We start from the raw sequence: 57,671 nt of genomic DNA on the forward strand, positions 1-57,671 counted from the left end.
TTTCTATACTGTTTAGTTTTCAAAGACCTTTTTTCTCGCCGCTTATTGGCGACTTATCTAATATATCATTTCTTGCTTGCTTTGTCAACATCTTTTTTAAAATGTTTTTTCAAAGCTTTTTTCTTGCTGTCGCCTGTCGTAATTTGTCGTTATCGGCGACTTATCTAATATAACACTTTTAAATCATCTTGTCAATACTTTTTATAAATCTTTTTTAAAACTCTATATTGTCTTTCTCGCCAACGTGTGGCGTGAGATATTATAATAACACTTCATTTTATTTATGTCAATATTATTTAATGCCCTATTTATGGAATTTACCCATTTATTTAATTCCTATACATTATATATTAACTTTATATATTAACTTTTTTACAAATGTAATGTTTCTTATAGTAGCTGACTTTATTCCTTATATAGATATAATAAGAAGATCATCAATCTTATGTTTATCAATATAAGATTAATAACGGCAGCATATCTTACTACGCCACCGTTACTCATTAACTCATAGGTTATTTCTTTATAAATACTTTTATCTTTAGTTGCTGATTATCACATTTGGCTTGGCCATCTTCACTTACCATTCCAACTAAATTTAACTCATCCTGATCTCCAGCCCCTAACAGCTCCCAGTAATAGTCTTCTACTGCTTCTTGTCTTGGGACATTCAGAGATTCATTTAATGTTTCTATCTCTTTCTTAGATATTCCATGGCAGTCTCCCAATATGGTAATATCAATCCCATTATCTATAACTTCTACATTAATATTCATTTTTGATAAACCTAGTTTGTAACAATGATTCATTAATTCATCTACTACTTTTATTGATTTGATTTTTTCATCTATCATAGCGACTCTTCCTTTCTAACAAAGGCTTCTACTACAGGTATTAATAATGCAGCGACCATACCTCCTGAAAATCCGTTGTTGTAAAGATTCATACCTCCATGTAGATAACCTACGTTCATTACCATAGCCATATGCATAAATCCTGCTAGCATACCAAATTTCCATCCAAATTCCCCGGCTATAGGGGCTAAGGTTGTACCAAATAGTGCAGCTAGCAATGGCCCCATTGCATTGGTATCCCAAACAAAGAGCTTGCTTGCTAAAAACACACCGATTAATACAGGTAGAATGTTTTTTGTGTGTTTTCCAAAGGCACCAAATCCAATAATAGTGAAGATACCACCAATTATCGGCCCATTTAGTTCTCCACCAACAAGGAGTATATAAATCATCGTTATAAAACCTAATATACCCATATTAATAAAGCTTAAACCAAACCCATCTAGAATAACAAAATCAGTTACTGCTCTACCAGATCTCCCTAGTAACGCTTTATAACCTTTAAAGGATTTGTTGTTAAATATAAGACCGATAATAAGCATAGAAACAAATATAATTGAAAGATATATCGTTAACACTGTGTTATACCCTTCTGCTGCAATCCCTAATGTATCATGATTAAATCCGAAAGCTCGTAATATTGCCATTGATAATGTTCCAACCATCCCAGCTGTAAAACCAATATTGTATAAGTTAAAACCTTGGTGAAACTTTACAAAGTGAGCACCTAACGCAGGCAAAGCAAATCCTACCAATACCCCTGCACCATTGGCTACTAAAATTGCTGGCACCATTGGTATATCATACCCGAAAGTAATCTGACTGATCAATGGGCCTAAGGCTGTACCAAATAGAGCTACTACAATAAATTTACTAAAGGTCTCTTTTTTAAGTTTAGAATAAATTAACACCCCTAATAATACTGCCCAAATATTATAAATATTTTTTCCAAATAGGGCGAATCCTCCAATTGTAAAGATAGCGGCAATAATCGGACCATTGTACTCTACTTTATTTATTTTTACAATTAGCGTAGCGATCAACATTAAAAGTCCACAGTTAAATAGCGCGGCTCCTACGTTACCAATAGCCATATAGTCACTTACAAGAATACTTTGGGCTATGGTCAGATTTTTTAAACCTTCTATGATCTCTGATGGACTATTAAAAATAAATGCTGTTAGCATAAAGAAAATAGAATATGCTAGCATTATATTAAATTTAGTACTATCTTTTACCGGTGAAAGTTTTTCTTTCACTTCATTTTCATCACTTTCTTTCGTATCTTCTTTATTACTTTGTTCATTCAGTTGGTCATCCGGTTGATTATCTAATTCTTCCTTTTCTTCGTTGTCGGACTCCACTTCATTCACTTCTTGTTGCTCATTTGATTCTAGCACCAAATCATTTTCATGATTTTCACTTAGTGAATCTACTTCCACATCTTTCTCATCCTTCATACAACTGTCCTCCTTGTTTATTCAATACCCATTATCTAGTGTCTACACAATATGTAGTGTAGCATTTTATACACATTACAAATCGCAAGGTGTAACCCAATGATTATAATGTACAATTCAAATGCAAAATATAATAATTAAAACGTTTTACCAAACTATTATAAAGCTTTGTGATATTTATCACAAGTCAAATATTAAAATAGTATTACCTATTTATAACTTTTTTGTTAGTATGCTTCTGCAATAATAAAATAAGGGAATGCATATATACGCATTCCCTTATAACTTATTTTTTACATTTCTTTATATAGGTTTGCCATTTCTATAGCAGTTACAGCTGCTTCAAACCCTTTGTTTCCTGCTTTTGTTCCAGCTCTTTCTATGGCTTGCTCTATTGTATCTACTGTTAGCACTCCAAAAATAGTAGGTATTTCTGACTCTAGGCCAACCAATGCCACCCCTTTTGTTACTTCGCTAGACACATACTCAAAATGTGGTGTGGCTCCTCTAATCACGGCTCCTAAACAAATAACTGCATCGTATTTATTTGATTTAACCATTTTCTTAGCTGTCAATGGTATTTCAAAAGCCCCAGGTACCCATGCTAAATCTATGTTGTCTGTAGAGCCCCCATGTCTTTTGATGGCATCCACTGCCCCATCTAACAATTTTGAGCCTATAAACTCATTAAATCTACCAATTACAATGCCGAATTTCATACCTTCACTGACTAATTTCCCTTCAAATACGTTCATATTATTGTTCCTCCTTGAATTCTAGTAAATGTCCTAGTTTTTGTTTTTTTGTTTTTAAATAGTATTGATTTCTTTCATTATGATTCATTTGTATTTTCTCTCTATTTACAACCTCAAGGTCATATCCACCTAGTCCAACAATTTTTTTAGGGTTATTTGTCATTAATCTGATTTTCCTAACACCTAAATCTTTTAAAATTTGTGCACCAACACCGTAGTCTCTCATATCATCAGGAAATCCTAGTTCTAGATTTGCTTCAACTGTGTCATACCCTTTATCTTGGAGGGCATAGGCTTTAAGTTTGTTGATCAGACCAATACCTCTTCCTTCCTGTCTCATATAAAGTAGTATACCCGTACCTTCCGCTTCTATTTTTTTCATTGCTGCAGCAAATTGGTCGCCACAGTCACAACGCAAAGAACCAAATGCGTCTCCAGTTAAACATTCTGAATGCACCCTTACTAAAACCGGTTCCTCTTTATTAATTTCACCTTTTACTAAGGCTACATGATGTTCTCCGTTGGTTGTATTTTCATATCCTACTATTTTAAAGTCACCATGCTTTGTTGGCATAGCTGTTTCCGTTACCCTTTCAACTACCTGTTCATGCTTTCTTCTATAAGCAATCATATCTGCTATTGTAATTATTTTAAGATCATGCTCTTTAACAAATTCCATCAGTTGTGGCACTCTAGCCATGGTACCGTCCTCATTCATTATTTCACATATAACACCTGAAGGGTGTAATCCAGCCATTTTTGATAAATCCACTGAAGCTTCAGTGTGCCCAGCCCGGACCAAAACGCCTCCCTCTTTAGCTAACAATGGGAATATGTGTCCTGGCTTTTTAAAATCTTCAGGTTTAGCTTCTTTTGAAACGGCTTTTTTAATTGTTAGAGCCCTTTCATGGGCTGATATTCCGGTGGTTGTTTCTACTGCATCTATGGATACTGTAAAAGCAGTGGTGTAGTTATCCGTATTATTGGTTACCATTTGGGGTAAGTCTATTTGTTTAACTTGTTCTTCAACCATAGGTAAACAGATAAGCCCTCTACCATACTTCGCCATAAAGTTGACCATTTCTGGTGTGATTAGCTCTGCTGCTGCAACAAGATCTCCTTCGTTTTCTCTATCTTCATCGTCAACAACAACAATAATCTTACCTTGTCTAATATCTTCAATTGCTTCTTCAATTGTATTAAATTTAAAACCCATATTCGCCCTCCTTAAATTAGGATAAAAATCCACTTTGTTTTAGGAAATCCATACTAATATCTTTTTTCTCAGGTTTTGATTCCATCTTCGTTATGTTGACCATTTTTTCAATATATTTGGCTATCATATCGCACTCTAAATTAACAAGGTCCCCGATTTTTTTGTTAATTAATATTGTTTCATCTTTTGTATGAGGTATCATTGATATTTTAAAACACTCATGATCGACATACGCCACAGTTAAACTGACCCCGTCCACAGCGATTGATCCTCTTAAAACAATGTACTTTAATAACTCTGGTGCCGCACTAATTGTTATCCATGTGGCATTGTCTTCTTTTTCAAATTGACTAATCATTCCTACCCCATCTATATGACCACTTACAATATGGCCTCCTAATCGATCACCTACAGCCACAGCCCTTTCTAAGTTAACCAAACTGCCTTGCTTCAAATCTTTTAAATTACTATTCCTAATAGTTTCAGCCATAACATCGACTTGAAATGAATTTGTTTCAAATCTATTAACGGTTAAACATACACCATTTGTAGCAATACTATCCCCTAGTTTTACATCTTTTAAAACTTCTGTTGCTTCAATTATCATACTTGATCCATCCCCACTCCGATGAATCTGTTTAACTCGCCCAATCTCTTCAACTATTCCTGTAAACATTTGTTATCTTCCTTTCTTACATAACCTTCTATAAGAATATCCTTCTCTATTGTTTGTAAGGATACGTCCTCAATTAAAAAGGCCTCGTCTACTTTTGAGAGTCCATCCCCTTCTACAGGAGTAATAGCCTCTCTCCCCCCTACAATTTTAGGGGCAATAAAGGATATGACCTTATCTACAACATTAGACTCCAGAGCAGAGTAGTTTAATGTGCCTCCACCTTCTAGAAGAATACTATCAATCTTTTTTTCACCCAGTATAGTCATCAAATCATTTAAGTCAACTAGTCCATATTTCTCTTTTGTTAATACCACATCAACGCCGTAGTTAATCAATGCATCTACCTTTGTTTTAGAAGCTTGCTCTGTTGTTACAACAATTGTTTTTTGTTCTTTAGCAGTTTGAACAACATAGGAATCCAGTGAAATCCTTAATGCTTTATCATCAACAATTATTCTCGTTGGATGATTTACTTCAACTCCCGGAATCCGTGTATTCAGTTTTGGATTATCTTCATTGACTGTAGTTACTCCTACCATAATTCCAGACACTCTATTCCTAATGTGATGAACGTATGCTCTAGATGCTTCTCCAGTAATCCACTTCGAGTTTTTTTGCTTTGTTGCAATTTTACCATCTAAGGTCATTGCGGTTTTCAAAATACAAAAAGGTCGATTTGTTGTTATGTATTTTATAAAAATTTCATTTAATAACTTTGCTTCTTTTTCCATAACACCGGTTACAACCTGTATGCCATGTTCTCTTAGAATGCTGATTCCACGCCCTGCCACCAAAGGATTTGGGTCTTCTAAGGCAACAACTACTTTTTCTATCTTACTTTTAATAATCGCTTCCACACACGGTGGTGTCTTGCCATAATGAGAGCAGGGTTCAAGGGTGACATATATTGTTGCTCCTTTTGCATCATAATTTATTTGTTCCAAAGCATCTACTTCGGCATGATTGCCACCATAGTAGCGATGATATCCTTCAGCTAGAATTTTATCGTCTCTTACAACCACCGCACCTACTAATGGGTTTGGCCTTGTTTTACCCCAACCTTTTTCAGCTAGTTGTAATGCTCTCTCCATATACTTTTTATCCATTTTACACCTCCTGTAAACGGACTTTAATTTTTCTAAAAAAATAAATGCCCTGAATTTAATAAATTCAGGGCATGTTTTGTAAAATTACATAACACATTTGCGGAAATTTTACCTACAATATACCTATTGTAAATTCCTGCTACCTTCTTTCATCCAGACTATACTGTCGGCTCTGGAATCACACCAGATCAACCATAATGGCTCGCGGGCTTCGCTATACGTTACCGCCGGTGGGGAATCTCACCCCGCCCTGAAGGACATTGTTATTTATTTGTTAATCGTATATTAGCACACCATAAATTCAATTACAAGCTTTTTTATTTTAACTTTCCCTCGGCTTTGCAACCTTATTCACTAAAATTGATTTTTCTGCATTTACGATATACACACCGATTACTATTGTTATTCCTCCTAATAGCTGTAACGGATATAATTGTTCTCCTAACATAATATTAGCAGCAAACACCCCAACAAAAGGCATTAGATTTATGTATACATTGGTTGAGGATGCCCCTAAATTTTTTAATGCAAATAGATAGAGAAAATAACATAATGCCGAGCAAATAGCACCTAAATACAAGATATGTATCCATGTTGACGGTGAAATTGGCTGCCACCTACTATGTTCCACCAAGGAAAATGGGATCAAAAATATGGCGCCAAATAAATTTTGATAAAAAGTCAAGAATACTGTTGGATATTTACCATCTAATTTTTTACTTAAAATTGAATAACTAGCCCAACTTAAAGCTGCTCCAATTAATAAAAGTGAGCCTATTATCTCTTGCATATTTGTATTTATTGATAAAGAGTTCCTAATTACAAAAGACACCCCTAGTATAGAAAGACATATTCCTAATCCTTTTTGTAGGCCAATAGGCGTTTTGAAAACAATTCTTTCTAAGATAATGGTGAATAAAGGAACAGCAGCTAATAAAATCGTTGCGTTTGCAGCACTTATCAAACTAACCCCATAATTCTCAAAATTGAAATAAATTGTTACGCCTACCAATCCACATAGCATTGCGGGGAGTATATCTCCTCTTTTCAACTTTTCTTTTTTATATTTAGCTTTTTTTATAGTAAATAAAATAATTGATGCAATGGTAAACCTTAATAAAGCTAACGTTGATGGAGGCACTTCGGCAATGGCTATCTTACTACTTGATGTAGATATCCCCCAGAAAAAAACAGTTAGTAAAATTGCTAGTGTCGACAATACTTTTTCTTTCTTATTAATATTCATTTAGATTCCTTCTTTCTTACACATATTCATTCCATTATATTTTCTAAAAATATTTTTGTAAATAGCACGCCTTTATCATTCCTACATAATATGGAATTGAACAGTATCCTTAGGAGGGGATTTTATGATAGAAGGTATTTTAATTGCAATCGCAATCAGTATAGATAGTTTGAGTGTTGGTGTGGCTTATGGTGTGAAAAAAATTAAGGTTCCCATCCTCTCGTTAATTATCCTTGATTTCCTTTCAGTCAGTTTTCTAGCCTTAGGCTTTTTTGCTGGAAATATGCTGCTTAAATTTGTCCCGGAAATATGGACTCAGATTATCGGCGCTTGTATTCTATTTACCATGGGATCTTATCTACTAATTCAAGGCTGGTTAAATTATAAATATCCTCCACATAAAGTTTCCCAATCCACCCCAATAGCAATGATTAGCATTGATTCATTAGGTATTGGTATAAATGTATTAAGGGACCCTTCTCGGGCTGATCTTGATATATCAGGAATTATCGATACAAAGGAAGCAGTCTTTCTAGGTATTGCTCTTGCAATAGACTCTTTAGCTGTAGGTGTGGCTGTAGCGCTCACTTCTTTACCAATAATTATATTTACCCTCACACTAGTGGGTATTATTAATATCATATTTTTACTTTCAGGAATTCATCTTGGTAAAAAATTTATTGCTGATAAGTTTAAAGAAAAGACCGCATTTATTCCTGGGTGTATATTAATTTTATTGGCAATTATTCGACTTATGTAAAATAAATTTTTTTATTTTTAACGGCCTAGTTCTAACTAGTGCCGTTTCTATGTTTTTGTTTAAAACATATTTGCAACACAATGGGAAATTAGAGATGACTAACGGTTAGTTATAGACTTAAAGCAGCTGATCATTGCATTTTTAATTTGCTTGTCGAAATATTCGAAAAATGTCGTATATATGCTTGACAATGAGCAATAATCCTTGTATGATAAAGGTGTAGGCAGAGTAGGCACTATGCGTTAAGTGTTGGGAGATGGGAAGTTGCTCCCAAACGAAAAATGTAGGATTACATTTGCGATGTAGTGTTGCGTCCGCTGCTTCACGGAGAGATATCTAACTGATTTTCTTCTGCGTGTAGTGTTCTATGTCTACATGAGAAGAAAGGAGGTGTAAATATGGGTAACTCTCAACAATCTGTAACGCAACCGAATTATAGGTTGACTAAAGAACAAGTTTTGGCGCATAATCGCCTATCTACAAAAACTTTAGTAGTTGCTTCTTTTTTAGTGGCACTTAATATTGTTTTAACACGTATTGGTGCAATTATGCTAGCCGGAGGAACAATTCGCTTAAGCTTTGGTAACATGCCTCTAGCTTTATCGGGTATGCTTCTTGGACCTGGGGTTGGTGCTATGGTTGGTTTTGTTAGTGATATTTTGGGATTTATGATTAATTCCCACGGTAGTGCATTTCATCCTGGTTTTACTTTAAGTAACGTACTTACAGGCATGATACCAGGAATCGTAGTGATGTTCAGTCGAAAAAAACTGACATACTTTAATGTCATTTTATCAAATTTGTTGATTATGATTATTGTTTCATTAGGTTTAAATACCTACTGGCTAACCCACTTATTTGATCAAGCTTTTATTGTGCTCTTACCAACTAGAATATTGGCTAGTATTATTCTTACAGTAATTAATACAATCATGATCTGTGTATTAATTAAAAGTTTTAGTAATACTAATGTATTTACCTTTGAAGTAGATCACTCTACTTCAAAAAGAGATATGCTATATGTAACATCTTTTATTTTACCTTTTATCGGTCTGTATTTTGGACATGCTTCGAAAAGAAGTACTGAAAAAGAAAGGGCTATCTTTGGTTCAAAGTTATTTAACTTTAGCTTAAAAGTTTCAGTCTTACATTTATTTGTTATTTTCTTATACTTTTATGAAGAATTAATGACATTTATAAATGTTTTATAAATGTATTACAAAAGCTACTATATATGATGATATATAGTAGCTTTTCTTAATCAAATTACTCAAAAGGAGTTTTCTCATGGTCAAAGTAGTAGCTATTGTAGGCAGTCCAAGAAAAAACAAAAATAATGATTTGTTACTTTCACATATTTTAAAGGGATTAACAACCAATGAAGAAGAAATGCACATTGATAAATATCATGCTTATGATTTAAATATTAAACCTTGTATTGCTTGTGACGGTTGTACACGTAAATTAGGTTGTGTGTTTAAGGATGACATGACAGAGATTTATCAAAAATTCAATGAAGCTGATATTGTTATTATAGCTTCACCACTTTATTTCAATAGTGTTAGTGCACAACTCAAAGCCATTATTGACCGTTGTCAGGCAATATGGTCTAGTAAATATGTGTTAAAAAATTCTATGATTAATCAAAATAAAAAACGTATAGGCTACTTTATTTCTACCGCTGGTATGCCTTATAGTAGTGAGCTTTTCAGTGCTGCAATACCTGTTATGGACTTGTTCTTTAAGTCTATAAACTGTGAATACGTTGAAAATTTGTTTGTAGCTAATGTTGACAACCAATCGGTAAATGATCAAAATCTAGATGAAGCTTATGCAATAGGACAAAATATATTAAAACAATTAAAAAGCTGAGATACTATAGTATCTCAGCTTTTTAAAGGGGTCAGGGGATTCTGACAATGTGTCTATATTAACAATGTTTATACATTGAGGGGAGCATCTCCTGGTTGCCAATCTATTGGGCAAAGTCCACCGGACTGTAGTCCTTGTAAAACCCTTAATGTTTCATCTACACTTCTACCTACATTTAAATCATGTACTACTGAATATTTTAGTACACCGTTTGGATCAATTATAAACAATCCTCTAAGTGCAATTCCTTCTTCTTCTACAAGAACACCATAATCTCTTGCTACTTTTTGAGTCATATCAGAAGCTAATGGGAATTCTAGCTGACCTAATCCACCTTGATCTGGGGCAGTATTAATCCAAGCTTTGTGTGAATGCTCACTATCTGTACTTACTCCCAGCACTTCTGCACCCATTTTTTTGAACTCATCTATTTTTCTGTTAAATCCAGTAATCTCCGTTGGACAAACAAATGTGAAGTCTAATGGCCAAAAGAACATTACTAACCATTTTCCTTTATAATCGTTTAGTGATACTTTACCAAAATTTTCACCAGCACCATCAACTGTTTTCATTTCAAAATGTGGTGCTTCTACTCCTACCATTCTTTGCATTTTTCAAATTACCTCCTACATTTTTAATTTTTTATTTTTGTTAGTATATATATATCCATAAAAAATGACTTTAAACAATAATTTTTATTATTTGATAATTTTTTTCATTATTGTTTTGGTATTTTCTCTATAACATTTCTATTTTACCCACTGGATATTAAATTATTCATTTAATGCTTTATAAATTTCCTTTTAACTTTAAGAGGAATATGTACTTTTGAAAAGAATACTGTTAAATAGCAGCGTATGTTAATAGGAGGTTTGTAAAATGAAAAGAAATAAGTTACTGTTACTCGTATTTATTAGTTTCATCATTACTTTAGTTGGTTGTTCCTCTGATAGTAAAAATCCTGAGGAAAGCTTAAGTCAGTATATAGACAGCTGGTCTAATCATAACTACGATGACATGTTATCATTGTTAAATGAAGCATCATTAGACACACTCGATAACCAAGAGTGGTCTTTCACAGAAAGATATGGCAGAATTTATAATGATTTAGGAATTGAAGAAATTACTATTGATTATGAACCAATTGATTTTAAAGAAGAAAATATTGATTTAAGTGAAATTAATGAAATAGCTTATCCAGTACATATTGAAATGGATTCATTAGCTGGTCCAATTTCATATAGCTTAGAAATCGTTTTAATTAAAGAATTCGAGTCTGAAAATGAGTATAATTGGAAAGTTGTATGGCACCCGTCTATGTTACTAAAAGGACTGAAGTCCCCAACTGATACTGTTAACATTAAGATACTTCAACCAGATCGTGGAGAAATTTATGACCGTAATGGTGAAGGTTTAGCAATTAATGACCTTGTATACCAAGCTTCTATTGTTCCTGATGCAACGGAGGATTTAGAGCAGTCAGCTAAGGATTTTGCAAAAGTTCTAAACTTAGATGAAGATAGAGTCATAAGTTTAGCAAATCAATACCCTAATCGACCTGAATGGGCAGCACCAATTCAAAAAATTGCTTTAAATAATCCTAGAATAAATGAACTGCTTTCCATAGATGGTGTACTTTTAAATCAAGTATCTGGTCGTAAATACCCTTATGGTAGTATTACAGGCCATTTGATTGGTCACATAGGTTTGATCACAGCTGAAGAACTTAATGAACACCGAGAAAAAGGTTATAGCAGTTCATCCATGATAGGAAAAAACAACTTAGAGCTTGTTTATGAGGATCAACTTAGAGGGTCTTCTGGCGCTGTAATATCAGTAAATGGTGAAAATGACCAAGTTATTGCTGAAAAACCTGCAGTCCCTGGAGAAGATATTTACTTAAGTATAGATATTAATATTCAACAAACCTTATCAAACACCTTAAAAGATGAATTGGCTGCAGGTGTAGTTATGAATCCAACTTCTGGGGAAGTACTTGCTTTAGTAAGTGAACCAGCCTACGATCTTAACTTACGCTATTTAGGTTTACCTGACCCTAGAGCAGTTGAACTAGATGATACTTCTATATTTTTCGAAAGACGCTTTCAAAATACTTACTCGCCGGGCTCAATTTTCAAACCCTTTACTGCTGTTATGGCCATTGAGGAAAACACATTAGTCCCTGAAGAAATAATAAGCATTAATGACCGTAGATGGCAACCAGATGAAAGTTGGGGAGATTATCATATAACGAGAGTAAATAATTCGGTAAATGAAATAAATTTAAACAAAGCAATGCTATACTCTGATAACATCTATTTTGCTAAACAAGCCCTTGAGCTAGGTGCATCGAATGTAGAAAAGTGGGCAGAAATTTTTGGATTTGGAGAAACATTACCCTTTGAATTTCCTGTATACACTTCTAGCATGTCAAACACTGGGCTAAATTCAGAGGTTTTATTAGCTGATACAGGATACGGTCAAGGACAAGTTCAGGTATCTCCTGTTCACATAACTACAATGTATTCTATCTTTTTAAATGAAGGAAGTATAATCCAACCTACACTTCTTTTAAATGAGGATGTAAAATACTTAAAAGAAAGTATCGCTTCTACTGAAACAATTAACACTGTACTTGACGCTTTAATTGCTGTTGTCGAAGATAATAACGGTACTGCATACAGATCAGAAATCGGTCATAATCGTAACCTTGCTGGAAAAACAGGTACGGCGGAGCTAAAGGAAAATTTAAATGAAGAGAATGGAAAACAACTCGGATGGTATGTAAGCTTTGACTATGAAAAAAAGGATTTATTAACCACTATTATGACACAAGAGGCAGAAAAAAAAGGTGGTAGTAGCTATGTCGTTGATTTAGCGAATACTTTTTGGAAAAACCTCAACTAGCATTAATAACAAAGAGCTTAAAAATATGACATTTTAAAACTTATATGGTAAAATATTGTTAACCAGACTAAACTAATGTTTAGTAATATGAGATAAGGGGGTATTTCTTTTGGAAAATGAGCTGACAAAAGACATAAAGATCCTTTTCTGCGAAACTGATTTAAAGGAAAAACTAGCACCGGGAAATCACTATTTTAGTAACAACAATAATAAATTTTGGTCTGTCCTTAAAAGCGTAGGATTAACGGCAGAACGACTAGAATTTAGTCGTTTAAACGAACTAACCAATTTTGGAATAAAAATGGTCGGTTTAGAAAAAAATGATAGCAACACTTACAGCACGAAAGAACTTAAAGAATACATTAATGATTGTAAACCAAAAGTTTTTTGTTTTAATGGGAAGAAAACCGCAAAAGAATTTTTTAACACACAAAAAATTAAATATGGACTTCAAAATGAGACAATTGACCATACTAGTGTTTTTGTAGTTCCCTCTACTGCATCTGCTGCTGATCGATTTTGGAATAAAGATATTTGGGAAGAACTGGCTAATTTTGTTCAAAACAGTATACCTAAAAATGTACCTGAAAATGAAAATACTAAATCTACTAATGAAGCACAAAGTTCAAATAATTTTTACAGCGCTGGATTAAATCTATATAAAAGCTACATTCGTACTTTAGAGGGCTTTTACGATTACACACGTTGCTTTATTCCTGTAAAGCCTAGTCAAAAACAAATTAAATAAAAAGAGAAAGCTATTTTAGCTTTCTCTTTTTATATCTAATTAAATCCTATTTCTTTTAACTCGTCCACTGGAACAGTTCTTTTTGCTTGAGCACCTCTGTGATTTGTAATTTCTACCATAGCGTTTATTGGATTAACACTTTCTAACCAAACTGACTTTCCTTCATACTTTACTTCTATTTCTTCCGGTGATTGCAGGATTGCCTCAGCTCTTTTTATATCCATCACTATTCACTCCTATATTAAATATTTAAACTTTTCTTTTTAAGTATTTTTCCACAGGAGCTTAATATTATTACTTTATTTTTAGAAAGTTGTTGCATGCCAATTAATCACTACTTAGCTACTTGAGTGTCAACGCTTCTATTAGTTTTCTTTTTAATGATGGAATTATATTATAAAAGATAAGCATAATAAACTGATACGAACTACTTAATTACTTAAAACACTCCCTTTGTTTCAATTGGATATATGTGGGTATATTAATTTTAAATACTTACGAGGAGGAATGAAAATGCAACCCTTTGAAATTAAAAATAAAATATATTGGACTGGGGTTTTTGATAAAGAACTAGAAACTTTTGATATTATTATGAAAACTCCCCATGGTTCTACATATAACGCTTATTTTATAGACGACGAAAAAAAAGTGCTTATAGATACTGTGAAGTCCAGTTTTAGTAACATTTTTTTAAATAATTTAGAGCAGTTAACTAATATTAAGGAAATAGATTATGTTATTATTAATCACACGGAGCCTGATCATGCTGGGTCTTTAAAGTATTTATTAGAGATTAACCCTGATTTAGTAGTTTACTGTACAAAAGCAGCAAGTATTTTTCTACAAGAGCAGGTAAACCAACCATTTAATGTACATGTTATTAAAGACGGTGAAACGCTAAATATCGGTAGTAGGGAATTAACATTTATTACGGCACCATTCTTACACTGGTCAGATACTATGTTTGTTTATAGTCAATCAGATGAGACGCTTTTTAGCTGTGACTGTTTTGGTGCTCACTATGCTTCGGTAGATCCTAGTGTAATAGAGACTGCTGAGTACATTGAATCCCTAAAACATTATTATAATGCTATTATGAAACCCTTTGCCTCTCATTACTTAAGTGCCCATAAAAAAATTAAAGATCTTTCTATTAACACAATTCTAACTTCTCATGGTCCTCTTTTATTAAAAAAATCTAATGAAATTATGAAGCATTACTACAATTGGTCCAGTGAAGAGATGGCTACCAGAAATCAAAATCAAGTTGCTTTAATTTATTTGTCAGCCTATAGAAATACAGAAAAAATGGCACTTAAAATTAAAGAAGGTTTAGAGTCTGTCGGTGCCCATGTTATTTTTATGGATGCAGAACATGAAGACATTAGAGATATTCACGATAAAATTTTATCTTCTAAGGGTGTTCTATTTGGCTCCCCCACTATTAATAAGTCTATGGTCAAACCAATGTGGGATGTGTTCTCAGTAATAGACCCAATGGCTAATATGGGTAAAATAGCCGGTGTTTTTGGGTCTTATGGTTGGGGTGGTGAAGGCCTCAATATGGCAAATAGCCTTCTTAAACAAATGGGTTTTAAGCTACCCTGTGAACCTTTAGGAAAGAAATTCTCCCCTTCTGAGGAAACAATAGAAGCGTGTATTAACTTTGGAAGGGATTTTGGCAGTAAAATAGTAAAAAAATAGATTAGACCTTTAGTCTTATACGACTAAAGGTCTAATCTATTCCTACAATTTGACTTCTGCGTTCTAACAAAACAATATCTCTCCAGATACCATTCATTTGTCCCATTTTTTTTCGTATTCCTACTTTTTCAAATCCAAACTTTTTATGTAGGGACAAACTTTTTTCATTTTCAGGGAATATTTTTGCTTCTAACGTCCAAAACCCTTGTTCTTCTGATATTTCTATAATCTTCTTCAATAATGTTTTTCCAACTCCATGCCCTCTATAGTTTTCTGCTATATATATACTAACTTCTGCTACTCCTGAAAATACAGGTCTATTGGAAACAAGCTTTAGTGCAGCCCAACCTAGGACTTGTCCTTCTAACTTAGCAACGATCTGACTATCTTTAATATAGGTATCTTGCCATTGCTCTAGTGTAGGGGGTTCCTTCGTATAAGTTGCGTTTCCTGTTTTTATTCCTTGTATAAAAATTTCCCTAACTTGATGCCAATCTTTATGTTTAAAATGTTCTAATTGTAATTTCATACGATGCTCCTTTGAATTAGTTTCACTGTATTATAACATAAATTATAATATATTTGATAATTCTAAGGACCCTTTTTTAACAATGTGATCAATCGCCTGTTCTAAGTTTACAACTTCTCCTGTAGACAATGCTAATTCCTCTAATTCAACGTATCTTTCTAATTTTGCAATTGTTGTATCCACAATATCTATCTCATAGTGCTCCATAAATAGCAACCATCGTTTTTTTATGTCGCTCCATTTTACATTTAGGTCTTCTATGTACGCTGCTGCTTCTTCCCAACGTTCTTGTTGAATTGCCCGATCAATTTTTTGTGCACTGTTTAGAATTTCTTCAGAAGCATTTTGTACATATTGGCCTATATAAAATGTCCCAACAAAAAATAATGCAAGAATGACTATTGTAGCAATAACAACCTTCATAAATTAATCCTCCATTACTATGACAGTTCTTTTTTTTGCGCATAAAACTTTCCATCAGATGATAGAAAAGCAAAAAAAGCTTTTTTTACATCCTGGATACTTTGTTTTTTAAGCTCCCTTTCTAGCCACTGCGTGTCTCTCCCACTTTTTTCGAGATTTGAATAAAGTACATTCCCGTCAACAATTAAAGTAATTGGCAGTTCTTCGTCTTTTACTTTTATATTCATATCCTCTACGATAATATTCCGTTTATTTACTTTTGGAATAATACTAATTTCTCCATTCGTTTCTAGGATTGCATAATCAACATCACTTAAATTGGGATAATCTTTTCCACGTAACTGTTCTAATAAATCATTCATATTAATTCTTAACCTTCTTAACTCTGACTGAACCAGTTGTCCTTTGTTAATTAATATACTTGGTTTACCGCAAATTACTTCTCTTACGGCTTCACTTTTTATTGAAATAAAAGAAACAATAACTTGTACTGATAGTAACGTTAGTATTGGTATAACACCATTAATTAGTGGTACGCCTGTATTTTCCATGGGAGTTGCAGCTAGATCTGCAATCATAATAGCAATTACTAACTCAAAGGGTTGCATTTGTGCAATCTGTCTTTTTCCCATCATTCTCATAACAACAACTACTAAACCATATAAAATTAATGATCTTATAAAAACAGTCATCATTTTAAAAATCCCACCTATTTATTGTTAAATTTCCATGACTTTCAATTCTAGTATGTATTATGGCATTTATCTATAAGTATCATGCAATAAAAAAAGACTTGTCATTTAATACAAGTCTTTTTTGTTAAGGAACTGCAAATACATTCCACTTTTATTTTTATATAAATTCTAAATCCTCTGCAACTTCTTTAATATCTCTATAATTTATGTCTGTTGAATAAACTTTCGCTAATTGACTTTTTGCTCTTTTTTTGTCACCTAATTTATAATAGGTCATTCCTAGCCAATATTTAGCCTCCAGTACTTCATCAGTTATGGTTCTTTTGTTCACTGGGCCTAGTTTGAATTGTTCTACTGCAAGTTCATATATCTCTTTCTTAAAAAAACATCTACCTAGTAAAAGTGTCTTTTCTTTTTCATACAAAAACCCTTCTTTCGGCATATTCTGTAATGATTCAATTGACAAGTCGTACTCTTTTAATTCAAAATAACATTTTCCTACCAAAAATAACATCTCTATATTGTAAGGCTTTATTAATAACATTTTTTTAGCATGAAAAAGCGCTTTTTTGTAATTAGCTGTTTTATCAAAGTATAATTTAGCCAGTAGATCATGTGCTTCATAATTGTTTTCATTATAATTAACAGCCTGTTCAAGAAATTGAATTGCATCTGCGTAATTCCCATTGTTAAGAGACTTTACTCCTTTATTAAAAGCTAACGCTGACTTCGCTTCTGGCTTTTTACTTGTTTTTAGAAACATGAAGGCACTTGCCAATACTAAGGGTAGACCTGCTGGAGGATTAGCAAGAGATATAATACCTCCTAGTATCATTCCCCAGAACCATCCGTACCCTTTTATATCTTGATTTTTATAATATGTTCTTTTGTTTTGTACATTTGATTTAGCTGAAGAGGTGGGTGATTTGGTGCTTAGCTTATGTTCCGTAACGTGGGAAATTCCAGTGCCTGGTATTGAAGTTGTCTTTCTGATCCCTCTAGGTCCAACACCAACTCTAAATCCTTTTACACCTGCACTAACACCAACACCTCGTTTGCTTAAATTTAATCGCATTCCCTTTCCCATGTTTATACTCTTTCTTAATCTTAGTCCCACTTTTAGCCCTCCCGATATTATGTTGGAACCATTATAACATAAATAAGCTGTCGTAAATTGATATTGTTTGTCATGAGATGATTTAATGCTTTATGATGCTCTCTTTTTAAAATCTAATCTGTACTTAAACATTTTTCCGGGCTTAACATAACTTGTATCCACTTATCTTCATTATTTCTTTTGTATTGAGCAATTTCTATATCCGTACCATTTGTCAGTTCAAAAAACATAATCATATAGTCATTGCCATCTACCCCTTTAAAAGGAACCTTTTTAACAAAGTCATCTTCAATTGTTGCATATCTTTTTTCAATTAAATTACACCATCCACCATACTTTATATCAACATAGGCTTCAGCATGATGCTCCCAACCATGATATGCAGCACATAAGAAGTCTTGACTATACAATTCTTTTTCACTTATTTTATATGTTTTTCCTTGGTTATCTAAATATACAAACCCAAAGTAATAACCAAAGTAAGTTCCTCCCTTTGATGAACCCTCTATGGTTTCAAACTCAATAAAATACTTATTTTGTTTCTTCGACGGCACTTCTTTTACTTTTAATAAATTAATATGTCCTATACCCTTAAATGACCCTAAGTATGTTTCATAACTCACTTCTTTTTGATAACCATTGGTAAAGAAATTATAAGCAACTGGATAAGGAATTTTTGACTGCCCTACAGTACCACAACCACCGCTCTGTTCTGTTGTTAAATTTTCTCCCTCTCTTAATACACTGAAATAATTTACAATAGTCTCCTCTGGTGTTTTAAGTAATTCTGTTGGGATTTCAAAATCAGAAGGCTTTTTTTCAGCGTAAGTGTCAAAAAAATGACTATTAAAGTTCTGATTTATACTAGGCCGTTTAGATGGTCTGAAATATTGCTCATCACTTTTAACGCTTCTTCTATTTTTATTTTTGTTATTAGTTTGATTAACAGTTGTATCTTGGTCAAAAATACTTAAATCTTGTTCTAAGATATGAGTCCCCATCATTATAGTTTCTTGCCCGTTTCCTCTATTCGTCAAAAATATTAACCCTATAAACCCTAAGCATATTAATAATACAATCACAATCACCACTAATTTTCTCTTGCCAAGCAATACGATCACGTTTTTCCCCCTTTTTTATAATAACTCCATATAGTAAATTATATGAAAAAAGTAAGGATCTATACTTTACGTATAAATCCTCTAATTGACAAAGTATTCAGTTGATAATAAATCTTATTTAAAACTCAAATTGAATTGCATCATAATTCGTTACGCTTTTTTCATTTCTATGACAATGAAATGACTTAATTCTTTAGGTATAATATTAAGATTTTCTTCTATTGCCTGTAAAGCATCTCTTTGGTTAATATCTAAGCTATTGATTTTTGAAGTCCCCTCTATTTGAACTAAATAGAGCTGTCTTCCCTTTTCTATGGAAAAGTTTATTGCCTCGCCCTTCTCAATCTCTAGTACATATATATTAACATCTTGATTAACTTTTATTGGCGCGTTCCCATCTTTTGCTGATACTATATGAAGCCATTTGTTTTTTCTTTCATCCCATTTAAACATATAGTCTCCATAGGTAGGCTTTAAATTCTGTTGATCTGGATATATCCACATTTGTAAAATTCTCAGGGTATCTTTACCTAGATTATGCTCACTATGATATACCCCGGAACCTGCGCTCATGTATTGTACATGACCCCTAGATAGTTTTCTTTTATTTCCCATATTATCACCATGGGTAAGTTCTCCATCGATTACATATGAGATAATCTCCATATCTTTATGAGGATGTGTGTCAAAGCCTGTTCCTGGCTTAATTAAGTCGTCATTTAATACCCTTAAAACACCAAAGTTTATATTTTCAGGATTTTTATATTCAGCAAAAGAAAAGTGAAAAATACTTTCTAGCCACTGTAAATTGCTTTTTCCCATATTGTCATGATCTATTCGCTTTATCATTTATTTTCCCTCCAGTATATTTGTATATCAATATAGTTACCCTTTTAGGGTCATGATAAACGATCTGTCCTTTTCTTAACGTATAAAAAAAGGCATGGGCAAATCTATATTTGCCCATACCTTCCTTGATATATATGTGTCCACTTATCATTTATATTAATAATTGTGTATTCATCTACAAAGTTTTCTTCTTGCTCTACTTTAACCTTATTGATAAGTTCCTCTAAGTCCACTTTAACGTACCCTTTTTCACTCATCATAAAAATTTGAGTATCTTGATCAATGGAAATTGTCATATCCTCTCTATCATTGGACTCAAATTCAACAATAACTTCTTCTCCTTCTTCTTTTAACCCTACTATTGAACCATAATTAAAATCAATGCCAGGTATCCTAATTATTAAATCTTCTATCCGTTTAACTTCTTGTTCTAGAAAATACATTTGTCCTTCTAACCATTCTAACTCTTTCTTCAAAGAATCTTCTGTGGTTTCTTCAGTTGCATCTACTACTTGATTTTCTCTAGAGCTTTCTACGGCTTCAAGCTTTACATTTGTATTAATTATTAAAACAAGAAAAATAATATTTATTGTTATTAATGCAAAAATTATTGTCTTATGCTTATTCATACATTCACCCCTTGTCACTAGATGGGCAAAATTATATCATACACAAAACCAATTGTAAATAATTACTATTTTCTCTAAACCTAATTATTGAGTAACGAGATTACATTAGCTATTTGCATGGCAACTCCAGTAGCTAAACAGTCTTCGTCTATATCAAACAAATCATTATGCAAATCATGTATGATTCCTTTCTTTTCATTTCTACAACCAAGTTGAAAAAAGGCACCGGGTGTGTTTTCTATAAAGTACCCAAAGTCCTCTACACCATAGCTAGGTAATTCATTTACTCTAACTTTATTCTCCCCTAATAGATTTCTACCATTGTTCTCAATTAATTTTACAATATTATTGTGATTTACTAATGGTGCATATCCTTCTTCTCTTATTAGTTCTCCTTTTCCACCCATGGCTTTAGGGACACTTTCAACAATCTCCTTTACTTGTTTTACTAACCTTTCACGAGTCTTTTGATCTAGTGTTCGCATTGTCCCTATCATTTCTACTTTATTTGCTATTATGTTGTTTTGGTCACCACCTAGAATTTTTCCAATTGTTATCACAGCGGAACGTCTTGGGTCCGCCCCTCTGCTAACTACAGTTTGTAAGGTAGATAACACTTGGCCTGCAATAACTATTGCATCTGCCCCTAAGTCTGGATGTGCTCCGTGGGCACTTTTTCCATAAATAGTTATGGTTAAAGTGTCTGATGCGGCATTCATTTGTCCGTATTTTACAGCTATGCACCCTGTATTTATCTCCGGTGACACATGTAAACCCAAAACAACGTCAACCTGGGGATCTACCAAAGCCCCTTCTTCTATCATGGGTTTTGCTCCTCCCACTGTTTCTTCTGCTGGTTGGAACAATAGCTTTATATCACCCTTTAGGTACATATCTTTACTCTTAAGTATTTTAGCAGCACCTAAAAGTATTGCCAAGTGGGCGTCATGTCCACAGGCATGCATTTTTCCCTTTAATCGTGACTGATAACTAACGTTTTTTTTATCCTCTATAGGAAGTGCATCCATATCTGCTCTTAATGCAACGGTCCTCCCTGCTCCATGTCCTTTTATAATACCCATTAAACCTGTATTTGCAATTGTTCTATATGGAATTTGCATTTCTTCTAAATAGGATATAATTTTTTCTTGCGTTCTAAACTCTTCTAACCCTAATTCTGGGTTTTTATGAAAATCCCGTCTTACTTCTTTTACCCAATTACTTATTTTTTTTGCTTCCCACAAAATTTCTACATCAACCATTTTTCGTCGCTCCTTCTTCTAATACTAATTTAGTTTGATGAGCAACAAGACGTGCTTTAACCCCAAAGGGAATCGTGACCTTCTGTGGACAATGTCCAGCCTTTAAGTTAAATATTGTTGGCTTGTTATAGGGGACAACAACATCTTTAAACACATCCATGAGTGATAAGCTTGATTCATACTCTTTTGGTATACAATCTTTGAAATCTGCAAGTATAATGCCGGTTGCATCTTCAAATTTACCTGCAAGGGCTAGTTGTGTAAGTAGACGATCTACACGATAAGGCTCTTCTTCAACTTCTTCTAGAAGTAATAGCTTTCCTTTAGTATCTATTTCATAAGGTGTCCCAATAGTCCCTGCAACTAAGGCTAGATTTCCACCTACAATTTCTCCTGTGGCTTCCCCCTTAACTAAGCAGCTTATCTTCTCTCCTTTTGGATTATGAATTTCTCCTAAAGGCTTTGTCATTGTAACTGCCTTAACTAAAGATTTAATTGTAAAATAATCAATGTTATCACTCATATTTGAGGCTGCCATGGGACCATGAAAAGTAACCAAATTACAAATTTGATTAAATGCCGTATGTAGTACGGTAATGTCACTGTACCCTACAAAGACTTTTGGATTCTTTTTGATAACCTCATAGTCGATTTTATTTAATATTCTAGATGCGCCATAACCACCTCTTAAACAAATAATTCCTTTAACCTCTTGGTCTGCAAACATATTGATTAGATCCTGTGCACGAAGTTCATCTTTTCCTGCAAGATAACCGTAAGTCCCCCAACAACTTTCACCAAGTCTAACTTTATAACCCATTCTTTCAATATTTTTTTTCGCCATGTATGCTTTCTCTATTGGAACAGGACTTGATGGTGCAACAATACCGATTATATCCCCCTTCTTTAATACATCTGGTTTAATCATTACCCTTCCCCCTTACCTAGGATTTTGACTATAGCAGTCATTATTTTAAAAACCTATAATACTTATAAATATGAGGGAAATAGTAAAATAATTAAGAAGATACGAAGTTTATTTAAATATGTTATAGCGCTTGGGCAATAATTAATATTATGGAGGTGTTTACTTGAATATTTTTAAAGCTATTATATTGGGAATTGTACAAGGTTTAACAGAGTTTCTTCCTGTTAGTAGTTCTGGTCATTTAGCAGTAACCCAGCATCTGCTTAATGTCCCTGAAGATCGTATATTATTTTTAACCGTTATTTTACATATTGGAACCCTAGTTTCCGTATTTTTTGTATACAGTAAAGATCTATTTTTAATTTGCAGAGAATTTGTTATTCTTATTTTTGAGTTTATTACTGGCAAAGGCATTAATTTTAACAACGAACATCGTAAGCTTGGTCTTTTCATCATTATAGCGACCATTCCTACAGGTTTAATGGGACTTTTATTTAAAGATACCTTTGCAAGCTTTTATACATCACAGATAATTATAGGATTTTCTTTAATTATAACAGGATCATTACTTTGGTTTGCTGAAAAAGTTCATGTAAATAGAAAAGTAAAAAAAGACATAAAAAAAATGCGTTGGTATGACGCAATATTTGTTGGCATATTTCAAGGTTTTGCTATTACCCCAGGTATATCAAGATCAGGATCCACTATTGTAGGTTCTTTATTAAGGGGCTTTAATAAGGAGATGGCCACTAAATTTTCTTTTTTAATTTCTGTTCCTGCTATCTTGGGCGCTACGGTTTTAGAAACAAAAGACGCTTTAACCGTTGGATTAGGTAATTTAACCTTCGGTGTTTTATTTGCTGGAATCATTGCTTCATTTTTAGCTGGTGTTTTTGCTATTAGAACATTAATTAATTTCATTAAAAAAGAGAAGTTATATTATTTTTCTTTTTATACATGGACCATTGGTATAATCATCGTTGTTATAAATATTGTTTCATAAGGCAATTTTCTTCCATAAATATAAAAACTTTGTTGGCTGTAATATACAGTTCCCCTGTTAACCTTTTAAAATATAGGCTCACTTGTATTACAGCATTTCTGCTGTAATACAACACCCTCTATTCTTTTCGAGTCCAGCGATCATGGTCCCGCTCATTAAATTTATCCATCATTTTCAAAAAGGCTTCCTCTAAATCTATGTCTAAGGCATTGGCAAAACATAATATAATAAATAGACAGTCAGAAAGTTCCATATCTACGGTGTTTTTTTCTTCGTCTTTTCTTTTAGGTTTTTCTCCATAGTAATGATTCACTTCCTTTGCAAGCTCCCCAACTTCCTCAGACAAAGAAGCTAAAAGCGCTAATGGGCTAAAATACCCTTCTTCAAACTGTCCAATATAATCATCCACCATTTTCGCCATATCTTTTAACCTTAAGTCTTTTTTATCCATAAACCAAACCTCCAAAACTTTTCTTTCACTCAAGAAATTTTTCCGCTGTTGCTTGTATTCCAATTGCTCCTAATGGTGCAGTAATTACAATAGATAAAACAGCCAATGCTAAAATTAGTTCTCCAGCCGGTACCCCTGCTGCTAAGGGTACTGCGCCAATAGCTGCCTGGACTGTGGCCTTTGGTACGAAGGATATCATGCAAAATACCTTTTCCTTAATGTTTAAGTCTGTTCCTATTAAGGATATATATACCCCTAAACTCCTAGCAGATAATCCTATTATTATAATTATTAACCCTACAAAACCAGCATCTGTAGCAACATAAATATTTACTTTTGCACCCACTAGAACAAATAAGAGGATTTCTGCAAATACCCAAATTTTATTAAACTTGTTAGATAGTTTTTCAGACATATCCGGCGCCTTTTCTAATATAATAAATCCAATGGTCATCACACCGAGCAAGCTAGCTATAGGAATAATGTTTCCTACTGCATCTTCTAAAGAAGTTAATAAAATGGCGGCACCCAATACAACCAATGTTTTTTTAGTTGCTCGCATTTCAACCCGTTTGAATATAAATAGCATAACTAAAGCAAGAACAATACCCAATAGGATCCCTAATACAATAGATATTGGAATGCTTATAAACTGCGTCAATATATTAATCTGTTCTGCGCCATATAACCCTAAAAATGCTGTGAAAATTGTTATTGCAACAACATCATCAATAGATGCTCCTGCCAATATAATTGTAGGTATGCCTTTTGCTTCCCCTTTTTTTCGTTCAATTAAGTTTAACATTTGAGGAACAATCACCGCAGGTGAAACGGCGGCTATAATAAAGCCTAGTATGCCTGCCTCTATAAAAGATATATCTAAAATATATCTACTAAGAAACAAAATTGCGAAGCCCTCTAATACCACAGGAATTAAACTAATTTTAAAGGCAGTTGGCCCAACCTTGTTTAATGTTTCTCGTTTTATGCCAAACCCTGCCCTTAATAAAATGATTATTAATGCAATTTTTCTTAAATCCCCGGAAATATTTAATAAATCTTCACTTAGGATATTAATCCCATAGGGCCCTAAAATAACCCCTAATACCAGCATCCCTAGTAATCCAGGAAGTTTCATCTTAATGAATAGTTTATTAAAGATCAGTCCTAAAATAATAACCACCGCTAAGCTCAATGCCATATTCATCACTCCTAGTATAATAATGTCATAGTCATTACCAACTATGTAGTTGATACATTTCTATAAAAATATTCTATTATTACTTCTAAATTTAATAAGTGAGGAAATTATTCAGTAAAATTTAGCTTCTGATAATATATAATCCTCCGGCCAAGCATAAAAGATGTATCCATTCTTGTATTCATTTTATATAACTATATTTTTCGTTAATTCAGCGTAAATATGAATCAAAAATTTAAAAAAACTCCCACAAGTCCTAAGGTCTTGTAGGAGTCATTAACTAATCCTAGGATTAGTGGTTAAAGGCGGTACTCCATCGCCTACTTTTTATTTATATTTGTTAATTAATTATACTATAATTAATTAGTAATTTCAACCATTTCTATTGCAAACAGCCACCATTAAATAGTATTTCCTATTCATCTAATAAAAATTGTTGCTAAGCACTATTAAAACAATTTTACACATAGGAAAATACTATATCTCTTACACTAATTTTACATTATAGATTTTCATCCAATGATTCATTTGTATCAAGTAGGCTATTAATTGGGGCCCAGCCATCAGTTGACCATACCAAGGTTTTGAAAAGGATTTACCTCCACTTTCAACAATTTCATTAACTGCCTTTAAATCTAGTACTTGTAAAATTGGTGCATTTTTATCGGCTAAAATTGCCCTCATCTTTTTTTGAACTAATTCTGTATATAGAGGATTGTATGTTTTCGGATATGGGCTCTTTTTTCTTTTTATAACTTCTTTTGGTAAAATATCTTCTAAGGCTTTTCTTAAAACTCCTTTTTCTTGGCCATTGAAGTTTTTCATTTCCCACGGTATATTCCATACATACTCTACAATACGATGATCCGCAAAAGGTACTCTTACTTCAAGTCCACTTGCCATACTCATTCTATCTTTTCTATTTAACAGTCCCATCATAAACCACTTTAAATTTAGATAAAACATTTCTCTCATTCTATGTTGTTGAAAGTCTTCACCATCAAGTTTCGGCACCTCTTTTATTGTCTCTTCGTATTTAGTTAAAACATAGTCTTCAATTGGCAGATAATTATACGCTTTAGACAAAATACTTCTTCGTTCTTTAGAAGCCTGAGACCAAGGAAAACTATAACTCATTAACATCTCGGGATTTCTAAACCATACGTATCCACCAAAAATTTCGTCTGCACACTCTCCTGATAAAGCAACGGTTGCATGCTTTTTTACTTCTCTGCAAAATAAATACAAAGACGAATCTATATCTGCCATACCAGGCAAGTCTCTAGCTTCTACTGCATAATCCAGAGTATCTAGCAACTCATCAATTTGTAAGACGATGTTTCTATGATTAAAACCCTTTTCCTTCGTCACTAGCTCTATATATTTTTTGTCTTCATCAGGCTGAAACTTACTTGATTTAAAATATTTTTGATTATCTACATAATCAACGGAAAAAGTGTTCAGCTGCCCTTTTCCATCTTCCTTAAGTTTATTTGCTACTATCGCTGATATTGCACTTGAATCTAACCCTCCAGAAAGAAATGTACCTACTGGAACGTCTGAAACTAGCTGTTGTTCAACAGCATCTACCAATAATTCTTTTAATTTTTCTGTTGTTTCTTGAAAGTTTTCATTATGTTCCTTACTTTCAAGCTGCCAATATCGCTGAATCTTCAATCCAGTTTTTGAGTATACTAACCAATATCCTGGCTCAATCTCCCGTATGTTCTTGAAAACCCCACTTCCCGGTGACCTGCCAGGACCTAAAGCAAAAATCTCTATTAATCCTTGTTCTGTTAAATGAGGTTCAATATTGGGGTGCTCTAGTAATGCTTTAATTTCAGAACCAAAAATAAAGTTTTGACCTTTGATTGTATAGAAAAGAGGTTTGACACCTAGACGGTCCCTTGTTAAAAACAATTGTTGCTTCATTTCATCCCATATAGCAAAGGTAAATATACCATTTAGATGTTGTACGCAATCAATACCCCATGCTATGTAAGCAACTAAAATCACCTCTGTATCAGAGTAAGACTTAAATGAAAATCCTTCCTGCACTAACCTTTTTCTTATATCCTCTGTATTATATAGTTCTCCATTGTAAACAATGGTATATTGTCTATCTCCTTGCTTCCTTGTCATCGGTTGTATTCCACCTTCTGGGTCTACAACAATTAAACGTCTATGTCCTAATAAAATATGCTTTTCTGAAAAGATACCCTCACTATCTGGTCCTCTGTTTATTAACTTATTAGACATATTCTGAATGATTTCTTTTTTACCCTCTAAAGATTCATTAAAATTAACCCATCCAACTATACCACTCATGATAATCATCTCCCTCTTTATAGTTACTGCTATATATCAAACTATGAGGAATTTTTTAAAAAAATGTTTGTACCATCTATAAAAAAGGGAACAAAAAAGCCTGTTATTGTATTAAGACAAATAACAGGCCCAAATAATAGTTATTATTTTTATCTAATCATTCGTTTCGATTCATAAGGTAATCTAAACTATCTTCTATGGTAATAATATTCTTTAATTGTTTTTACGTCTAAGTATTGATCTTAGTGTACTATAGTAAAATAATGAATACCAGAAACGATACCATCCTCTATTTTAAATCTTACTACATCATAACCATGTTCTTCAACATAGATTAGTTCCTCTACTTTGTTATTGTTATCTAAATATAAGTTTCCCATTTTAGCATTCCCTGTTTCTCTACCCCAACTGATAACGTGATCCCCATAATAATTACTAAAGCTTGCCATAGGAAATTTATCAATTACACTATATAATGAATCTCCAAGCATAACTTCCCTAGGTCCTTTTAATTTAGAGTCTAGAATATTTACGGAGCTAAGTTGCTGTGTGGCATTCATATTTACATCATAGAACGTATGAATATGTAAAGTTGCAAAATCATAATCGAAAATCTTTGCATCCTCCTCATCAAGAGATTCTATACTATTCGGGTCACCATATAAATCCAATATCTCTTGAGGCGTCATTCTTAAATCTATGCTTGTATTGTGCATTAAGTCATCGTACTTAATGACATCTCTATCCCGATAAGGATTTCTATATAAAGCAGCCTCCAGCCGTTCTTCAGAATAATATGGCATTGTATTTAGTGTATTTAATAAATCCTTTGCTTTGTTATTATTTACGTCAATATGTAAAACAATATCAAGGATATGTAATGCAGGTATATACTGGTTAGCGTCAATGTATTCTTGAACTAAATCTAAAAATTGATTAATATAGCCATCTTGTATGATATTCTTTAAATGCTCATCTACGGGATGGTTGTTAACTATAAACTCAATTTCCTCCTTTAGTAAATAGGGCTTATTATAATTTCCTAACTGAATATGCGTAAGTTCATATTCAAAGGTATTCTCTATAAGCTGTAAGGTTTGTAAGGACTGTTTTTTATTTTCAACCGTCTCATCATAGGCCTTTTCTAATGCTTCTTCATATTTTACTAGGGCTTCAGCGTATTTTCCTTCTTCTACTCGTTGATCCCCTAATCGTACTAAACTATTTATTTCTGCCTCTTTAAGTTTGTCTGAAACACTTTCATCAGATCTGTCCTGTAGATATGTTTTATATATGTCTATTGCCTCTTCATACTGTGCTTTAGTCATAAAAGCATTTGCCTCTTCTAGTAGTCCCGCGTAATACTTCTCATTTTGATAATAACGAATTGAGAAGAACATTATTATAACGAGTATCACTGCAGTTATACCTGTTACAATTGCAACTTTTTTCTTATTATTTGTTTTTAATACTTTAGTTTCCTTAACCACTTTATTTTTAATATCCTCATTGTTTTTTATGTTTTCTTTTTTATTATCTTCTCTATCTGTTTCTTCAATGTTATTAAATTCTGATTTAACTTTTGTGCCACACTTTTTACAAAACTTATCATCCTCTTTTAGCACCTGATTACACTGTCTACATTTCATTGACTATGCTCACTCCTCTATATTTAAGAGTTAAGACTTAGATTATAACTTCCTAATTGTTATCATCTAAGTCTTAATTTTATCTATTTAGCTTATTTGTCTCTTGTATTCTACCACCAAAAGTTGTCTAAGTCCGGTATCCATTTGCCATCTACTTTCCTTAGATAAATATAATCTGAATTTGTGTCACCATCTGGGGATTTCATTGTAACTTCAACGGTAGCTCTATCCTCGGTTTCACTAACGGTTTCTATTTTAATATTCTTTGACCAACCTCTTCCAAATGCATGTTCCATCTCATCTGATAGGTACTCAAGTTGATTAGATAATAAATTCTCAAACTCTTTTCTAGATCCAAACCATTCTAGCGTCTGTTCTAATTCAGCTGGTGCCATCAGATTCATTACTTGATTGGCGCTGCCTCTTTCAATTGCTGTAAAAAGATCTTTTACGGTACTTTCAGGGGTATTCCTATTCCCGGATACAACTACCAATACAAGAGATAATAGTACCGCCGCTACAATTCCCATGACCACTTTTTTATTTAAATTAATCTTACCTATACTCGTTTTAGTAGTTTCCTTCGCTTTTATTTGTTTTCCACACTTTGTACAAAAACTTGCACTAGGTTTTAATTGGTTTCCACATTGTGAACAAAACATTGCATTAGCTCCTTTGTTTTATATTTTAACAACCTTTGTTCCACAGCTTGAGCAGAACTCACTATCTTCTTCTACCTCTGCGCCACATTCGCTACATCTATTTTCGACTTGTTCCTGTGACTCCTCTTGAGCTACTGCTTCTTCAGATGCTGATGCATTTAATTTCTCTCCACAATTCATACAAAATTGATCATCTTCTGCATTCATGGTTTGACATTTGTTACACTTTAAGCCTTTTGCCTCTGATATATTATTATCTTGATTTGTTTTAGTCTGAATAGTTGAAGGTATATTTACTGATTTAAACACAAGCAATAGCTGATCAAACTCGTTATACACTCTAAAAAGAATTGTACCTATAATCCATAGGAATAAAGCTAAGAATCCATAGGAGTAAATCCATTCTACATCGGCTTTTGCTAAGTATACAGGTAGAATATCTTCAAAGGCATAGTATAGAATAAACGCTGATACAAACATGCTAATGCCTTTTATTAATTTTCCATGGATATTAATATTACTTAAAGCGACTTTATCAGAAACATTTTTGCCTAAGTTGTAAATGATAATTGCACTCATCACTAATATTACAGCTGTTATAATATCTACAATTTCAACTGATAGAGGACTAGTAATATTTTGGATCATTGGCAAACTTTCAATAATTATCTTTGCTAAAAAAAGTAATATAATACCAATGCCTGTTTTTATAAACTCCTCTTTTGATTGAATAAACATTTCTTTTACTGGATTTTGTTGCACAACTTATCCTCTCCTTATTGTTTTTTATTAATAAAAATATAGTTCTTATACTACATTCTACATAGTTCGTCATTTTCCTCTTATTTAAATTATACAACTATATCTTATTTGTTAATGTTTATACATTATTAACCAAAACTATGCAGCTGCTTTATATATTAGAATTCACACCTCTTATCTAGACATAAAAAATACTTCCAAATATAAAATCTAATTTTCATTCATTAGACTATATACTTTGGAAGTATCAGATCATAAAGGTATTTATCATACCATTGTCCTTAGTTGTCTATTACCTTCTTATGTCTTAAACTTTAACTGTGTAAATCATTGGTTTCGATCCATGAAATAATCTAAAATATCTTCTATGGTAACGATCCCTTTTACTTGGTTCTGATCACCTATAATCGGAATGGCAATTATATCGTTTTCTCTCAACCGCTTTCCTACTTCTGAAATATTTTCACTTTCTTTTGCTGTAACAACTTCCTTTGTCATAACCCACTCCACTGGACAGCTATCATAATGTCCTGGATCAATTAAAAATCTATAAATATCTGCTTTAACAATCATTCCCTGTAATACATTGTTTTCATCAACAACCGGTGTGCCATTTACCCCTTTTTTCATCATTACTTCTAAGGCTCTTGCAATGGTGTCATTTGGTTTAACCGTAATCGTTTGTTTTACCATTATTTTATCTAATGCCATACCCAGTCCCCCTTATCCATATAATATAAACTTTTATTATATATACCCAGTTAATTATTCTTAAATAAATAATTATTTTTAATCCATAATTATAACCCCGAGGGCTTGATAGGTCTGCCAATCAATACGTGGATTTTGGGGAATTTCATTGTCACTTTGAAACTTATATAAAGCCTGCTCCATATGAGGACCATATTTACCATCTAAATGATCAAGTTCGTAGTAACCCCAGGCTTTTAATCTTCTTTGAATCTCCATTACATCCGCACCAATATCCCCTGGTTTTATTTCTCTTAAACCATAACCAAAGGGTCCTTGAAAACCATGAATAATTGCTACAGGTGTACCGTGTTTAACGTATTTATACAAGTCTTCAACATCATTATTATTCATACGTATGCACCCAGCAGAAGCGTTTTGACCAATTGAGGTTGGTCTATTTGTACCATGTATACCAAATTTGCCCCAGGGTACATTTAAACCCATCCACCGTGTACCAAAACCCCCACCCCATTTTGATTTGCTCACTATCTTCCAGGAGCCTATTGGTGATGGGGTCTTCAGTTTTCCCGACGCTACTGGATAAGATTTAAGAAGTTCATTACCATTTAATAAATATAACTTGTTTACAGCTATATCTACAATTATTTTTACATCTTCATATTCAGGATTTTCAGTAATCATCTGATTTTCCCATTCTTTGTATTCGTAGTAATACTCTCCGAACCGATTGCTTTCAAAGTTAAAATGTCTGCTTAGGGTGAGCTGAGTGGTTTTTTGTAATACTAAAAAAGTACATATAAATACTATACACATTACCAAGATAACTTTAGTTTTTGCCCCTACAATCATACATAAAACCCCCAGGAATAAGGTTTTTCACTTATCTCTATCATATTAAGTGTATGTAGAAAGCGGGTTGATTAGAATTTATAATTTAATGTTCAACATCTTCCTCTACCACTTCCTCTTGGTATTCTAATAAGTCTCCTAGCATATTTTTAATTTTTTTAAAAAAGCAGCGCCTAACTAAGGTTAGAAGCTGCTTTTTAGTTCTTTATAGAGTTGTATACGCTAATAGCTTATAAGCGTTCTCACCATTAAAGTAATGTCTAGTTACTACAGCTTTTTTAGCGTCACCCATCCAAATTCGTTCAGGATTTTGTTCTAAAGCTTTTTCTAAGTCTGCTGGTGTCACTCTATAATCCAACAAATCGTGTGAAAAAACTTCATTAAAATAAACTGTATATGTATTATCGCCATTGTCATACATTTCTTGAACAACAGCCATCGGAAGTGGTTCTCCATTTGCAAATAATACTTTATAATATGTACCATCAAAATCATACTGATCAGTTCTTTGATGGGAAACATTTAAACCAAAAAATCTATCTACACTCCATGCCACTCGATCTTTATGTAAACTACCATCGCTTTCACTACTAGATTTTATAGCATTTGAATTGTTAATATGCTGATGTCTTACTGCAAAATTAATTAAGTTCTCTGTTAAAGGTGTCTCAATATAATCGGGAAAGAATACTTCTGTAAAATTACTAAGAAAAATATTAATTTCACGCTGAGCTTCTTGATCTAATGACATTTGCTCACCTAATTCTAATGACATAAGGTCAAGTTCACTAATTAAATCGACTGCTCTACTTTCATAAGGGTCTACAGTTAGTATAACTTCAAGAACATTTAGCACACCACTATAATCCTCTACCTCTAAATAATTGTCTACTAACTCTAAAGATTGATTAATAAAATTCTCATCTAAAACATTTTTAAAGTTATTACTTATATCATTACCTTTAGTGATCGTTACAATTTGATTAATTAATGAAATTGCTTCCTCAAAATTTCCCTTTTGCATATACCTTATAATTATATTATACGTTTCACTTATTTCCTGTAACATTTGTGCTTCTATTATTTTGTTATTGATGCTATCATCGTATTTATAATCAAGTGCTTGTTCATATAACCTAATCGCATCTATGTATTGTCCGCTCTCCACTAGCTGGTTTGCCTCAGTTATATTAAAAGTATATTGCTCTGATGCTACACGCTCAGCTTCTAGCTCTTTCGCTTGACTTAACTTTTCTACTACCTCTGGATCTTCTTTATAGTCTAAGTAATTTTTATATAAATCTATTGCCTCTTGATACTGAGCATTAGTCATAAACGTACTTGCTTCTTCTATTAACCCAGCATAGTATTTATCATTTCTATAATACCGAATCGAGAAAAACATTGCTGTAACAATTACAACTGCCGTAATACTTGAGATAATTGCTACTTTTTTCTTGTTATTTGTCTTAAATATTTTAGTGTTGTTATCATCACGATTTACACTAGCTTTTGTAATATTATTTTCTCCGATTGCATTTTCATTGTTATCAACTTCTCTAGTAACTTTTGTTCCACACTTTTTACAAAACTTATCATCCTCTTTTAGTAACTGGTTACACTGCTTACATGTCATTAGCTATTCTCACTCCTAAGAAATTTAAGAAATTAAGACCTAGACCACTTGTTATAGTCTAAGTCTTAATATATCTCTTTATCTTATCTGCATTATATTTACCATCCGAATCCCCAAAATATACTTTCTAGGTCAGCGATCCATTTCCCATCCACTTTTCTTACATGAAACTGATTTGATCCTGTATGCCCATCACGATTTGTAAATGTTAATTCAACGGTTGCCCTTTCTTCACTCTCGCTAATGGTTTCTATTTCTATATTACTTGACCAACCTCTGCCAAGTTCTTCTTCCAATTCTTCTGAGAGATAACCCAGTTCTTCAGAGAGCATATTTTCAAACTCTTTCCTTGATCCAAACCATTCTAGTCTTGCTTCTAGTTCAGATGGTGCCATCAGGTTCATAACCTGGCTTGCATTACCTCTTTCAATTGCTCTAAAAAGGTTGTTTACTGCACTTTCAGGGGTGTTTCTGTTTCCCGATACAACGATCAGTACAAGAGACAGTATTAGGGCAGCCACAATTCCCATAACCACTTTTTTATTTAAATTAATATTGCCTATACTCGTTTTAGTGGTTTTCTTTGCTTTTATTTGATTTCCACACTTTGTACAAAAACTTGCACTTGGTTTTAATTGGTTTCCGCATTGTGAACAAAACATTGCATTAGCTCCTTTGTTTTATATTTTAACAACCTTTGTTCCACAGCTTGAGCAGAACTCACTATCTTCTTCTACCTCTGTGCCACATTTACTACATTTATTTTCTACTTGTTCTGTGGCTGTTCTTGATCTGCTACTTCTTCAGATGCTGATGTATTTAACTTCTCTCCACAATTTATACAAAATTGATCATCTTCTGCATTCATGGTTTGACACTTGTTGCACTTTATACCTTTTTCTTCTGACAAATCATTATCTTTATTTTTTTTAGTCTGATTAGTTGATGGTATATTTACTGTTTTAAACACAAGTAACAGCTGATCAAATTCGTTATATACTCTAAAAAGAATTGTACCTATAATCCATAGGAATAAAGCTAAAAATCCATATGAATAAATCCATTCTATATTCGCTTTTGCCAAATATACAGGTAGAATATCTTCAAACGCATAATATAAAATTAACGCTGATATAAACATGCTAATCCCTTTAATTAATTTTCCGTGAATATTAATGTTACTTAAACCAACTTTATCAGAAATATTTTTACCTAAGTTATAAATGATAATTGCAGTCATTACTAGTATTACAGCTGTTATTATATCTGCTATTTCAACTGATAAAGGGCTAGTAATATTCTGAATCATTGGCAAGCTTTCAATAATTATCTTTGCCAAAAATAGTAATATAACACCAACACCGGTTTTTATAAACTCCTCTTTTGATTGATTAAACATTTCTTTCAATGGATTTTGTTGCACACTTATCCTCTCCTTATCGTTTTTTGTAATAGAAATATAGTTCTTTTACTATATTCTACATAATATTCTACATAATTCGCCAATTACCTTTTAAATTTTCACTATATTTTAATTGCAAACTTTCATAAGTCCTCAACCTAAACTATGTAAGTGATTCTTTTATTAGAATTGATATCTCTTAAGTATAAACATAAAAAATAATCCCTGTTTAAATTCAAGGATTATTTTTTATATTTTTATTGTGTTTTAAACTGTGCAACTAACCCAGTTAGTCCCTTGCCTACAGCAGATAATTCTTGGATTAAACTTCTCATTTCCTTAAATCCACTCCTCTGCTGTTCTGTACTACTTGCTACTTCTTCAGTAACCGCTGCTGATTCTTCGACAACAGCAGAAATTTGCTGTATGTTAGCACTTATTTCTTGACTGATACTAGATAACTCACTTGATAAATGATTAAGCTCTTTTACCTGAACATTACTTTGTTCATTTCCTTTAATAATATTAGAAAAAGCATCTTTCGTTCTATAAGACATACTTATTCCCTTTTCTACCTGCTTGTCCGCTTCATTCATAAACATAACTGCTTTTTTCATATTTACATTGGTATTATCTATTAATTCTGTAATATCTTTAGTTGCCTCTTGAGAATTTTCAGCCAATTTTCGTATTTCTTGTGCAACTACAGCAAACCCTTTTCCAGCTTCTCCTGCTCGAGCTGACTCAATAGCAGCATTAAGTGCTAATAAATTCGTTTGCTCTGCAATGCTATTAATCAACTCAAGTATCTGAGTTATTTTGTGAGAATCTGATTGTAGTGTTTGTATATTATTATTTAAATCTCGAGTATAATCCGCAATTTCTTTCATGGTAGTGATATTTTCATTTACTGCTGAATTACCTAATTCAGCTTTTTCCATAACAACATCTGTTGATTTATCTAATAATTTTAATTTTTCATCAATAACTTGAATGCTTTCAACTAAATCTTCAATAGCGCGCCCTATATCTGCGACCCCTTGGCTTTGTTCATTAGCTCCATTTGCAAGCTCCTGAGTGTTTTTTGATATCGCTTCGCTCGAAAGATCTAATTCTGTAGAGTTCTCGACAATCTGTTGTGAAGTAGAAGTAATAGTTTGAGTAGCATCTTGGATTTGTCCAATTAAAATTCTTAAATTATCAACTGTATGATTAAAAATATCTGATAGTTGACCAAATTCGTCTTTTCTTTTATTTTGTATTTTTTCAGTTAAATTATTATTTCCTATCTTCTGTCCTAATTCTGTTAAATCATTTAGGGGTTTTTTGATAAATATTTTTATCATGATGTAAGCAACACATCCAGCCAAGAGAATAGAAATAATTGTTGAGAATATGTTTACAAGTACTGGGTTATCCATGAATTGTCCAGCGTAATGAAGAATAGTCGCATTGCCCGTATTGATAGCTGCAAATGCAATAATAATAAAGACTGTTAACTTAAATTGAATTCCCAATCCAATCTTTCTTAAACTTTTAATCCTTTTGACACTTCTGCTTTTCATTTTAAATCGCCCCTTAATAAATAGATTAATTTAACTTTCTTCTTATCTATGAAATATCTATTCAAACCATCTAGTACTTGTAAATTTTATGTAACATAGTTTTTTGTTAATTTATAAATGAATTTAAGTATAACTTGGTCCCAATAATAACAGGCACACTTCTTACTTTAACATCTATAATATTGTTTGAGGCTAATTTATGCTAAATTCAAAATAACTTCTCTTCTATATTTGGCATTATTTACTTCTGTAAATACTTGTTCTTTTGGTAGTGTATTAATATCAATTATTCTCATATTCTTAAACTGCTTCAAAGAGTATTTATAAAAATGAATTGTAGAATCATTTGCATTTATTCTTTCAGAAGTGTCAGGATCAATTAATAACATCTAATATGCATTTTATTAAAAAAATACCAATAAGCTTTTCTTTTTCTTGTATAATCTCCTGTAAATGTTCAAATAAGAACTTTAGCATATTATCATGCTCAACAGCCTTAAATACTTCTAACAAAGCTGTATTTTGTAGTAGGTAATGTTTTATGTAAGGTGGCGATTATTAACTTTTAAAAATATCTCCACCTCTTCTATTCCTAGTAATTTTGCTAGCTTTTGTAATACTTCGTTACTAGGAATTTCTATGTCCTTCTCTATGTTACTTATATAAGGATACTCACCCCGATTTTATGTGCTAGTTCTCTTTGCGTCAAGTTCCTTTTCTTGTCATTTTTATATACTTTCCTAATGTCATTTATAATTTCTTCCGACATAAATAATGCTTTAATAAAAGTTGTGTTTTAATGCAACTTTTACTTAATCACATTATACATGATTTAATTAAATTAATCCTCTCATTTGTAGAATTAGATATTTAATTGTATTGCTTTGTAATTTTTTGTATTAATCTATTGTTTTTTGTAAACGTTCCTTCTTATAATTTTACGGACCCTTCATTTTTTAATTTACCACAAACTAAATAAAATCAGCCAATTATTAATATATATCCTAAAAAAAATAACCCCGAAAGGTTATTTCTTTACGCATTCTCTTTATTTGTCTATCAACATACTCAAGTCTAAAGCTTTAACACTGTGTGTTAACTCGCCTACTGATATAATATCTACCCCTGTACTTGCTACTTCTCTAACATTATTTAAGCTGATATTTCCTGAAGCCTCCAAAATAGCTCTACCTTTGTTTATCTTTACAGCTTGTTTCATCATATCTACGGACATATTATCCAGCATAATAATATCTACCTTAGCCTCTATTGCTTCCTCAAATTGCTGTAGATTCTGTACTTCAACTTCTATTTTTACGGTATGAGATAATGCCTTTCTACTACGATGAATCGCTTCTTTTATAGAACCAACCGCTGCAATATGATTGTCTTTTATTAAAACTCCGTCGGACAGGTTAAATCTATGATTGAAACATCCACCTACCTTAACTGCATATTTATCAAAAACTCTTAAAGTGGGCGCTGTTTTTCTTGTATCTACAATTTTGACCGGTAAATCTTTAACTAAGACTGCATACTCTCCAGATTTGGTTGCTATACCAGACATACGTTGCATAAAGTTCAGTGCTGTACGTTCACCTTTTAATATGTTTTTAGTGCATCCTTTTATCGTTGCTACCTTGTCTCCTTTATCAATTCGTTCTCCATCATTTTTATGAATTTCAACTTCTATACTATTATCTATTATTGAATATACTTGTTCTAATATGAAACCACCTGCAAAAACCCCTACCTCTTTAGCAATGATTTTTGCACATGATTGGTCTTTTGGATCAATTAATGTATCTGTTGTTATATCTTGAAAATTAATATCTTCTTTTAAAGTAAGTTTGATAATATCTTCTGTTACTAAAGGATTATACATAGCCTTGCCCCTTTTCTATTTTTAAATTGAATTGCACTGCTATGCCGAAGCTGTTGAATTATTTAAATGAGATGCTATTCTATAGTGGGCTCCTAAACTCTCTTTCCTTTTGATAGCGCCAATTATAATTGTTTCAGCAACAGTCAACATGTTTAATGTTTCCACATATTCTTTTATCGTGTCTAGATTTAAGGGTATCACTTCTTTTTTTAGTTCAACAATTTCAGTCAAAGCTTTTGCTAATGCTTTTTCTGTTCTGATAACTGATAAGTTTTGATTCATTATAGATTTCATTCTTTTTTGAATTAAAAAGTAGTTTGTTTTTATTGCCGTAGTTGTTGTATTTTCTATATTTGAGTGCATTGAAATATGCTCGGGAATATACTCATTCTGAGGACTTATTTGAGCATTTTTATTAACTGACTGGGCAACTCTTTTGCCAAATACAATGCCTTCTAAAAGAGAATTACTAGCTAATCTATTGGCACCATGAACTCCGGTACAAGCACATTCGCCACAAGCATATAATCTTTTAATGGTTGTCTCCCCGTTAATATTTGTCCTTATACCTCCCATAATATAGTGTTCCGCTGGTGCAACTGGCATCATTTCTTTCGTTATATCTAAACCTATTTTCATACAGGTTTCAAAAATCATAGGAAATCTACTTTTTATATAATCTGAATCCTTGTGGGTTATATCTAAATATACATATGGACAATTTGTCTCTGTCATTTCATTATATATACTTCTTGCAACAACATCTCTAGGGGCTAACTCTAACATTGGACTGTACTTCTTCATAAAGGGGACACCATGAATATTTTTTAAAATAGCACCTTCTCCTCTTAAAGCTTCCGAAATTAGAAATTTTTGATGCCGGTCTTTGCTGTATAGCGCAGTGGGATGAAACTGAATAAATTCCATATCCTTTAACTTGGCTCCAGCTCTGTGTGCCATAGCTATACCATCAGCCTTTGATCCGTCACAATTTGTTGTGTTACCAAAAATATGACCTATACCCCCAGTAGCCATGACAAGCGCATTGCAGTAATATATTTTAAACTGATCCTCTCTATCAATAGCTAATACACCTTTTAGTTCTTTGTTATCTACTAGTAATTCTAAAGCAAAAACTTCTTCTTGCACCTCTATATTTTGTCTTTTAGTAGTTACTTCTAAAAGGGTTTGTAAAATCGCCTTTCCCGTTGTATCTTTAACATGAAGAACCGACCTATGTGTATGGCCACCTTCTCTTGTTAGTTTTAAATCACCTATTTCATCACGGTCGAAGGGTACACCAAACTCCATTAAACTTTGGATATTTTCTAATGACGCTTCTACTAGCACCTTTAAGGCTGACTTATTATTATATTTTGATCCAGCCATCAAAGTATCACTGAAATGTATTTTGGGGTTAAAGGAACCAGCTATCCCTCCTTGAGCTAAATAAGTGTTATTTTCTTCTTTTCTTGATTTAGTTAACACTTTAACCTTTTTATCACCCCCAATATTAAGAGCAGTGTATATTCCGGCTATCCCTGACCCTAAAATAACTACATCACAAAATATCTTTTCTATTGTATTAAAGTTTATTTTATTTAAGATTTTATCCATCATTTTCAACTCAGTTCTAACATTCTTTTTAAAGCATCATGGGCTTTTACCCTCAATTCTTTGCTAAGGGTTATTTCATTTTCCTCGTTTACTAAAGCATTTCTAATGTCTTCAAGGGTTGTTTTTTTCATATTGGCACATATTAGCCCCGGAGATAGTGAAAAGAACCTTTTATCTGGGTTTTGTTCTTGGAGCATATGAAGCACACCTATTTCTGTTCCAATTACGAAAGTGTCCGCTTGAGAACTATTTGCATAATTAATAATTTGTGAGGTGCTCCCGATGAAGTCTGCTTCGTCTTGTATTTCTGGTTGACACTCAGGATGAATTAAAAACTTTGCCTCAGGATAGCACTCTCTTATCATCTTTGTTTCGGTTGCTTTAACTCTATGATGAACAATACAATAACCTTCCCAAAGTATTATTTGTTTTTCTGGTACTTGCTTTGCTATATATTGTCCTAAATTTTGATCCGGTACAAATAAGATTTTATCTGATGGTATATTTTTTATAATATTTACAGCGTTAGATGAAGTACAACATATATCACACTCTGCCTTTACTTCCGCAGATGTATTGACATAACAGACAATTGGTATGTTAGGATTATTCTTTTTGAACGCCTTTAACTGTTCTACCTCAACCATTTCTGCCATAGGACAGCCTGCATCCTTCACTGGTAATAAAATCTTTTTATCTGGTGCCAATATTTTTGCACTTTCTGCCATAAAATGAACACCACTTAATATGATTATTTCTTCCTTTGCTTTAGCAGCTTCCTGACTTAGTTTTAATGAGTCCCCTACAATATCTGCGATTTGTTGTATTTCTGGAATCTGATAATTATGAGCAAGTATAATTGCGTTTTTCTTCTCTTTTAGTTTTTTTATTTCATTAATAATTTTGTTATTATTCATAAAACACTATCCTTTCAAAATGTGTTTACATGTGTCTTGTCACTTTGTGGGTTAGTATATCATATTTTATTTACTCATACAATAGTGACAAAAATCTCCATGTCTATTAAACATGGAGATTTTTTATAGTTTAGCAAATTCACAACTAAATTTTTTCAAAGAAGTGGCTTAATAAATGTATAATCTATTCTTCAAACTTAATTTATATAGCCTCTAATATTAATACTTAAACTTTGAAATGCTTTGTTGCATGTCTTCTGCTAATTGTGCTAACGCTTCACTTGCACTAGCGATTTCACCCATTGATGCGGTCTGTTCTTCAACAGATGCAGAAGCTTCCTGCGTTCCTGCTGCATTTTCTTCCGCAACTGCGGCTAAATTTTGCATAACATTAGCCAATTCATTTTTCATTTTATCCATAGCCTCTACTGAACTAACTGATTTACTAACAGTATCTTTAACATTTTCTATTTGCATAGAAATGCCCTCAAATTTCTTTTCTGTTACATCAACACTACTTACTTGCTCTTCTATAATTGTTAAAACCTCTTGCATTGTTTTAACAGAATTTTGTGAATTTCTTTGTAACACTTTTAACATATTGTCAATATCCTTTACTGAACGAGTTGATTGTTCTGCTAGTGTTCTTATTTCCTCTGCCACTACTGCAAATCCTTTGCCTGCTTCTCCGGCCCTGGCCGCTTCAATTGCTGCGTTTAGTGCTAATAAGTTTGTTTGTTCTGCTATACTTTCAATTAATCGACTTGCTTCATTTATTTTTTCAGCGCTCTGATTTGTATCAATAGTAGATTGATAAATGGCTTTTATTGCTCTATCACTATCTTTGGTTTTATTAATTAATAACTTAATATTTTCTACGCCATCGTCCTTAAGCTCTGTCAACTCGTTCGTTGCATTTGTTATTTGTGCCATATCTTCTAGATCTTCTTCTATAATTGAGCTTAATTCCACTGTTTTAGACACGCCACCTTCAGTGTCTTTAGCTTGTTCATTTGCACTTAGTGCTATCTCCTCAATCGTTCTAGCAACTTCATCTGCTGCCGTAGACGATTGGTGACTTGTAGCTGTTAATTCCTCAGAAGATGAAGCAACCTGTTGAGAAATATTTGTAACTTGTCTTAAAAATTCTCTTAAATTCTCCATAACAGTTTGTATAGAGAAAGCTAATAATCCAACCTCATCTTTCCTTTTAGTGAATTTGCTTGGCACATTCTCTGTAATATCCAAAGCGGCAATTTTATCTGCATAGGAAATTGTTTTTATGATAGGATTACAGATAGAATTTCCTATTAAATAGGAAATTGTTATACTTATAACTAAAATAATTAAAGCTATTATTATAATATTTCTTTGTAATCTAGGAAGTGCAGAAAGTACCTCATCCTGATTTGCTACAGTGACAATTATCCATTCGCTACCTTCTATTGGTGCGTATGCTGAGTATAAGTTATCTGATCCAAAGGAATAAGCATTAATACCTCTTTTTTCATCAATTACTCTACTAACATGATTTGCTACAGATTCAATTGAAGGATTGTCTTTTACATCTTCAATTGGATTCCATTGGTTAAATACATGGTCTCTATTAGGATGTGCTACCACTGTACCCTCATGATTGATCATATAGGCATAACCTTGTTCACCTATACCTAAGCCGTCCGTAACATTGCTCAGTGCAACTCCATCTCTTCTTCCAATGAGCACGCCTACCACACTACCGTCTCTTTCTATAGGAACGGCATACATCATGACAATTTCATTTGTAAGTGCACTTACTATTAGATCTGACACATTTGCTTCACCATTAAAAGCCAGTTGTATGTAGTTTCTATCACCTAGCTGTGCAGTATCGCCATTATTATAATAAGCTGTACCATCAGGAGTAACAATACCAAGTGCAAGAAAATTTGATCGTTCTGCTTGTCTTTGTAATATTGGTTGTTGTTGTTCCCAATCCATCCCTTCAATTTCTTCTGTTCTGGCTAAAACTTCTAAAGTTCTAATTTGTGTTTCTATACGACTTTCTGATAATCTAGCACCTTCAAAAGTTAACTGCTCTAAAGACTTTTCAACTTCATTACTAACTGCATTTCGAGTTGTATTTATAGATACTAAACTATATACCATGGATACAACTAAAATTAATATGGAAAAACATAAAATTAGATTCCATTTAATACTTTTCATGGTTTAGCCTCCTTATTTATATTTATATTTATTTTTGTATTGCAAATTAATACAACTTTCTATGGAATAAGACTATTTTACACAAAATATGCTTATTTTTTTGTCGAAGTTTGTGTTATATACATTCTTTTTTGAATTAGGCCTTTAGTACTAAATAGAATTCCATAAAAAAAGTGGCTCTCACCACTTTCCCTAGAAAACCCTAGGTTTCATTCGTCAACAGCGAAGCTGTCTGAGCACCTTCCTTACTACGAAGGGGATTTTCGCCTATACCCCTGTTTTTAATTGGTAAAAAAGTAGAACTTTCCTACTATATAAAAAAAAGAGGAATAACATCCTCTTTTTTTATAAATCTTTTATATTACTAATGTACAAACACTAACTTCCATTTCTTTTTCTTGCAACTTGTTTAACTGTGGCATTGCCTCTTTAAAATGTTTAGACTGCATATGCTGTTGCAGCGCTTGAGCACTTTCCCATTCTTCTATAAAAGAAAATTCCCGTTTGTTATTCACATCCTGAAAAAGCTCATAGGAAATACATCCTTGTTCTTTTCTAGTCTCTGCGACTAAAGGTCTTAAAATAGTTTTTAATTCCTCTTCCATGCCTTCATGAATTGTCATTTTGACAATTACCTTCACCATTATTTCACTTCCTTTTTAATTTATAGACTACTTTTTATTACGTTTATACACCATATATACTAAGATTGCAATAATACCCATTATAATCCCTAGGGGGAGTATAGTAAAAAAACCTAATAATAAACTTTCACCAAAGGAAATTATACTATTGATCGAGTTTAAAAAGTTCTCTTTTGCCCGAGACATAGTACTGGATTGTGTTGATAACACCTGTACTTCATCTGATTCTACCACTTGGAGGATTAACCGAATTGTTGAGAAGCTTATTTCTTTATCATAGTGCTTTAATTCAAGTGTCAATTCGTTTATTTTTCCTCTTATACGAGTAAGCTCTTTTTCTATTTTTAAAATGTCATCTACGGTTTCTGCCTGATCCAATATATCTCTTAATCGATCTTCTTGTAGCGTTAAATTAAGCATTTCATTTTCTGTATCATGGTACTTTTGAGTTGCATTTTCTCCTGTTATAATTTCCTCTACTACTTCTCCTTGTCCCTTAACTTCCCTAAAAATATTTAAAAATTGATCTTCTGGTATACGTATTTTTATTTCACCAGTTTTCAATTGATTCATTTCATTGCTATTGTTGTAAGTGCCTCTTGTGTAAATATTTGAATTTTCCACATATCCATTACTGTTTTCTACTTTCCTTATAATATTTCCATATGCCAGGTCAAAAGCATCTACTTCTAATGTTATCTTCCCTTGCTTGATAATTTTCATATTCCCAGCAACGACTTCATCTACAGTATCTTCAATTCTTGTTTCAGTTTCATATTGAGATTCTATATTTTTATCTAATAGGTTATTATTCTCAATGCTTGGACCTATCTGTTCACTGCCTAAGCCACTTATTTCAGATTGCTCTTGAGCAATTCCTAAGTCATATCCTTCTTTAACAGTTAAGTGATCCATTGCTGAAATAGCCCCTATTAATATAACAACTGCTGCAGCTACACTAAAGTACTTTTTAGTTGTTCTTCTCTTTGTTCTCGTATTTTCTTTCAGTAACTTATCATGTAATTGTTCATTAAATCCTTCTGGTACATCTACTTCCTCAATTTCATTAAGACTATCAATCATTAACTTATAGTTTTGAAAATATATACTACACTCATCGCACTCATTAACATGCTTTTCAAATACCTTCTTTTCTTCTTTGCTCAGCATACCATCCATATAATCAGATATAAGTTCTAATACTTTTTCGCAGGTCATTGTTTTCCCTCCCTTCAATTCGTTTTAAAAACTACTTTTCGATTAATTATTGTTTTTAAATGGGCCCTTCCACGACTAATTCGTGATTTCACTGTTCCTTCAGAGCATTTTAACATCGTAGCGATTTCTTTATAGCTAAAGCCTTTTATATCCCTTAAAATTATAACCGTTCTATGATCTAATGCTAATTCGTTAATTGCACTGTGAATATGCTGCTTTATTTCTTTTTTTTCTAATACGTTTTCTGGGGTATTAGTATTATCCGGAACTTCTCTTTGCATCTGATTTTCATCCCTTTTATCTAAATACACTACATTTTTATTCTTATTTTTTCTCAAATAATCAACACCTGTGTTCGTTACAATAGAATAAAGCCATGTTGAAAAACTACTTTCTTCTTTAAATTTAGGTATTGCTTTATATGCCTTTATAAGGGCTTCTTGTGTTACATCATTAGCATCTTCAATATTTCCTAACATGCGGTATGCAATATTTAAAGCTTTTTTTTGATATATACCAACCAAAGCTTCAAAGCTTTTTATATCACCTGATTTTGACTTTTTTATTAGCTCTTTCTCTTCCAAAAAACATTCACCTCCACCCTCATATAATTTAGACGTTATTCAAACTTTTTTGTTCCTCGCTTCTTAATAAACAACAAAAAAACATAGGATCAATAAATTTTTTCCCATGTTTAGTACAAATTCTAATTTATCCAGTACATTTACGCTTTTGCTGATCTCTTTTCCAATCTAGGTATGTGTTTAGTGTTGGTAGATAATCTAATAATCCATTGTTTTTATACTGGATTTTAAACTCCTCTGGAAGTACTGTGTAGGATATTGACTTTTTCCCATTAGTTATAATATCAAGAATAATATGAATTGGTATGAGATAAAAACTATCCACTTTTTTATAATGCACAATTAAAAAAGCTAATCCTTTTTGTTCCTCAAACGCCTTCATAAACTCAATTTGATGATCATGTATGTTTTTTAAAGGTATACTTTTATTTTGGGTTTCCTTTGCATCAAATGCAACACCAATTCCTTGAATCAACCCCATAAAGTCTACTGTTGATTTTTTATCAAAGAAGGCCTTAGTAATTATGCCTTTATCTATCTCTGTTACTTTTATTGGCGTATGAATCTTATCAACTAGACCTAGTCCTTGGCGCTTATAAAATTCGTGGGTTGTTTCCAATAGCAATTCTAGTGCATCACCTCTATGCCCTAATGTTCGCCAAGCTGTCATTTAGCCAGCCCCCTTTAGTTTCATTATATTATTTTTATCTAATAAAAGAATATACCATATTGCCTGTATCTGCAATATGGTATGAAAGGATGTAGTATTTTTACAACTTATTTTCAGATTTGAACTTTTCAACAATATCTCTTATCTCTGTATCTTTTACTTCTTCAGTCTCTTGTAAATATTTGTTTATCATTTCAAATATTTTATCTACTTGATCATAGTTTAAATTTATATACCAGTCTTCATCAATGTTACTGCTTAAGATATCCTGTGCTTCATTGATACTAGCATCAGGATTTTTCTTTAGCAAAGTTTCATAAATTTTTCGCCCTATCTCTTCATACACTTCCCATGCATAAATTTCAAATCGACTTTTTTCTTTCGTTTTGTAGATTATAAAAATAATAGCAGCAATTACAAAGATAATTAGTAAAGTATATCTAATCATATTTTTCTCCTTTTCAAGGAAATTTTTTATTAGTACTATTATTAATAAAAGGAGTATTTATTAAACAATATTTTTATAATCTTTGTTATCTAGATGATTAATTCACCACTTTTATTTGATAAATATCAACAAACTTTAATTTAGTCTAATACAAAGACCTCATGTTAACCATTGCTATAAACAGAGTAAATATTTATTTTTTTATACATACACACATTTTTTCTAAAAAAATATTATATATTATAGCTAATTTTTGATGAGCTTAAATTATATTTTAAAGGAAGGTGTCATTTATGAGCGATGTTACACAAAAAAGTTTTCTAGGTGGTTTGTTTGGTGGCCAAAGTAGCTTATTGTTCTTTTTCTTATTACTTGTAATTATTTTCTGTAATTGTAGCTTATTTGCAGGCTCTGGAGATAGTCTATTGTTCTTCTTCTTATTACTTGTAGTTTTATTTACTGGTAGCGGCTTATTTATATAATTTTTTCATAATAAATTCCTCTGGTCTTCTTCATACACCATTTAACCCCTTATAACATACTGTATATTAAGACTAGGATATAGTCTTAATTTAAATAAGGGGGATTGTTTATGAGCCAAAAAAGTGTATTAGGTGGTATTTTTGGTGGTCAAAGCAGCTTACTATTTTTCTTCTTGTTACTAGTCATCATATTCTGTAACTGTGGTATTTTTAGAGGATCAAGCGATAGCTTGTTATTCTTCTTCTTACTACTTGTTCTTCTATTTGGTGGCAGAGGATTATGGGGCTACTAAAGGGTTAACGCTAAAAGACTTGGTGTTTTTTATAACACCAAGTCTTTTTACTTTATATTAAATCTACATAGTTTTAAAAACTTAGCTTCATTGAACTTTTAATATATATATGTTACGATATACTCTAAACGATATATTTTATATGTAAAGAAAGGGGTTATTTATGTTTTTTAAAAAGAAAATGTTGTTTACGGTTGTAGCATTAATTGGTATCCTTCTACTTGGATGTTCGCCCCAAGAAAGTGATGATTTTTTAGGTGAGTATACTGGCACTGTTGTTGCAAAGGTTAATGGTGTTAATATTGGTGCTGATCTATTACAAGATACGTTTGAAAGTATGAAATTAAGATATGAAACAGAAGGAATGGACTTTGATAGTGAAGAAGGTCAAGAGGCTTTAGAGTATCTACAAGAAATGGCACTTGATCAACTAGTACAAGAAGAAGTGCTGGTACAAGCTTCAAAAGAGGTTGTATCTGATGATGCATTAGACGAACGTCTAAACGAAATTAAATCCCAATTTCCATCGGAAGATGAATATTTAGAAATTTTAGAAACGCAAGGTATTACGGAAGAATTTGTTGTTCAAAATCTTCGAATTGAATTATTTATGGAAAAACAACTATCAGATATCACTGTTACTGATGAAGAATTAGAAGCGGCTTATGATCTTTATATACTACAAGCTGAACAAGCTGATGAAGAAGTATTAAGCTTTGAGGAAATAAAGGCTAACCTTGAACACTATAAAATACAAGTTAAACAACAAGACCAATTTGAAGCTATTATCGAAAATCTAATGGAAGAAAGCGAAATAGAAAAATTTATATAAAAAAATGAGCGAAATTATGTATACATAGTTTCGCTCATTTTTTATGCACTATAGCTTTATTTCACCACGCTGAATTCGTTTAGATAAATCTTTTATTTTTTCTTCTATTATTCTTGCTGTTTTAATAAACGCTTCATCTTCTTCCCCAGAAGGATCTTCAAGTCCCCAGTCTTCTTCATTTTTTGATGGTAAGAAAGGGCATACTACGTTACAACCCATTTTTATAACGATATCAACCTCTGGAATATCACTTAGTAATTTTGACTTTTGTGTTTTATTCATGTCTATGTCATATAGATCCTTAACAATCCTTACCGCATCTTGATTAATTTGAGGCCTTAACTCTGTTCCAGCAGAATAGGATTCAAACACATCACTTGCTAGTGCTTTCCCTAAAGCTTCTGCCATCTGGGAACGACAGGAGTTATGCACACATATAAATCCAACCTTTGGTTTCATTTTAATTATCCTCCCGTACCTATAATGTTGATGGATCTTTAAACCAATGTCTTGTACCATTTGCTATTCTAACTAAAGCTAGCATGACTGGTACTTCGACTAAAACTCCTACTACAGTGGCCAATGTTGCGCCAGAGTCTAAACCAAATAATGAAATAGCCACAGCTACGGCTAACTCGAAAAAATTACTCGCGCCTATCATACTTGCTGGTGATGCCACATCATGGGGTAAATTCCAAGCCTTAGACCATCCATACGCAAGGGCAAAAATAAAGAATGTCTGAATAGTTAATGGTATTGCAATTAATAAAATGTGTAGCGGATTACTTAATATAACTTCTCCTTGGAATGTAAAAATGATGATTAAGGTCAATAATAAACCAGCAATTGTTACATGATCAAACTTCTTAAGAAATACATTTTCAAAGTAATCTAAGCCTTTATACTTGATAATATACGTTCTTGATAAATACCCCCCTACTAATGGTATAACAATAAATAAAAATACAGATAAGAATAATGTGTCATAGGGCACGAAGACATCAGTAACCCCTAATAATAGGGCAACTATTGGTGTAAAGGCAACTAATAATATTAGGTTATTCACCGCAACCTGTACCAAAGTATATGCTGGATCTCCTTTAGTTAAGTGACTCCATACAAATACCATAGCCGTACATGGGGCTGCTCCTAATAATACTGCCCCTGCTAAGTAATCATCTGCTAAAGATGCGGGGATGATATTTTGAAAAACAATTTTAAAGAAAAATGCCGCTATTAGATACATCGTAAAAGGTTTGATTAACCAGTTTACTGTACATGTTAAAATAAGTCCCTTTGGTTTCTTTGTAGCTTCTACAATACTTGAAAAATCAATTTTAAGCATCATAGGATAAATCATTAGCCAAATCAAGATAGCTACGGGAATAGAAACATTTGCATATTCAAACTGACTTAGTACATCGGGTACAATTGGTAAAAACTGTCCAATTGCCACTCCTATTACTATACACAATGCCACCCAAAGGGTTAAGTACTTACCGAAAATACCTAATTCTGCACCTTTTTGTTTTTTTTCTGACATTTTTACTCACACTCCTTTTTACTAACTACTATATTATTATTTAAATTATTTACTAAATTATCATTTATAAAGTGCCATACTAAAGCTAATTTCTCTTTATTAATAGAATAATGCATCCATCTTCCACTTTTTCTAACGTTAACAACCCCTACTTGTTGAAGAACCTTCATATGATGGGATATTGTCGGTTGTGTCAAGTTGAGCTGATCTTGTATATCACAGGCACAATGCTCAGCGCCTGAAATAATTTGTAATATCTTAAGTCTATTTTCATCGGCTAACGCTTTAAATATCTCTACATATTCTTTCATTTATTCACCTCATTTACATTCATATATTTATATGTGTCTATGTATACTATATAACAATACATTGACAATCGTCAATGTATTGTTATATTTTATTTAAATATTGTATAACCTCTCATTTAGTGCTTTCTTTTATTAACATCTTTTTTTCTTAGTTTTTTCATTTCTTCAAACTGCCACTGATCAGGATTGGTTACTCCATAAATTACTTGACTATGTCCTATGGCATAGCCTATTATACTTCCTAATGTTGCTGGTACACCTAACCGTAGTCCTACCATTTCTACTAACATTACAGCTGCTGCTACTGGTACATTTGCAACACTAGCAAGACTAGCAGCCATGCCTGCAATTACTAAAGAAGATGATAATCCGATGTCTCCTACCCCAATAATGGTGGCAACACTATTTCCTGCAATTGCACCTATAAATAATGATGGAATGACTAACCCGGCACTTCCACCAGATGCAACTGTCAAGGATGTGGCAATTATCTTTCCTATAAAAAGTGCCAACAGCATACTCAAAGGTAAGACTGTGTCTATCATTTCTTGTATAATACTTGTCCCTGTACCACTAACCTTTGGTACTATAATCAGAATAACTCCTACTAATAATCCTCCGATTAGTGGATGTATTGGTCTAAGCGGTGCTTTCTTAAAAATATTTTGTATTTTTGAAAAAACACCCATAAAAATTAGCGATAATATCCCAGCTAAAATAGCAGCCAACACAAAGAATGGTACATTATATACATTTGGCAGATAATCAGGTATGTTAAAAAGAGGTGTGGATTTTGAAATCATACTATAGACAACAAATCCCATTGTTGAAGATAACATGGCTGGAAATAAATCCGAATAATGCAATGATGATCGATATAGTATCTCAACGACAAATATACCACCACCTAAAGGAGATCTAAATATTGCACCTATTGCACCAGCAGCTCCGCATATAATTAACGTTCTTCTGTCATGTTTATCAAGTAAATTTTTAAAAACAGGCAATTTACTAATACCATTTGATAACCCTCCACCAATAACCAACATTGGCCCTTCGACCCCACCACTACCTCGAAACCCTAAGGTAATCGCTGTACTAATTAATTTAGTAAAGGAAGATTTATACTCTAACTGATCTTTTTTTAAATTAATTGTACTAATATATCGATCAGTACCAAATCCAGCTGCTGAACGATCTCTAATATAAATTAAGGACAATAACCCGCCTCCAATAGCAGGTGCTATCCACAAAGGTACACTTTTACTTAATTCACTGGTTAATTCAATAGATTTTTGCAATGCTACAGCTGACAACCCACCACCTATTCCCACTAGCGTGGCAATAAGAATCCACTTCATCATATACTTACCTACGTACTCAAAAATATTTTTCATCAGCTTTACTCCTAATTTTAGGTTTGTAATTTTTACTCAAACTGTATAATAACGTACAATATAAAGTTGGTCAATCTTAAATATAAAGTAAAATAATTCTGAATTATTACTAAGATTATGCGTAATACTATTTATAATATACAGTAAACCAGATAATGAGGCATTCGTAGTGCCTTAGTTATTTATAAGAGATAATGTAGGTAATTTCATAATAAACTTAAAGAACTTAAATATGCCTTCCTTTTCTTTAAAATAAATTTTAAAACAGAATGTTATGCACATTCTGTTTTTATTACTTATCATTAATTTTATTCTAGTAGTTCTGATACAGGCACAATTTTAACGCCTTTATTTTCAAATTCATGGATCATATCCTTTATGCCTTTGGCAGTAACTGTTCCACCTTCTGGCCCTACATGCCCAATTCCTATGGCTTTACCATTCTCCATAGCTAAATCTTTTAGTTGTTGTAGCTGGTTCTTTATACTATTATAGTCTTTATTATTATCAATAAATACATCTCTTGTCCGTACTGACACCCCATGTGCTTTAGCTACTTCTTCTACTACTGATTTTGAGCTAGTTCTACTATCAACAATATACATATTATGTTCTTTTAAAACCTCTATAATTGCAGTCATTATTCGTAGATCTTCAGTTGCTTTTGAACCCATATGATTATTTAATCCCACAGCAAAAGGAACTTCTTCAATTGCTTCTCTTAAAATACTTTTTATCTCATCTGTACTTAAATCTGTTGTAATACCTTTTTCTCCTAACCATTTAGGATTACCAGTATGAGGCTGCATTGGTAGATGGATAATAACTTCATGCCCTAATGAGTGAGCTAGTTTTGCCTCCTCCTTAGAATAAGGCATAAATGGCATAATAGCACAAGTTAATGGTGCTTTTATTTCCGTTAACATTTTTTCTGTTCCTTCCCCATTGTTTCCAAAATCATCTATTACAATTGCAGCCTGTGGTCCAATATTATTATAAAATGTGATAACACTTACTTTCAATTTGCAAATAGGATAATTAATTCCAAGAATTATTGCTAATATCAATACTAATATTAATAAGTTCTTCTTTTTTGATTTAATTATTTTTTTTAACTTTTTCATTTACATACCTCTTTTTTAGAAAATAATTAATTTGATTTGCTTAATATTTACTGTACTTACACTTAGATCATCACATTGATCATTAAAAACAATTTATAAATTCTAGACTAAAAAATCCTGTTTAAAAAGTACTTAATTTTTAGAATGAATAATTTAATGAATAAAAACAAAAGATATATGTGCAACACTATTTTAATTCATATTAGGAGGTATTTAGTAATGTCAGAAGAAAGAAATCCAAATAGAACGCAAGACGCTCCAAGTTGGGGAAGGCTTATTTTAAGATTTATTATATCAGCTATTGTAGTTGGTATTGCAGCATTTATTACTCCTGGTTTTCAAATTGATGGGTTATGGGGTGTTCTATTAGCAGCTTTAGCTATTTCTATTGTTAACTACATTATAGAACGTGTTTTTAACTTCGATGCATCGCCTTTTGGTAGAGGAATAGCAGGATTTATTGTTGCTGCAATCGTAATTTACTTAAGCCAATTTGTAGTTGCTGCTATGCAGGTAAGTATTTGGGGAGCAATTATTGGTGCCCTTGTAATTGGTATAATTGATATGGTTATACCAGGAGAAACAATTTAATATATAATCCACATATTATAAACTTATTTCCACAGCATATGTGGATTGTTTGGTTAATATTTATGTCTAAAATAGTCGTCTTTACACTGTTTTAACAAAAGAATAGTTATTTATGCACATTATCCACAAAAACAATCCACATATGCTTATGGGTTATTTTCAAAGTATTTTTGAATTCCCATATATATTGCAAATGCGACTTTTTGTTGATATTCAGATGTTCCTAACAGTTTTTCTTCATTAGGATTAGATAAAAATCCACACTCTACAAGTGCTGTTGGTATATCTAATCCTTTTATTATATACACACCTTCTTTTTCTAGTGCAACTCGCTTGTTACCTTGATCTAACACATTTTTTAACTCTTCTTGTATTTTCTCAGCTAAATCTTTTCCTGTTGTACTTCCCTTAGGATAAAAAGTTTGTGCGCCATAGTATTTTGTTTGTGGAAAACTATTTAAATGAATTGTAACAAATATATCAGGTTGAGCATTAGTCACTACTGCCCTTCTATTTCTTAAATCTTCATTTTTCTTCTGTCTAATACTCCCACCTTCAGAATACAAACCATAATCATCATTTCGGGTCATGATTACAACTCCGCCATCTTGTTCAAGGTACTCTTTTAAATATTGTGAAATTGATAAATTTATATTCTTTTCCTTTATCCCGCTTTTACCTATTGCTCCAGGATCTACGCCACCATGTCCTGGATCTATAACAATTACTTTTGTTGTAACAGGCATAAGACACGGCTCAGATGGCTCAGATCTTATATAAATTAACTTATTAATAGCAAGAAATAGCAAGAAAACACAAAGCAAGGCACAAAGCAAGGCACACACAATGTAATATATCCACTTTTTTTCTACAACAATAAATTTCATTATACCACCCCGATTTTTTTCCATACTTACTTATTTATATGTAAAGTTTTATCTATAGTTTACAATTAAATTACTAATCACTAACTATTTATCGACAGTATTTTTTATATTTCCCGGGAAAACACCCTAATATTTCAAATATTAGAAGTATAAAAATAAACTATATAATTGCGCTTTTATTTTCTTAATATTTAGGAGTATATGAGGTATTAATAAGAAAGTTGCTGCTTAGAATGTACTTAATTCCTGTCTTATAGAATTAGAAATGATTTTAACAGTCCTTACGCCCTTAACCTTTAAGTAGACTTACAAATTCAAAGTTAAGGGTAATGATTTTAGTATATAAAAAAAGACCCTCATGTAATAATGGAGCAGAATATAACCCACTCAGCGATTAAAAAAGAGTCAAAAACGAAAAAATCCTCCTTTATAATCTTTTGAGGACTTTAATATAATCTAATAATTTATGTTAATTGTAGATGTTTTTTAGTCATTTTTATAGATTTTTATAAAATAAAACTCCCCAAATTCTTATAATTTGGGGAGTTTTGTATATACAACATATTATCTTTTTGAGAATTGTGGCGCTCTACGTGCTGCTTTAAGACCGTATTTTTTACGTTCTTTCATTCTAGCATCTCTAGTTAGGTAACCAGCTTTTTTAAGTGGAGCTCTTAAAGCCTCATCAGACTTAATTAGAGCTCTTGCAATACCATGTCTTAATGCTCCTGCTTGACCAGTAAATCCTCCACCGTTAACTGTTGCAATAACATCAAACTTTCCTAATGTTTCTGTAAGGGTAAGTGGTAACTTTACTTCTCTTCTTAAAGTCTCATAGTCTAAGTACTCTTCGATATCTCTTTTATTTATTGTGATGTTCCCATCTCCTGGTACTAATCTAACTCTTGCAATTGATTTTTTTCTTCTTCCTGTTCCATAGTAGGCAACTTTCGCCATATTATTTTCCTCCTTTCAGGTTCACTTTTATAGTTCTATATTTTCTGGCTTCTGAGCTTGATGATTATGTGTTGATCCTCTATATACATTTAATTTTTTAATCATTTGTCTTCCTAGTCTTGTTTTTGGTAACATACCTTTAACAGCATTTTGCACTAACATTTCAGGTTTTTCTTCAAGCATTCTTCTATATGAGATTTGTCTTAATCCACCTGGATGACCAGTGTGATAAGTGTAGAATTCTTGATCTAACTTCTTACCTGTTAATGCTACTTTTTCTGCATTTAAAATAATTACAAAATCTCCACAATCTACATGTGGTGTGTATTCTGGTTTATGCTTACCTCTTAATATTTTGGCAACTTCAGAACTTAAGCGTCCTAATGATTTGCCTTCTGCATCAACAATATACCATTTTTTTTCAACTTCATTTGGCTTTGCCATATATGACTTCATCATTTTCCCTCCTCGATAAATATTACATCTTGTAAAAGTTCTTACGTTCATTTATATGCTCAAGATCCGGGGCTGTGGATCATTGTTTACGCACACTAATTTATTTTAATACAATGTGCCACGTGTGTCAAGTCAGTAAAATACTTTATCTAAAAATAAACCTTGGGGTGGTGCTTTATGTCCTGCAGCTTTTCTATCTTTCATATTCAAAATTTTCTCTAGCTGCTTAATATCTTTTTTACCAATACTCATTTCTACTAAAGTACCTACTATGTTCCTGACCATATTATATAGAAATCCATTACCATGGAAACTTAGTATAATCATATTTCCTACTTGTTCTACTTGTATATTATAAATGGTTCTAACTGTATTTTTTGCAGTACTACCACTTGTTACAAAGCTTTTAAAGTCATGTGTTCCTTCTAGAATCCTTGTACCTTCTTTTATAATGTCAATATTGATTTTGGGGGATACGTGGTAGCTATAGTTAAACATCAGTGGACTTCTAGTAGTGTTATTATAAATTTTATAGATATATCTTTTACTAACAACGTTATACCTAGCATGAAATGTAAGCGGAACTTCTTTTACATTTAGGATAGCAATGTCATTTGGTAAAAATTTATTGATCACTTTCTTAAATCCCTCTACGGGTATTGGGTAGTCCATATAAAAGTTGGCCACTTGCCCTTTGGCATGTACTCCAGCATCTGTTCTTCCTGATGCATGCATTTTTACTTCTTGATTGGTAATCTTTTTTATAGCTTTCAATACTTCGGCTTGTACTGTATTGGCATTTTGCTGAATTTGCCATCCCGAATAGTTTGTCCCATCATATTCAATTTCAACCATAATATTTCTCATCATATCTACTCCATTGTCAATCCATACTCTATACAGTTCTAATGTAAATAATAATAGTTAATAGCATTATTGCCACTAAAATGCTTGTGTAATCTTTCGTTTCCATTTTTAAAACTTTCATTCTGGTACGATTTTCACCACCACGGTAACACCGTGCTTCCATAGCCATAGCTAGATCGTCTGCTCTTCTAAAAGCACTTATAAAAAGTGGCACTAGTAAAGGTACTAAACTTTTTGCTCTACTAATAATGTTACCGCTTTCAAAATCTGCTCCTCTTGCAATCTGGGCCTTCATTATTTTGTCAGTTTCCTCTAACAGTGTAGGTATAAATCTAAGGGCTATTGTCATCATCATTGCTAGTTCATGGGCTGGAACCCCAATTCTTTTAAATGGTTTTAATAAATATTCAATACCATCTGTTAGTTGTATAGGTGTTGTTGTTAACGTTAATAGTGAAGTACCCATAACTAATAATATAAGCCTCAAAGCCATAAAAGTAGCTTGATATAAACCTTGTTGAGTTATACTGATGCGACCAATACTGTATATAACTTCACCAGATGTCATAAATATATTTATGATAAAAGTAATTAGAATTATATATTTTAAAGGTTTTAGACCTTTAATAAGAAACTTAGGTGGTATTTTGGAAATAGAAAC

62 protein-coding genes, 1 pseudogene and 3 riboswitches (1 of these 66 running past the window's edge) are annotated in these 57,671 nt (G+C 32.4%); of the genes and pseudogenes, 11 read left to right on the forward strand and 52 right to left on the reverse strand.

Annotated features, from left to right (window positions below; translation table 11 throughout):
* Positions 1-515: 515 nt before the first annotated feature.
* The 7 genes from RH915_RS08140 to RH915_RS08170 form a co-directional block, all read right to left on the reverse strand.
* The gene (locus tag RH915_RS08140) at positions 516-854 is read right to left on the reverse strand and encodes a hypothetical protein (RefSeq protein WP_310479206.1); all 339 of its coding nucleotides are present in this window, start codon (positions 852-854) and stop codon (positions 516-518) included.
* On the reverse strand, positions 851-2,314 hold the full coding sequence (locus RH915_RS08145; protein ID WP_310479208.1) for a DUF1576 domain-containing protein: 1,464 nt from the start codon (positions 2,312-2,314) through the stop codon (positions 851-853). Before RH915_RS08145 ends, RH915_RS08140 begins: the two co-directional genes overlap by 4 nt.
* A 293-nt stretch (positions 2,315-2,607) precedes the next feature.
* Positions 2,608-3,069, reverse strand: a complete 462-nt coding sequence (gene ribH, locus RH915_RS08150) for a 6,7-dimethyl-8-ribityllumazine synthase (RefSeq protein ID WP_310479209.1) — start codon at positions 3,067-3,069, stop codon at positions 2,608-2,610.
* 1 nt (position 3,070) lies between these two features.
* Positions 3,071-4,285, reverse strand: a complete 1,215-nt coding sequence (locus RH915_RS08155) for a bifunctional 3,4-dihydroxy-2-butanone-4-phosphate synthase/GTP cyclohydrolase II (RefSeq protein ID WP_310479211.1) — start codon at positions 4,283-4,285, stop codon at positions 3,071-3,073.
* 16 nt (positions 4,286-4,301) lie between these two features.
* Positions 4,302-4,961: a riboflavin synthase gene (gene ribE, locus RH915_RS08160; protein WP_310479213.1), complete on the reverse strand. Its 660-nt coding sequence runs from the start codon at positions 4,959-4,961 to the stop codon at positions 4,302-4,304.
* Positions 4,946-6,067, reverse strand: a complete 1,122-nt coding sequence (gene ribD / locus RH915_RS08165; protein WP_310479216.1) for a bifunctional diaminohydroxyphosphoribosylaminopyrimidine deaminase/5-amino-6-(5-phosphoribosylamino)uracil reductase RibD — start codon at positions 6,065-6,067, stop codon at positions 4,946-4,948. The genes ribE and ribD overlap by 16 nt, the downstream gene beginning before the upstream one ends.
* A gap of 137 nt (positions 6,068-6,204) precedes the next feature.
* Positions 6,205-6,329, reverse strand: a riboswitch (FMN riboswitch).
* A 60-nt stretch (positions 6,330-6,389) separates the two neighbouring features.
* Positions 6,390-7,313, reverse strand: coding sequence for a DMT family transporter (locus RH915_RS08170; protein ID WP_310479217.1), 924 nt, complete (start codon positions 7,311-7,313; stop codon positions 6,390-6,392).
* A 124-nt stretch (positions 7,314-7,437) separates the two neighbouring features.
* Between RH915_RS08170 and ytaF the strand changes: the two genes are divergently transcribed.
* The 3 genes from ytaF to RH915_RS08185 all read left to right on the forward strand — a co-directional run bounded on the left by ytaF (position 7,438) and on the right by RH915_RS08185 (position 9,945).
* Positions 7,438-8,073 (forward strand): sporulation membrane protein YtaF, encoded by a 636-nt coding sequence (ytaF, locus tag RH915_RS08175; RefSeq protein WP_310479218.1) that lies wholly within the window; start codon positions 7,438-7,440, stop codon positions 8,071-8,073.
* A 222-nt stretch (positions 8,074-8,295) separates the two neighbouring features.
* Positions 8,296-8,395, forward strand: a riboswitch (THF riboswitch).
* A gap of 76 nt (positions 8,396-8,471) precedes the next feature.
* Positions 8,472-9,284: a folate family ECF transporter S component gene (locus RH915_RS08180; protein ID WP_310479220.1), complete on the forward strand. Its 813-nt coding sequence runs from the start codon at positions 8,472-8,474 to the stop codon at positions 9,282-9,284.
* Between the two features lie 76 nt (positions 9,285-9,360).
* Positions 9,361-9,945, forward strand: a complete 585-nt coding sequence (locus RH915_RS08185) for a flavodoxin family protein (RefSeq protein WP_310479222.1) — start codon at positions 9,361-9,363, stop codon at positions 9,943-9,945.
* A 68-nt stretch (positions 9,946-10,013) separates the two neighbouring features.
* Here the strand turns inward: RH915_RS08185 and RH915_RS08190 are convergent, their stop codons facing one another.
* Complete coding sequence (locus RH915_RS08190) at positions 10,014-10,556, reverse strand: peroxiredoxin (RefSeq protein WP_310479224.1); 543 nt, start codon at positions 10,554-10,556, stop codon at positions 10,014-10,016.
* Between the two features lie 268 nt (positions 10,557-10,824).
* Here RH915_RS08190 and RH915_RS08195 point away from each other — a divergent pair, with 268 nt between their 5' ends.
* Both RH915_RS08195 and RH915_RS08200 read left to right on the forward strand, forming a co-directional pair.
* Positions 10,825-12,852, forward strand: a complete 2,028-nt coding sequence (locus tag RH915_RS08195; RefSeq protein ID WP_310479225.1) for a penicillin-binding transpeptidase domain-containing protein — start codon at positions 10,825-10,827, stop codon at positions 12,850-12,852.
* A gap of 109 nt (positions 12,853-12,961) precedes the next feature.
* Positions 12,962-13,600, forward strand: a complete 639-nt coding sequence (locus RH915_RS08200) for a uracil-DNA glycosylase family protein (RefSeq protein ID WP_310479226.1) — start codon at positions 12,962-12,964, stop codon at positions 13,598-13,600.
* Positions 13,601-13,635: 35 nt separating this feature from the next.
* On the opposite strand, the gene RH915_RS08205 is transcribed toward RH915_RS08200, so the two are convergent.
* Positions 13,636-13,824, reverse strand: coding sequence for an H-type small acid-soluble spore protein (locus tag RH915_RS08205; protein WP_310479227.1), 189 nt, complete (start codon positions 13,822-13,824; stop codon positions 13,636-13,638).
* A 289-nt stretch (positions 13,825-14,113) separates the two neighbouring features.
* On the opposite strand from RH915_RS08205, the gene RH915_RS08210 reads away from it, so the two are divergent.
* A complete protein-coding gene (locus RH915_RS08210; RefSeq protein WP_310479229.1) occupies positions 14,114-15,304 on the forward strand; it encodes an FprA family A-type flavoprotein in 1,191 nt (396 codons plus the stop codon).
* Between the two features lie 31 nt (positions 15,305-15,335).
* Here RH915_RS08210 and RH915_RS08215 read toward each other — a convergent pair whose 3' ends face one another.
* The 9 genes from RH915_RS08215 to RH915_RS08255 form a co-directional block, all read right to left on the reverse strand.
* Positions 15,336-15,833 (reverse strand): GNAT family N-acetyltransferase, encoded by a 498-nt coding sequence (locus RH915_RS08215; protein ID WP_310479231.1) that lies wholly within the window; start codon positions 15,831-15,833, stop codon positions 15,336-15,338.
* A 42-nt stretch (positions 15,834-15,875) separates the two neighbouring features.
* Entirely contained in the window at positions 15,876-16,256 is a 381-nt protein-coding gene (locus RH915_RS08220; protein WP_310479232.1) for a DUF4363 family protein, read from the reverse strand.
* 17 nt (positions 16,257-16,273) lie between these two features.
* Positions 16,274-16,951, reverse strand: a complete 678-nt coding sequence (locus RH915_RS08225; RefSeq protein ID WP_310479234.1) for a DUF421 domain-containing protein — start codon at positions 16,949-16,951, stop codon at positions 16,274-16,276.
* Between the two features lie 157 nt (positions 16,952-17,108).
* Positions 17,109-18,068 carry a DUF4236 domain-containing protein gene (locus RH915_RS08230; RefSeq protein ID WP_310479235.1) on the reverse strand — a complete coding sequence of 320 codons (960 nt, stop codon included), beginning with the start codon at positions 18,066-18,068 and terminating at the stop codon, positions 17,109-17,111.
* 113 nt (positions 18,069-18,181) lie between these two features.
* Positions 18,182-19,189, reverse strand: coding sequence for a hypothetical protein (locus tag RH915_RS08235; protein WP_310479236.1), 1,008 nt, complete (start codon positions 19,187-19,189; stop codon positions 18,182-18,184).
* 150 nt (positions 19,190-19,339) lie between these two features.
* Complete coding sequence (locus RH915_RS08240; RefSeq protein ID WP_310479237.1) at positions 19,340-20,038, reverse strand: pirin family protein; 699 nt, start codon at positions 20,036-20,038, stop codon at positions 19,340-19,342.
* A gap of 104 nt (positions 20,039-20,142) precedes the next feature.
* Positions 20,143-20,667, reverse strand: coding sequence for a hypothetical protein (locus tag RH915_RS08245; protein ID WP_310479238.1), 525 nt, complete (start codon positions 20,665-20,667; stop codon positions 20,143-20,145).
* Between the two features lie 80 nt (positions 20,668-20,747).
* Positions 20,748-21,929, reverse strand: coding sequence for a M20 metallopeptidase family protein (locus RH915_RS08250; protein ID WP_310479240.1), 1,182 nt, complete (start codon positions 21,927-21,929; stop codon positions 20,748-20,750).
* Complete coding sequence (locus RH915_RS08255; RefSeq protein WP_310479242.1) at positions 21,922-22,857, reverse strand: S66 peptidase family protein; 936 nt, start codon at positions 22,855-22,857, stop codon at positions 21,922-21,924. Before RH915_RS08255 ends, RH915_RS08250 begins: the two co-directional genes overlap by 8 nt.
* Positions 22,858-23,020: 163 nt before the next feature.
* Here RH915_RS08255 and uppP point away from each other — a divergent pair, with 163 nt between their 5' ends.
* Entirely contained in the window at positions 23,021-23,860 is an 840-nt protein-coding gene (gene uppP / locus RH915_RS08260; protein ID WP_310479244.1) for an undecaprenyl-diphosphatase UppP, read from the forward strand.
* Between the two features lie 118 nt (positions 23,861-23,978).
* On the opposite strand, the gene RH915_RS08265 is transcribed toward uppP, so the two are convergent.
* The 24 genes and pseudogenes from RH915_RS08265 to RH915_RS08370 all read right to left on the reverse strand — a co-directional run bounded on the left by RH915_RS08265 (position 23,979) and on the right by RH915_RS08370 (position 47,270).
* Positions 23,979-24,311, reverse strand: a complete 333-nt coding sequence (locus RH915_RS08265; RefSeq protein WP_310479246.1) for a nucleotide pyrophosphohydrolase — start codon at positions 24,309-24,311, stop codon at positions 23,979-23,981.
* Positions 24,312-24,336: 25 nt separating this feature from the next.
* On the reverse strand, positions 24,337-25,512 hold the full coding sequence (locus RH915_RS08270; RefSeq protein ID WP_310479248.1) for a cation:proton antiporter: 1,176 nt from the start codon (positions 25,510-25,512) through the stop codon (positions 24,337-24,339).
* A gap of 260 nt (positions 25,513-25,772) precedes the next feature.
* Positions 25,773-25,842, reverse strand: a riboswitch (Fluoride riboswitch).
* 156 nt (positions 25,843-25,998) lie between these two features.
* Positions 25,999-27,840: an asparagine synthase (glutamine-hydrolyzing) gene (gene asnB, locus RH915_RS08275; protein WP_310479250.1), complete on the reverse strand. Its 1,842-nt coding sequence runs from the start codon at positions 27,838-27,840 to the stop codon at positions 25,999-26,001.
* 242 nt (positions 27,841-28,082) lie between these two features.
* Positions 28,083-29,489, reverse strand: a complete 1,407-nt coding sequence (locus RH915_RS08280) for a tetratricopeptide repeat protein (protein WP_310479251.1) — start codon at positions 29,487-29,489, stop codon at positions 28,083-28,085.
* A gap of 110 nt (positions 29,490-29,599) precedes the next feature.
* Positions 29,600-30,151, reverse strand: a complete 552-nt coding sequence (locus RH915_RS08285; protein WP_310479252.1) for a zinc ribbon domain-containing protein — start codon at positions 30,149-30,151, stop codon at positions 29,600-29,602.
* Positions 30,152-30,169: 18 nt separating this feature from the next.
* Complete coding sequence (locus RH915_RS08290; protein ID WP_310479253.1) at positions 30,170-30,913, reverse strand: zinc ribbon domain-containing protein; 744 nt, start codon at positions 30,911-30,913, stop codon at positions 30,170-30,172.
* A 327-nt stretch (positions 30,914-31,240) separates the two neighbouring features.
* Complete coding sequence (locus RH915_RS08295; RefSeq protein WP_310479255.1) at positions 31,241-31,624, reverse strand: CBS domain-containing protein; 384 nt, start codon at positions 31,622-31,624, stop codon at positions 31,241-31,243.
* 78 nt (positions 31,625-31,702) lie between these two features.
* Positions 31,703-32,476 carry a L,D-transpeptidase family protein gene (locus tag RH915_RS08300; protein WP_310479256.1) on the reverse strand — a complete coding sequence of 258 codons (774 nt, stop codon included), beginning with the start codon at positions 32,474-32,476 and terminating at the stop codon, positions 31,703-31,705.
* 205 nt (positions 32,477-32,681) lie between these two features.
* A complete protein-coding gene (locus RH915_RS08305; RefSeq protein ID WP_310479257.1) occupies positions 32,682-34,112 on the reverse strand; it encodes a tetratricopeptide repeat protein in 1,431 nt (476 codons plus the stop codon).
* Positions 34,113-34,210: 98 nt separating this feature from the next.
* Entirely contained in the window at positions 34,211-34,774 is a 564-nt protein-coding gene (locus tag RH915_RS08310) for a DUF4878 domain-containing protein (protein ID WP_310479258.1), read from the reverse strand.
* Positions 34,775-34,792: 18 nt separating this feature from the next.
* Positions 34,793-34,870 (reverse strand): annotated as a pseudogene (locus RH915_RS11520) (zinc-ribbon domain-containing protein); the annotation flags it as partial.
* 8 nt (positions 34,871-34,878) lie between these two features.
* Entirely contained in the window at positions 34,879-35,535 is a 657-nt protein-coding gene (locus RH915_RS08315; RefSeq protein ID WP_310479260.1) for a zinc ribbon domain-containing protein, read from the reverse strand.
* Between the two features lie 236 nt (positions 35,536-35,771).
* Positions 35,772-37,079 carry a methyl-accepting chemotaxis protein gene (locus tag RH915_RS08320; protein WP_310479261.1) on the reverse strand — a complete coding sequence of 436 codons (1,308 nt, stop codon included), beginning with the start codon at positions 37,077-37,079 and terminating at the stop codon, positions 35,772-35,774.
* A 197-nt stretch (positions 37,080-37,276) separates the two neighbouring features.
* Positions 37,277-37,468, reverse strand: coding sequence for a hypothetical protein (locus RH915_RS08325; protein WP_310479263.1), 192 nt, complete (start codon positions 37,466-37,468; stop codon positions 37,277-37,279).
* A gap of 150 nt (positions 37,469-37,618) precedes the next feature.
* On the reverse strand, positions 37,619-37,741 hold the full coding sequence (locus RH915_RS11525; RefSeq protein WP_442985503.1) for a helix-turn-helix domain-containing protein: 123 nt from the start codon (positions 37,739-37,741) through the stop codon (positions 37,619-37,621).
* 386 nt (positions 37,742-38,127) lie between these two features.
* Positions 38,128-38,964: a carboxylating nicotinate-nucleotide diphosphorylase gene (gene nadC / locus RH915_RS08330; RefSeq protein WP_310479265.1), complete on the reverse strand. Its 837-nt coding sequence runs from the start codon at positions 38,962-38,964 to the stop codon at positions 38,128-38,130.
* A gap of 39 nt (positions 38,965-39,003) precedes the next feature.
* Complete coding sequence (nadB, locus tag RH915_RS08335) at positions 39,004-40,581, reverse strand: L-aspartate oxidase (RefSeq protein ID WP_310479266.1); 1,578 nt, start codon at positions 40,579-40,581, stop codon at positions 39,004-39,006.
* Positions 40,582-40,586: 5 nt separating this feature from the next.
* Complete coding sequence (nadA, locus tag RH915_RS08340) at positions 40,587-41,498, reverse strand: quinolinate synthase NadA (RefSeq protein ID WP_310479267.1); 912 nt, start codon at positions 41,496-41,498, stop codon at positions 40,587-40,589.
* Positions 41,499-41,717: 219 nt separating this feature from the next.
* A complete protein-coding gene (locus RH915_RS08345; RefSeq protein ID WP_310479268.1) occupies positions 41,718-43,706 on the reverse strand; it encodes a methyl-accepting chemotaxis protein in 1,989 nt (662 codons plus the stop codon).
* Between the two features lie 356 nt (positions 43,707-44,062).
* Positions 44,063-44,350 carry a putative quinol monooxygenase gene (locus tag RH915_RS08350; protein WP_310479269.1) on the reverse strand — a complete coding sequence of 96 codons (288 nt, stop codon included), beginning with the start codon at positions 44,348-44,350 and terminating at the stop codon, positions 44,063-44,065.
* A gap of 27 nt (positions 44,351-44,377) precedes the next feature.
* Positions 44,378-45,568, reverse strand: coding sequence for a DUF4349 domain-containing protein (locus tag RH915_RS08355; protein WP_310479270.1), 1,191 nt, complete (start codon positions 45,566-45,568; stop codon positions 44,378-44,380).
* A 14-nt stretch (positions 45,569-45,582) separates the two neighbouring features.
* On the reverse strand, positions 45,583-46,152 hold the full coding sequence (locus RH915_RS08360; protein ID WP_310479271.1) for an RNA polymerase sigma factor: 570 nt from the start codon (positions 46,150-46,152) through the stop codon (positions 45,583-45,585).
* A gap of 127 nt (positions 46,153-46,279) precedes the next feature.
* Complete coding sequence (locus tag RH915_RS08365) at positions 46,280-46,822, reverse strand: Holliday junction resolvase RecU (RefSeq protein ID WP_310479272.1); 543 nt, start codon at positions 46,820-46,822, stop codon at positions 46,280-46,282.
* A gap of 100 nt (positions 46,823-46,922) precedes the next feature.
* A complete protein-coding gene (locus tag RH915_RS08370) occupies positions 46,923-47,270 on the reverse strand; it encodes a hypothetical protein (protein WP_310479273.1) in 348 nt (115 codons plus the stop codon).
* Positions 47,271-47,563: 293 nt separating this feature from the next.
* Here RH915_RS08370 and RH915_RS08375 point away from each other — a divergent pair, with 293 nt between their 5' ends.
* The 3 genes from RH915_RS08375 to RH915_RS08385 all read left to right on the forward strand — a co-directional run bounded on the left by RH915_RS08375 (position 47,564) and on the right by RH915_RS08385 (position 48,877).
* Positions 47,564-47,752 carry a hypothetical protein gene (locus tag RH915_RS08375; protein WP_310479274.1) on the forward strand — a complete coding sequence of 63 codons (189 nt, stop codon included), beginning with the start codon at positions 47,564-47,566 and terminating at the stop codon, positions 47,750-47,752.
* Between the two features lie 110 nt (positions 47,753-47,862).
* A complete protein-coding gene (locus RH915_RS08380) occupies positions 47,863-48,045 on the forward strand; it encodes a hypothetical protein (RefSeq protein WP_310479275.1) in 183 nt (60 codons plus the stop codon).
* Positions 48,046-48,208: 163 nt separating this feature from the next.
* A complete protein-coding gene (locus RH915_RS08385; RefSeq protein WP_310479276.1) occupies positions 48,209-48,877 on the forward strand; it encodes a SurA N-terminal domain-containing protein in 669 nt (222 codons plus the stop codon).
* A gap of 48 nt (positions 48,878-48,925) precedes the next feature.
* Here RH915_RS08385 and RH915_RS08390 read toward each other — a convergent pair whose 3' ends face one another.
* The 5 genes from RH915_RS08390 to RH915_RS08410 form a co-directional block, all read right to left on the reverse strand.
* Positions 48,926-49,336: an arsenate reductase ArsC gene (locus RH915_RS08390; RefSeq protein ID WP_310479277.1), complete on the reverse strand. Its 411-nt coding sequence runs from the start codon at positions 49,334-49,336 to the stop codon at positions 48,926-48,928.
* Positions 49,337-49,355: 19 nt separating this feature from the next.
* Positions 49,356-50,420: an ACR3 family arsenite efflux transporter gene (gene arsB / locus RH915_RS08395; RefSeq protein ID WP_310479278.1), complete on the reverse strand. Its 1,065-nt coding sequence runs from the start codon at positions 50,418-50,420 to the stop codon at positions 49,356-49,358.
* A gap of 2 nt (positions 50,421-50,422) precedes the next feature.
* A complete protein-coding gene (locus tag RH915_RS08400) occupies positions 50,423-50,731 on the reverse strand; it encodes an ArsR/SmtB family transcription factor (RefSeq protein WP_310479280.1) in 309 nt (102 codons plus the stop codon).
* Between the two features lie 116 nt (positions 50,732-50,847).
* Positions 50,848-52,128 (reverse strand): chloride channel protein, encoded by a 1,281-nt coding sequence (locus RH915_RS08405; protein ID WP_310479281.1) that lies wholly within the window; start codon positions 52,126-52,128, stop codon positions 50,848-50,850.
* Between the two features lie 308 nt (positions 52,129-52,436).
* Positions 52,437-53,252: a divergent polysaccharide deacetylase family protein gene (locus tag RH915_RS08410; protein WP_310479282.1), complete on the reverse strand. Its 816-nt coding sequence runs from the start codon at positions 53,250-53,252 to the stop codon at positions 52,437-52,439.
* 219 nt (positions 53,253-53,471) lie between these two features.
* Here RH915_RS08410 and RH915_RS08415 point away from each other — a divergent pair, with 219 nt between their 5' ends.
* A complete protein-coding gene (locus RH915_RS08415) occupies positions 53,472-53,843 on the forward strand; it encodes a phage holin family protein (RefSeq protein ID WP_310479283.1) in 372 nt (123 codons plus the stop codon).
* 146 nt (positions 53,844-53,989) lie between these two features.
* Here the strand turns inward: RH915_RS08415 and cwlD are convergent, their stop codons facing one another.
* From cwlD to RH915_RS08440, 5 genes are all read right to left on the reverse strand, one after another.
* The gene (gene cwlD, locus RH915_RS08420) at positions 53,990-54,730 is read right to left on the reverse strand and encodes an N-acetylmuramoyl-L-alanine amidase CwlD (protein WP_310479284.1); all 741 of its coding nucleotides are present in this window, start codon (positions 54,728-54,730) and stop codon (positions 53,990-53,992) included.
* A 564-nt stretch (positions 54,731-55,294) separates the two neighbouring features.
* Positions 55,295-55,687 (reverse strand): 30S ribosomal protein S9, encoded by a 393-nt coding sequence (gene rpsI / locus RH915_RS08425; RefSeq protein WP_310479285.1) that lies wholly within the window; start codon positions 55,685-55,687, stop codon positions 55,295-55,297.
* A 27-nt stretch (positions 55,688-55,714) separates the two neighbouring features.
* Positions 55,715-56,143 carry a 50S ribosomal protein L13 gene (gene rplM, locus RH915_RS08430; RefSeq protein WP_310479287.1) on the reverse strand — a complete coding sequence of 143 codons (429 nt, stop codon included), beginning with the start codon at positions 56,141-56,143 and terminating at the stop codon, positions 55,715-55,717.
* Between the two features lie 132 nt (positions 56,144-56,275).
* A complete protein-coding gene (gene truA / locus RH915_RS08435) occupies positions 56,276-57,010 on the reverse strand; it encodes a tRNA pseudouridine(38-40) synthase TruA (protein WP_310479290.1) in 735 nt (244 codons plus the stop codon).
* A 28-nt stretch (positions 57,011-57,038) separates the two neighbouring features.
* Positions 57,039-57,671, reverse strand: partial view of an energy-coupling factor transporter transmembrane component T family protein gene (locus RH915_RS08440; protein WP_310479291.1) — the 3' portion only. It continues 165 nt past the right edge of the window; 633 of the gene's 798 nt are visible here — the last part of the coding sequence; its start codon lies off the right edge, out of view; it ends in the stop codon at positions 57,039-57,041.

It is taken from the genome of Serpentinicella sp. ANB-PHB4, from assembly GCF_031432315.1.
Taxonomy (GTDB): Bacteria; Bacillota; Clostridia; order Peptostreptococcales; family Natronincolaceae; genus Serpentinicella.

What these genes read in the sequence shown, in the direction of transcription:
- RH915_RS08365 (WP_310479272.1), bottom strand. Translation starts at nt 46,822, where the DNA reads ATGACAGCTTGGCGAACATTAGGGCATAGAGGTGATGCACTAGAATTG.
- RH915_RS08155 (WP_310479211.1), bottom strand. Translation starts at nt 4,285, where the DNA reads ATGGGTTTTAAATTTAATACAATTGAAGAAGCAATTGAAGATATTAGA.
- RH915_RS08305 (WP_310479257.1), bottom strand. Translation starts at nt 34,112, where the DNA reads ATGACATGTAAGCAGTGTAACCAGTTACTAAAAGAGGATGATAAGTTT.
- cwlD (WP_310479284.1), bottom strand. Translation starts at nt 54,730, where the DNA reads ATGAAATTTATTGTTGTAGAAAAAAAGTGGATATATTACATTGTGTGT.
- RH915_RS08310 (WP_310479258.1), bottom strand. Translation starts at nt 34,774, where the DNA reads ATGTTTTGTTCACAATGCGGAAACCAATTAAAACCAAGTGCAAGTTTT.
- asnB (WP_310479250.1), bottom strand. Translation starts at nt 27,840, where the DNA reads ATGAGTGGTATAGTTGGATGGGTTAATTTTAATGAATCTTTAGAGGGT.
- RH915_RS08220 (WP_310479232.1), bottom strand. Translation starts at nt 16,256, where the DNA reads ATGAAGGTTGTTATTGCTACAATAGTCATTCTTGCATTATTTTTTGTT.
- RH915_RS08400 (WP_310479280.1), bottom strand. Translation starts at nt 50,731, where the DNA reads ATGAAAGAATATGTAGAGATATTTAAAGCGTTAGCCGATGAAAATAGA.
- ribD (WP_310479216.1), bottom strand. Translation starts at nt 6,067, where the DNA reads ATGGATAAAAAGTATATGGAGAGAGCATTACAACTAGCTGAAAAAGGT.
- RH915_RS08325 (WP_310479263.1), bottom strand. Translation starts at nt 37,468, where the DNA reads ATGTTATTAATTGATCCTGACACTTCTGAAAGAATAAATGCAAATGAT.
- RH915_RS08140 (WP_310479206.1), bottom strand. Translation starts at nt 854, where the DNA reads ATGATAGATGAAAAAATCAAATCAATAAAAGTAGTAGATGAATTAATG.
- RH915_RS08355 (WP_310479270.1), bottom strand. Translation starts at nt 45,568, where the DNA reads ATGACCTGCGAAAAAGTATTAGAACTTATATCTGATTATATGGATGGT.
- RH915_RS08245 (WP_310479238.1), bottom strand. Translation starts at nt 20,667, where the DNA reads ATGAATAAGCATAAGACAATAATTTTTGCATTAATAACAATAAATATT.
- RH915_RS08225 (WP_310479234.1), bottom strand. Translation starts at nt 16,951, where the DNA reads ATGATGACTGTTTTTATAAGATCATTAATTTTATATGGTTTAGTAGTT.
- ytaF (WP_310479218.1), top strand. Translation starts at nt 7,438, where the DNA reads ATGATAGAAGGTATTTTAATTGCAATCGCAATCAGTATAGATAGTTTG.
- RH915_RS08370 (WP_310479273.1), bottom strand. Translation starts at nt 47,270, where the DNA reads ATGATTAGATATACTTTACTAATTATCTTTGTAATTGCTGCTATTATT.
- RH915_RS08415 (WP_310479283.1), top strand. Translation starts at nt 53,472, where the DNA reads ATGTCAGAAGAAAGAAATCCAAATAGAACGCAAGACGCTCCAAGTTGG.
- RH915_RS08185 (WP_310479222.1), top strand. Translation starts at nt 9,361, where the DNA reads ATGGTCAAAGTAGTAGCTATTGTAGGCAGTCCAAGAAAAAACAAAAAT.
- RH915_RS08390 (WP_310479277.1), bottom strand. Translation starts at nt 49,336, where the DNA reads ATGAAACCAAAGGTTGGATTTATATGTGTGCATAACTCCTGTCGTTCC.
- RH915_RS08350 (WP_310479269.1), bottom strand. Translation starts at nt 44,350, where the DNA reads ATGGTGAAGGTAATTGTCAAAATGACAATTCATGAAGGCATGGAAGAG.
- RH915_RS08280 (WP_310479251.1), bottom strand. Translation starts at nt 29,489, where the DNA reads ATGAAATGTAGACAGTGTAATCAGGTGCTAAAAGAGGATGATAAGTTT.
- RH915_RS08385 (WP_310479276.1), top strand. Translation starts at nt 48,209, where the DNA reads ATGTTTTTTAAAAAGAAAATGTTGTTTACGGTTGTAGCATTAATTGGT.
- RH915_RS08215 (WP_310479231.1), bottom strand. Translation starts at nt 15,833, where the DNA reads ATGAAATTACAATTAGAACATTTTAAACATAAAGATTGGCATCAAGTT.
- RH915_RS08265 (WP_310479246.1), bottom strand. Translation starts at nt 24,311, where the DNA reads ATGGATAAAAAAGACTTAAGGTTAAAAGATATGGCGAAAATGGTGGAT.
- RH915_RS08410 (WP_310479282.1), bottom strand. Translation starts at nt 53,252, where the DNA reads ATGAAAAAGTTAAAAAAAATAATTAAATCAAAAAAGAAGAACTTATTA.
- RH915_RS08145 (WP_310479208.1), bottom strand. Translation starts at nt 2,314, where the DNA reads ATGAAGGATGAGAAAGATGTGGAAGTAGATTCACTAAGTGAAAATCAT.
- arsB (WP_310479278.1), bottom strand. Translation starts at nt 50,420, where the DNA reads ATGTCAGAAAAAAAACAAAAAGGTGCAGAATTAGGTATTTTCGGTAAG.
- RH915_RS08295 (WP_310479255.1), bottom strand. Translation starts at nt 31,624, where the DNA reads ATGGCATTAGATAAAATAATGGTAAAACAAACGATTACGGTTAAACCA.
- RH915_RS08190 (WP_310479224.1), bottom strand. Translation starts at nt 10,556, where the DNA reads ATGCAAAGAATGGTAGGAGTAGAAGCACCACATTTTGAAATGAAAACA.
- ribE (WP_310479213.1), bottom strand. Translation starts at nt 4,961, where the DNA reads ATGTTTACAGGAATAGTTGAAGAGATTGGGCGAGTTAAACAGATTCAT.
- RH915_RS08250 (WP_310479240.1), bottom strand. Translation starts at nt 21,929, where the DNA reads ATGGTTGATGTAGAAATTTTGTGGGAAGCAAAAAAAATAAGTAATTGG.
- RH915_RS08285 (WP_310479252.1), bottom strand. Translation starts at nt 30,151, where the DNA reads ATGTTTTGTTCACAATGTGGAAACCAATTAAAACCTAGTGCAAGTTTT.
- nadC (WP_310479265.1), bottom strand. Translation starts at nt 38,964, where the DNA reads ATGTATAATCCTTTAGTAACAGAAGATATTATCAAACTTACTTTAAAA.
- nadB (WP_310479266.1), bottom strand. Translation starts at nt 40,581, where the DNA reads ATGGATAAAATCTTAAATAAAATAAACTTTAATACAATAGAAAAGATA.
- truA (WP_310479290.1), bottom strand. Translation starts at nt 57,010, where the DNA reads ATGAGAAATATTATGGTTGAAATTGAATATGATGGGACAAACTATTCG.
- RH915_RS08180 (WP_310479220.1), top strand. Translation starts at nt 8,472, where the DNA reads ATGGGTAACTCTCAACAATCTGTAACGCAACCGAATTATAGGTTGACT.
- RH915_RS08240 (WP_310479237.1), bottom strand. Translation starts at nt 20,038, where the DNA reads ATGATAAAGCGAATAGATCATGACAATATGGGAAAAAGCAATTTACAG.
- RH915_RS08210 (WP_310479229.1), top strand. Translation starts at nt 14,114, where the DNA reads ATGCAACCCTTTGAAATTAAAAATAAAATATATTGGACTGGGGTTTTT.
- RH915_RS08300 (WP_310479256.1), bottom strand. Translation starts at nt 32,476, where the DNA reads ATGATTGTAGGGGCAAAAACTAAAGTTATCTTGGTAATGTGTATAGTA.
- RH915_RS08195 (WP_310479225.1), top strand. Translation starts at nt 10,825, where the DNA reads ATGAAAAGAAATAAGTTACTGTTACTCGTATTTATTAGTTTCATCATT.
- RH915_RS08375 (WP_310479274.1), top strand. Translation starts at nt 47,564, where the DNA reads ATGAGCGATGTTACACAAAAAAGTTTTCTAGGTGGTTTGTTTGGTGGC.
- RH915_RS08405 (WP_310479281.1), bottom strand. Translation starts at nt 52,128, where the DNA reads ATGAAAAATATTTTTGAGTACGTAGGTAAGTATATGATGAAGTGGATT.
- RH915_RS08380 (WP_310479275.1), top strand. Translation starts at nt 47,863, where the DNA reads ATGAGCCAAAAAAGTGTATTAGGTGGTATTTTTGGTGGTCAAAGCAGC.
- RH915_RS08345 (WP_310479268.1), bottom strand. Translation starts at nt 43,706, where the DNA reads ATGAAAAGTATTAAATGGAATCTAATTTTATGTTTTTCCATATTAATT.
- rpsI (WP_310479285.1), bottom strand. Translation starts at nt 55,687, where the DNA reads ATGGCGAAAGTTGCCTACTATGGAACAGGAAGAAGAAAAAAATCAATT.
- RH915_RS08170 (WP_310479217.1), bottom strand. Translation starts at nt 7,313, where the DNA reads ATGAATATTAATAAGAAAGAAAAAGTATTGTCGACACTAGCAATTTTA.
- nadA (WP_310479267.1), bottom strand. Translation starts at nt 41,498, where the DNA reads ATGAATAATAACAAAATTATTAATGAAATAAAAAAACTAAAAGAGAAG.
- RH915_RS08205 (WP_310479227.1), bottom strand. Translation starts at nt 13,824, where the DNA reads ATGGATATAAAAAGAGCTGAGGCAATCCTGCAATCACCGGAAGAAATA.
- ribH (WP_310479209.1), bottom strand. Translation starts at nt 3,069, where the DNA reads ATGAACGTATTTGAAGGGAAATTAGTCAGTGAAGGTATGAAATTCGGC.
- RH915_RS08270 (WP_310479248.1), bottom strand. Translation starts at nt 25,512, where the DNA reads ATGGCATTGAGCTTAGCGGTGGTTATTATTTTAGGACTGATCTTTAAT.
- RH915_RS08255 (WP_310479242.1), bottom strand. Translation starts at nt 22,857, where the DNA reads ATGATTAAACCAGATGTATTAAAGAAGGGGGATATAATCGGTATTGTT.
- rplM (WP_310479287.1), bottom strand. Translation starts at nt 56,143, where the DNA reads ATGAAGTCATATATGGCAAAGCCAAATGAAGTTGAAAAAAAATGGTAT.
- RH915_RS08320 (WP_310479261.1), bottom strand. Translation starts at nt 37,079, where the DNA reads ATGAAAAGCAGAAGTGTCAAAAGGATTAAAAGTTTAAGAAAGATTGGA.